This window comes from Anaerozeibacter quisquiliarum, from assembly GCF_051162045.1.
Lineage (GTDB): Bacteria > Bacillota > Clostridia > Christensenellales > Aristaeellaceae > Anaerozeibacter > Anaerozeibacter quisquiliarum.
The window spans coordinates 1-55,414 of sequence record NZ_JBISDI010000025.1; the positions used below are offsets into that span (position 1 = coordinate 1).

Annotated in this window: 59 protein-coding genes and 1 riboswitch (1 of these 60 cut by a window edge); of the genes, 23 read left to right on the plus strand and 36 right to left on the minus strand. The window is 63.4% G+C overall.

All coding sequences use genetic code 11. The features are described 5' to 3' along the window. Positions 1-243 precede the first annotated feature (243 nt). The 4 genes from spoIVB (at position 244) to ACH6CV_RS11700 (ending at position 4,415) form a co-directional block, all read left to right on the plus strand. On the plus strand, positions 244-1,539 hold the full coding sequence (gene spoIVB, locus ACH6CV_RS11685) for a SpoIVB peptidase (RefSeq protein WP_456358381.1): 1,296 nt from the start codon (positions 244-246) through the stop codon (positions 1,537-1,539). 124 nt (positions 1,540-1,663) lie between these two features. Then, positions 1,664-2,413 carry a sporulation initiation factor Spo0A C-terminal domain-containing protein gene (locus ACH6CV_RS11690; RefSeq protein WP_456358382.1) on the plus strand — a complete coding sequence of 250 codons (750 nt, stop codon included), beginning with the start codon at positions 1,664-1,666 and terminating at the stop codon, positions 2,411-2,413. Then, complete coding sequence (locus tag ACH6CV_RS11695; protein WP_456358383.1) at positions 2,410-3,579, plus strand: phosphopentomutase; 1,170 nt, start codon at positions 2,410-2,412, stop codon at positions 3,577-3,579. The genes ACH6CV_RS11690 and ACH6CV_RS11695 overlap by 4 nt, the downstream gene beginning before the upstream one ends. 14 nt (positions 3,580-3,593) lie before the next feature. Next, on the plus strand, positions 3,594-4,415 hold the full coding sequence (locus ACH6CV_RS11700; protein WP_456358384.1) for a purine-nucleoside phosphorylase: 822 nt from the start codon (positions 3,594-3,596) through the stop codon (positions 4,413-4,415). 112 nt (positions 4,416-4,527) lie between these two features. Here the strand turns inward: ACH6CV_RS11700 and deoC are convergent, their stop codons facing one another. Beyond that, positions 4,528-5,205, minus strand: a complete 678-nt coding sequence (gene deoC, locus ACH6CV_RS11705) for a deoxyribose-phosphate aldolase (protein ID WP_456358385.1) — start codon at positions 5,203-5,205, stop codon at positions 4,528-4,530. Positions 5,206-5,218: 13 nt separating this feature from the next. Then, the gene (recA, locus tag ACH6CV_RS11710; RefSeq protein ID WP_456358386.1) at positions 5,219-6,319 is read right to left on the minus strand and encodes a recombinase RecA; all 1,101 of its coding nucleotides are present in this window, start codon (positions 6,317-6,319) and stop codon (positions 5,219-5,221) included. Between the two features lie 162 nt (positions 6,320-6,481). On the opposite strand from recA, the gene ACH6CV_RS11715 reads away from it, so the two are divergent. From ACH6CV_RS11715 to ACH6CV_RS11750, 8 genes are all read left to right on the plus strand, one after another. Beyond that, a complete protein-coding gene (locus tag ACH6CV_RS11715) occupies positions 6,482-7,054 on the plus strand; it encodes an RNA polymerase sigma factor (RefSeq protein ID WP_456358387.1) in 573 nt (190 codons plus the stop codon). Then, a complete protein-coding gene (locus ACH6CV_RS11720) occupies positions 7,035-7,790 on the plus strand; it encodes a DUF4367 domain-containing protein (RefSeq protein WP_456358388.1) in 756 nt (251 codons plus the stop codon). Before ACH6CV_RS11715 ends, ACH6CV_RS11720 begins: the two co-directional genes overlap by 20 nt. Positions 7,791-7,843: 53 nt before the next feature. Further along, complete coding sequence (locus ACH6CV_RS11725) at positions 7,844-8,293, plus strand: hypothetical protein (protein ID WP_456358389.1); 450 nt, start codon at positions 7,844-7,846, stop codon at positions 8,291-8,293. A 146-nt stretch (positions 8,294-8,439) separates the two neighbouring features. Continuing rightward, the gene (locus ACH6CV_RS11730) at positions 8,440-8,865 is read left to right on the plus strand and encodes a hypothetical protein (protein WP_456358390.1); all 426 of its coding nucleotides are present in this window, start codon (positions 8,440-8,442) and stop codon (positions 8,863-8,865) included. 84 nt (positions 8,866-8,949) lie between these two features. Beyond that, positions 8,950-10,119 carry a hypothetical protein gene (locus tag ACH6CV_RS11735; RefSeq protein ID WP_456358391.1) on the plus strand — a complete coding sequence of 390 codons (1,170 nt, stop codon included), beginning with the start codon at positions 8,950-8,952 and terminating at the stop codon, positions 10,117-10,119. A gap of 32 nt (positions 10,120-10,151) precedes the next feature. Beyond that, positions 10,152-10,856 carry a hypothetical protein gene (locus ACH6CV_RS11740; RefSeq protein WP_456358392.1) on the plus strand — a complete coding sequence of 235 codons (705 nt, stop codon included), beginning with the start codon at positions 10,152-10,154 and terminating at the stop codon, positions 10,854-10,856. Next, positions 10,847-11,668: a hypothetical protein gene (locus ACH6CV_RS11745; protein WP_456358393.1), complete on the plus strand. Its 822-nt coding sequence runs from the start codon at positions 10,847-10,849 to the stop codon at positions 11,666-11,668. Before ACH6CV_RS11740 ends, ACH6CV_RS11745 begins: the two co-directional genes overlap by 10 nt. Before the next feature lie 36 nt (positions 11,669-11,704). Further along, positions 11,705-12,346: an ATP-binding cassette domain-containing protein gene (locus ACH6CV_RS11750; RefSeq protein ID WP_456358394.1), complete on the plus strand. Its 642-nt coding sequence runs from the start codon at positions 11,705-11,707 to the stop codon at positions 12,344-12,346. Positions 12,347-12,357: 11 nt separating this feature from the next. Here ACH6CV_RS11750 and ACH6CV_RS11755 read toward each other — a convergent pair whose 3' ends face one another. Beyond that, the gene (locus tag ACH6CV_RS11755; RefSeq protein WP_456358395.1) at positions 12,358-12,861 is read right to left on the minus strand and encodes a DNA-deoxyinosine glycosylase; all 504 of its coding nucleotides are present in this window, start codon (positions 12,859-12,861) and stop codon (positions 12,358-12,360) included. Positions 12,862-12,988: 127 nt separating this feature from the next. On the opposite strand from ACH6CV_RS11755, the gene ACH6CV_RS11760 reads away from it, so the two are divergent. Next, positions 12,989-14,203 (plus strand): MGDG synthase family glycosyltransferase, encoded by a 1,215-nt coding sequence (locus ACH6CV_RS11760; RefSeq protein WP_456358396.1) that lies wholly within the window; start codon positions 12,989-12,991, stop codon positions 14,201-14,203. Positions 14,204-14,289: 86 nt separating this feature from the next. Here ACH6CV_RS11760 and xdhC read toward each other — a convergent pair whose 3' ends face one another. The 17 genes from xdhC to ychF form a co-directional block, all read right to left on the minus strand. Then, positions 14,290-14,757 carry a xanthine dehydrogenase subunit XdhC gene (gene xdhC, locus ACH6CV_RS11765; protein WP_456358440.1) on the minus strand — a complete coding sequence of 156 codons (468 nt, stop codon included), beginning with the start codon at positions 14,755-14,757 and terminating at the stop codon, positions 14,290-14,292. 11 nt (positions 14,758-14,768) lie between these two features. Next, a complete protein-coding gene (xdhB, locus tag ACH6CV_RS11770) occupies positions 14,769-15,647 on the minus strand; it encodes a xanthine dehydrogenase subunit XdhB (protein ID WP_456358397.1) in 879 nt (292 codons plus the stop codon). Between the two features lie 13 nt (positions 15,648-15,660). Next, complete coding sequence (xdhA, locus tag ACH6CV_RS11775) at positions 15,661-17,949, minus strand: xanthine dehydrogenase subunit XdhA (protein WP_456358398.1); 2,289 nt, start codon at positions 17,947-17,949, stop codon at positions 15,661-15,663. A gap of 53 nt (positions 17,950-18,002) precedes the next feature. Further along, positions 18,003-19,271 (minus strand): amidohydrolase family protein, encoded by a 1,269-nt coding sequence (locus tag ACH6CV_RS11780; protein WP_456358399.1) that lies wholly within the window; start codon positions 19,269-19,271, stop codon positions 18,003-18,005. Between the two features lie 51 nt (positions 19,272-19,322). Then, a riboswitch (purine riboswitch) is annotated at positions 19,323-19,421 on the minus strand. A 156-nt stretch (positions 19,422-19,577) separates the two neighbouring features. Further along, complete coding sequence (gene hpf, locus ACH6CV_RS11785; protein WP_456358400.1) at positions 19,578-20,102, minus strand: ribosome hibernation-promoting factor, HPF/YfiA family; 525 nt, start codon at positions 20,100-20,102, stop codon at positions 19,578-19,580. 211 nt (positions 20,103-20,313) lie between these two features. After that, positions 20,314-20,445, minus strand: coding sequence for a hypothetical protein (locus ACH6CV_RS11790; protein ID WP_456358401.1), 132 nt, complete (start codon positions 20,443-20,445; stop codon positions 20,314-20,316). Between the two features lie 13 nt (positions 20,446-20,458). Next, a complete protein-coding gene (gene lepB, locus ACH6CV_RS11795) occupies positions 20,459-20,989 on the minus strand; it encodes a signal peptidase I (RefSeq protein WP_456358402.1) in 531 nt (176 codons plus the stop codon). Beyond that, positions 20,986-21,576, minus strand: coding sequence for a signal peptidase I (lepB, locus tag ACH6CV_RS11800; protein WP_456358403.1), 591 nt, complete (start codon positions 21,574-21,576; stop codon positions 20,986-20,988). Before lepB (ACH6CV_RS11800) ends, lepB (ACH6CV_RS11795) begins: the two co-directional genes overlap by 4 nt. A gap of 38 nt (positions 21,577-21,614) precedes the next feature. Then, positions 21,615-22,106, minus strand: a complete 492-nt coding sequence (gene lepB / locus ACH6CV_RS11805; protein ID WP_456358404.1) for a signal peptidase I — start codon at positions 22,104-22,106, stop codon at positions 21,615-21,617. Between the two features lie 247 nt (positions 22,107-22,353). Beyond that, positions 22,354-22,572, minus strand: a complete 219-nt coding sequence (locus ACH6CV_RS11810; RefSeq protein WP_456358405.1) for a DUF951 domain-containing protein — start codon at positions 22,570-22,572, stop codon at positions 22,354-22,356. Next, a complete protein-coding gene (locus ACH6CV_RS11815; RefSeq protein ID WP_456358406.1) occupies positions 22,572-23,132 on the minus strand; it encodes a 2-oxoacid:acceptor oxidoreductase family protein in 561 nt (186 codons plus the stop codon). Before ACH6CV_RS11815 ends, ACH6CV_RS11810 begins: the two co-directional genes overlap by 1 nt. 1 nt (position 23,133) lies before the next feature. Further along, positions 23,134-23,871 (minus strand): thiamine pyrophosphate-dependent enzyme, encoded by a 738-nt coding sequence (locus ACH6CV_RS11820; protein WP_456358407.1) that lies wholly within the window; start codon positions 23,869-23,871, stop codon positions 23,134-23,136. Then, a complete protein-coding gene (locus tag ACH6CV_RS11825) occupies positions 23,871-24,932 on the minus strand; it encodes a 3-methyl-2-oxobutanoate dehydrogenase subunit VorB (RefSeq protein WP_456358408.1) in 1,062 nt (353 codons plus the stop codon). The genes ACH6CV_RS11820 and ACH6CV_RS11825 overlap by 1 nt, the downstream gene beginning before the upstream one ends. Before the next feature lie 19 nt (positions 24,933-24,951). Further along, positions 24,952-25,155 (minus strand): 4Fe-4S dicluster domain-containing protein, encoded by a 204-nt coding sequence (locus ACH6CV_RS11830; protein WP_456358409.1) that lies wholly within the window; start codon positions 25,153-25,155, stop codon positions 24,952-24,954. Between the two features lie 88 nt (positions 25,156-25,243). Further along, positions 25,244-26,587, minus strand: a complete 1,344-nt coding sequence (gene mnmE / locus ACH6CV_RS11835) for a tRNA uridine-5-carboxymethylaminomethyl(34) synthesis GTPase MnmE (RefSeq protein ID WP_456358410.1) — start codon at positions 26,585-26,587, stop codon at positions 25,244-25,246. Next, entirely contained in the window at positions 26,584-27,690 is a 1,107-nt protein-coding gene (dnaN, locus tag ACH6CV_RS11840; protein WP_456358411.1) for a DNA polymerase III subunit beta, read from the minus strand. The genes mnmE and dnaN overlap by 4 nt, the downstream gene beginning before the upstream one ends. A gap of 571 nt (positions 27,691-28,261) precedes the next feature. Beyond that, complete coding sequence (gene ychF, locus ACH6CV_RS11845; RefSeq protein WP_456358412.1) at positions 28,262-29,359, minus strand: redox-regulated ATPase YchF; 1,098 nt, start codon at positions 29,357-29,359, stop codon at positions 28,262-28,264. Between the two features lie 413 nt (positions 29,360-29,772). Between ychF and dnaA the strand changes: the two genes are divergently transcribed. Next, a complete protein-coding gene (dnaA, locus tag ACH6CV_RS11850; RefSeq protein WP_456358413.1) occupies positions 29,773-31,098 on the plus strand; it encodes a chromosomal replication initiator protein DnaA in 1,326 nt (441 codons plus the stop codon). 103 nt (positions 31,099-31,201) lie between these two features. On the opposite strand, the gene ACH6CV_RS11855 is transcribed toward dnaA, so the two are convergent. From ACH6CV_RS11855 to ACH6CV_RS11870, 4 genes are all read right to left on the minus strand, one after another. Continuing rightward, positions 31,202-32,383: a pyridoxal phosphate-dependent aminotransferase gene (locus tag ACH6CV_RS11855; protein ID WP_456358414.1), complete on the minus strand. Its 1,182-nt coding sequence runs from the start codon at positions 32,381-32,383 to the stop codon at positions 31,202-31,204. Beyond that, positions 32,380-32,874, minus strand: coding sequence for an Lrp/AsnC family transcriptional regulator (locus tag ACH6CV_RS11860; protein ID WP_456358415.1), 495 nt, complete (start codon positions 32,872-32,874; stop codon positions 32,380-32,382). The genes ACH6CV_RS11855 and ACH6CV_RS11860 overlap by 4 nt, the downstream gene beginning before the upstream one ends. 23 nt (positions 32,875-32,897) lie before the next feature. Continuing rightward, positions 32,898-33,788, minus strand: a complete 891-nt coding sequence (locus ACH6CV_RS11865; RefSeq protein WP_456358416.1) for a ParB/RepB/Spo0J family partition protein — start codon at positions 33,786-33,788, stop codon at positions 32,898-32,900. Between the two features lie 97 nt (positions 33,789-33,885). Then, the gene (locus tag ACH6CV_RS11870; RefSeq protein WP_456358417.1) at positions 33,886-34,659 is read right to left on the minus strand and encodes a ParA family protein; all 774 of its coding nucleotides are present in this window, start codon (positions 34,657-34,659) and stop codon (positions 33,886-33,888) included. Positions 34,660-34,823: 164 nt separating this feature from the next. Here ACH6CV_RS11870 and ACH6CV_RS11875 point away from each other — a divergent pair, with 164 nt between their 5' ends. Together ACH6CV_RS11875 and ACH6CV_RS11880 are read left to right on the plus strand one after the other, a co-directional pair. After that, complete coding sequence (locus tag ACH6CV_RS11875) at positions 34,824-36,020, plus strand: sodium ion-translocating decarboxylase subunit beta (RefSeq protein WP_456358418.1); 1,197 nt, start codon at positions 34,824-34,826, stop codon at positions 36,018-36,020. Between the two features lie 82 nt (positions 36,021-36,102). Then, entirely contained in the window at positions 36,103-36,249 is a 147-nt protein-coding gene (locus ACH6CV_RS11880) for an OadG family protein (RefSeq protein WP_456358419.1), read from the plus strand. Between the two features lie 255 nt (positions 36,250-36,504). Here ACH6CV_RS11880 and rpsR read toward each other — a convergent pair whose 3' ends face one another. The 6 genes from rpsR to ACH6CV_RS11910 form a co-directional block, all read right to left on the minus strand. Then, positions 36,505-36,762 (minus strand): 30S ribosomal protein S18, encoded by a 258-nt coding sequence (rpsR, locus tag ACH6CV_RS11885; RefSeq protein ID WP_456358420.1) that lies wholly within the window; start codon positions 36,760-36,762, stop codon positions 36,505-36,507. Between the two features lie 109 nt (positions 36,763-36,871). After that, positions 36,872-37,309, minus strand: a complete 438-nt coding sequence (locus tag ACH6CV_RS11890) for a single-stranded DNA-binding protein (RefSeq protein WP_456358421.1) — start codon at positions 37,307-37,309, stop codon at positions 36,872-36,874. 15 nt (positions 37,310-37,324) lie between these two features. After that, a complete protein-coding gene (rpsF, locus tag ACH6CV_RS11895) occupies positions 37,325-37,765 on the minus strand; it encodes a 30S ribosomal protein S6 (RefSeq protein WP_456358422.1) in 441 nt (146 codons plus the stop codon). 112 nt (positions 37,766-37,877) lie between these two features. Then, entirely contained in the window at positions 37,878-38,387 is a 510-nt protein-coding gene (locus ACH6CV_RS11900) for a flavin reductase family protein (protein ID WP_456358423.1), read from the minus strand. A gap of 43 nt (positions 38,388-38,430) precedes the next feature. Further along, the gene (locus ACH6CV_RS11905; RefSeq protein ID WP_456358441.1) at positions 38,431-39,162 is read right to left on the minus strand and encodes a CvpA family protein; all 732 of its coding nucleotides are present in this window, start codon (positions 39,160-39,162) and stop codon (positions 38,431-38,433) included. A 45-nt stretch (positions 39,163-39,207) separates the two neighbouring features. Continuing rightward, complete coding sequence (locus ACH6CV_RS11910; protein WP_456358424.1) at positions 39,208-40,299, minus strand: hypothetical protein; 1,092 nt, start codon at positions 40,297-40,299, stop codon at positions 39,208-39,210. A gap of 227 nt (positions 40,300-40,526) precedes the next feature. Between ACH6CV_RS11910 and nagA the strand changes: the two genes are divergently transcribed. Continuing rightward, positions 40,527-41,663: an N-acetylglucosamine-6-phosphate deacetylase gene (gene nagA / locus ACH6CV_RS11915; RefSeq protein WP_456358425.1), complete on the plus strand. Its 1,137-nt coding sequence runs from the start codon at positions 40,527-40,529 to the stop codon at positions 41,661-41,663. Between the two features lie 121 nt (positions 41,664-41,784). Here the strand turns inward: nagA and ACH6CV_RS11920 are convergent, their stop codons facing one another. Next, on the minus strand, positions 41,785-42,018 hold the full coding sequence (locus tag ACH6CV_RS11920) for a DUF378 domain-containing protein (protein WP_456358426.1): 234 nt from the start codon (positions 42,016-42,018) through the stop codon (positions 41,785-41,787). Between the two features lie 82 nt (positions 42,019-42,100). On the opposite strand from ACH6CV_RS11920, the gene ACH6CV_RS11925 reads away from it, so the two are divergent. Beyond that, positions 42,101-44,116 (plus strand): hypothetical protein, encoded by a 2,016-nt coding sequence (locus tag ACH6CV_RS11925; protein WP_456358427.1) that lies wholly within the window; start codon positions 42,101-42,103, stop codon positions 44,114-44,116. A 230-nt stretch (positions 44,117-44,346) separates the two neighbouring features. Here ACH6CV_RS11925 and ACH6CV_RS11930 read toward each other — a convergent pair whose 3' ends face one another. From ACH6CV_RS11930 to greA, 3 genes are all read right to left on the minus strand, one after another. After that, entirely contained in the window at positions 44,347-45,051 is a 705-nt protein-coding gene (locus tag ACH6CV_RS11930; RefSeq protein ID WP_456358428.1) for a hypothetical protein, read from the minus strand. A gap of 59 nt (positions 45,052-45,110) precedes the next feature. Then, positions 45,111-46,601, minus strand: a complete 1,491-nt coding sequence (lysS, locus tag ACH6CV_RS11935) for a lysine--tRNA ligase (protein ID WP_456358429.1) — start codon at positions 46,599-46,601, stop codon at positions 45,111-45,113. Positions 46,602-46,784: 183 nt separating this feature from the next. Further along, complete coding sequence (gene greA, locus ACH6CV_RS11940) at positions 46,785-47,279, minus strand: transcription elongation factor GreA (protein ID WP_456358430.1); 495 nt, start codon at positions 47,277-47,279, stop codon at positions 46,785-46,787. A gap of 288 nt (positions 47,280-47,567) precedes the next feature. Between greA and ACH6CV_RS11945 the strand changes: the two genes are divergently transcribed. Continuing rightward, positions 47,568-49,148, plus strand: coding sequence for a peptide ABC transporter substrate-binding protein (locus ACH6CV_RS11945; protein ID WP_456358431.1), 1,581 nt, complete (start codon positions 47,568-47,570; stop codon positions 49,146-49,148). 80 nt (positions 49,149-49,228) lie between these two features. Here the strand turns inward: ACH6CV_RS11945 and ACH6CV_RS11950 are convergent, their stop codons facing one another. Further along, the gene (locus ACH6CV_RS11950; RefSeq protein WP_456358432.1) at positions 49,229-50,680 is read right to left on the minus strand and encodes a D-alanyl-D-alanine carboxypeptidase family protein; all 1,452 of its coding nucleotides are present in this window, start codon (positions 50,678-50,680) and stop codon (positions 49,229-49,231) included. 197 nt (positions 50,681-50,877) lie between these two features. Between ACH6CV_RS11950 and ACH6CV_RS11955 the strand changes: the two genes are divergently transcribed. From ACH6CV_RS11955 to ACH6CV_RS11970, 4 genes are read left to right on the plus strand one after another with little or no spacing between them, the layout of a single operon-like run. After that, on the plus strand, positions 50,878-51,570 hold the full coding sequence (locus ACH6CV_RS11955; protein WP_456358433.1) for a response regulator: 693 nt from the start codon (positions 50,878-50,880) through the stop codon (positions 51,568-51,570). Positions 51,571-51,601: 31 nt separating this feature from the next. After that, the gene (locus ACH6CV_RS11960) at positions 51,602-53,020 is read left to right on the plus strand and encodes a sensor histidine kinase (protein ID WP_456358434.1); all 1,419 of its coding nucleotides are present in this window, start codon (positions 51,602-51,604) and stop codon (positions 53,018-53,020) included. A gap of 19 nt (positions 53,021-53,039) precedes the next feature. Next, positions 53,040-54,554, plus strand: coding sequence for a GerMN domain-containing protein (locus ACH6CV_RS11965; protein ID WP_456358435.1), 1,515 nt, complete (start codon positions 53,040-53,042; stop codon positions 54,552-54,554). Then, positions 54,551-55,027, plus strand: a complete 477-nt coding sequence (locus tag ACH6CV_RS11970) for a VanZ family protein (RefSeq protein WP_456358436.1) — start codon at positions 54,551-54,553, stop codon at positions 55,025-55,027. Before ACH6CV_RS11965 ends, ACH6CV_RS11970 begins: the two co-directional genes overlap by 4 nt. Positions 55,028-55,045: 18 nt before the next feature. Here ACH6CV_RS11970 and ACH6CV_RS11975 read toward each other — a convergent pair whose 3' ends face one another. Further along, positions 55,046-55,414, minus strand: the 3' portion of a protein-coding gene (locus tag ACH6CV_RS11975) for an MFS transporter (RefSeq protein ID WP_456358437.1). It continues 798 nt past the right edge of the window; only the last 369 of its 1,167 coding nucleotides appear in the window; its start codon lies beyond the right edge, outside the window; its stop codon occupies positions 55,046-55,048.

The window sequence follows — 55,414 nt, forward strand, 5'->3', positions numbered from 1 at the left end:
GCGCAATTTTATAAAGATGTTCGCGCCATGGAATGGACAATGTAGATTCGTCAACAATAGAGATGTCGCGACAAAGTCAATCCGACTTCAAACGCCGCCGAAAAATTCCAACCAAGACGCCACCGCATTCCGGTCGTCCGCTTTCCCAGTAGGTTCCACGGCCGGGCCGAATGCCCAGCATAGCGGGGCGAGCGCGCGGAGACCTTAAACCGCGAACGCGACAGGAGGCGGGGGGAAATTTTTATGAAGAACGGCAATTTGAAACTTCCAAGGATTCGTGTACGCCGCGCGCTGGGGTGGGTGTTGGCGGCGCTCACCCTAGTGCTCGGCACGTCGAAACCCGCGCGGCAGCTGTCCGCGCTGCCGGACACGCTTCGGCTGACCCGCGGCAACACCACCAGCATGAACTTCGACATGCCGCTTAAGACCGAGGTGGTGGATCAGGGCGCGCAGGTGATCTCGAGCCTCGACGAGCGGCTGGACCAGGGGGGTTCGCAGATATCGCTGACGGCCGAGCGGGAGGGCAATGCGCAGCTGGTGCTGCGGCTGCTGGGCCTGCCGGTCAAGACGGTCAACGTGACGGTTGCGCCCGCGCGTACGCTGGTTCCCGGCGGGCAGTCGATCGGCGTGGCGCTTTCCATGCTGGGCGTGCTGGTCGTGGGAGCGTCGGACGTAGGCTCGTCTCCCAGCCCCGCGCGCGAGGCCGGGCTGCGCGCCGGTGATCTGATTACGGCCGTCGACGGGCGGCGGGTGGACAGCGCCGCGGAGCTCACGAAGATGATCGCGGACGGCGGCGAGGCACAGCTGTCCGTCGAGCGCGCCGGCCGACTGCTGCGCCTTACGATTCGGCCGGTCAGGGACGCGCGCGACGGCGCGTACCGGTTGGGCGCGTGGGTGCGCGACTCGACCGCGGGCGTGGGCACGCTGTCGTTCTACGACCCCGCGCGCGGCGCGTTCGGCGCGCTCGGGCACGCGATCACCGACGCCGACACCGGCACGCTGCTCACCGTGGGCGACGGCAGCATCTACGAGAGCCGGATCGTGGGCGTACTCAAGGGCGAGAGCGGCGAGCCGGGCGAGCTGCTGGGCGAGTTCTTCGATTCGGCCCAGCACCTGGGCGATGTGAAGGTCAACGGCGAGTACGGCATCTATGGCGTGACCGACAAGCCGATCCCGAGCGCGCTGTACCCGAGCGGCGTGCCCGTGCTGACGCGCAGCGAGGTGCGCGAGGGGCCGGCACAGCTGCTGACCACACTGGGCGACGGCGGCGTCAAGGCCTACGACTGCCAGATCACGAAGCTTTTCCCGCAAGAGGACGCGGCGCAGCGCGGCATGGTGGTCAAGGTGACCGACAAGGCGCTGCTCGAGGCGACCGGCGGCATCGTGCAGGGTATGAGCGGCTCGCCCATCTTGCAGGACGGGCGGCTGGCGGGCGCGGTGACCCACGTGTTCATCAACGACCCGACCCAGGGCTACGGCATGTACATCGAGTGGATGATAAAGCAGACCGATCAGATTGAAGAGAAGAAGGCGGCATGAACACAGGTGCGTAAAATGTACAAAAACCGCGAGGATTTCCAGATACGATAACGTTGGCCGGCAGGATTTTGAACGGACGCGTCGAAATACTCAGGATATCAGATGGCATCTAGGGGGTGCGGACATGCGCGTACGCGAGTACGAGCGGTGGGTGCTGGCGATGGCCGACCCGGACGCGGCACGCGACCTGGCTCGCGCCCTGCCGGCCGGGGTGCACGCGACGATCGCGCATAGCGGCGCGGACGCGCTCGCGCGCGTCGTCGAGGCGATGCCCGAGGTGCTGGTGTCCGACCTTATGTTGCCCGGATGGGACGGCATCGAGCTGATCCGGCGCGTACGCGCCACCAGGCTGTTCACGCTGCCGTACGCGTTCTTGCTGGTCGCGCCCGGCATGACGCGGTTCACACCCTGGGCCGAGGCCGCGGGCGCGTGCGCGATGCTCACCAAGCCGGCGGACGCCGCGATGCTTATGCGCGCGACCGAGTCGCTCACCCCGCTTCAAAGGCTGCCGCGCGAGGGCGTGAACCGGCAGGGGATCCTGCGCAGTCTGTGGGCGTTGGGCTTTTCGGCGCGCATGCAGGGCACGCGCTATCTGGCGATGGCGATCGAGCTCGCGAGCCGCGACGTGCGGCTCAACAAGCAACTGACGACGGTGCTGTATTCGCTGGTGGCCGAGGCGCACGCGGTTCCGAGGCAGCGCGTGGAGCACGCCATGCGCCGGGTCATCGAGTCGGCATGGTCGGGCGGCTCGCTCGAGATGCAGTATAAATTATTCGGCAATACCATCGATGCAAAGCGGGGCAAGCCGACCGCGGGAGAGATGATCGCCTGCATGGCGGAACTGCTGCGCACGGGAATGGAGATGGATCCATGAGAATCAAGAAAGTCGCTCTGATCGTGGTGGACGCGTTGGGCATCGGCGCGCAGAAGGACGCCGCCGCCTACGGCGACGCGGGCGCGAACACCTTCGGCCACGTGTACGGGCAGTGCAAACCCGATATCCCCAACCTGGCCGACCTTGGGCTGCTCGCGGCGGCCGGCATCGAGAGCGATGAAGAGCCGCTGGGCTGCTACGGGCGGCTGACCCAAAAGGCCGCCGGCAAGGATACCACCACCGGGCACTGGGAGTTGGCGGGGCTGACGCTCGAAAAGCCGTTCCCCACCTACCCGAACGGCTTCCCACCGGATTTGATCGAGGAAATCGAGCGCGAGATCGGCATGGGCGTGATCGGCAACTGCGCGGCGTCCGGCACCGAGATCATCGAGCGGCTGGGCTCTGAGCACATCCGCACCGGCAAGCCCATCGTGTACACCTCGGCCGACAGCGTGTTCCAGGTGGCCGCGCACGAGGCCATCATCCCGCCCACCGAGCTGTGGCACATCTGCCGCATCGCGCGGCGCATGCTGACCGGCGAGCACGCCGTGGGCCGCGTCATCGCGCGCCCGTTCACCGGCAACCCCGGCGCGTTTGAGCGCACCGGCAACCGCAAGGACTTTTCGCTCGACCCGGTCGGCCGCACGATGCTGGACCTGCTCAAGGAGGCCGGCCGCGACGTGATCGGCGTGGGCAAAATCGAGGACATCTTCAACTACCGGGGGCTGACCTCTTCCAACCACGCGGTGGGCAACGAAGCCTGCGTGGACGCGGTGATCGAGGCGCTCAAGAAGCCGCGTCTGAACGGGCTGATCTTCGCCAACCTCGTGGACACCGACATGCTCTACGGCCACCGCAGAGACCCCGAGGGCTATGCGGGCGCGCTCGAGGCGTTTGACAAGCACCTGCCCGAGATCATGCGGCTGCTGGGCGAGGACGGCCTGCTGATCGTGACCGGCGACCACGGCTGCGACCCCACCTATACCGGCACCGACCATACTCGCGAACATACGCCGGTGCTGCTGTGGAGCCTGCAGGCCGAGGAGGGCGTGAATCTGGGCGAGCGCGCGAGCTTTGCCGACGTGTCGGCCACGGTGCTCGAGGCGCTGGGCGTCAAGAATACGATCGATGGCACTTCGTTCTGGGGCGATGTGAAGCTTTCATAAGCGCGGAGGTGCATATGAGCGAATACATGCGGAAAATCGAGGCGGCGGCGGCCTTTCTGAAGACGCGCGCCGGCATCGAGCCCCGCGTCGGCGTGGTGCTGGGCTCGGGCTGGGGCGCTCTGCTGACCGGGGTGGAGAACCCGACGGCGGTACCCTATGCCGAGGTGCCGGGCATGAAAGTATCCTCGGTACCGGGTCACGCGGGCAAGTGGATCTTCGGCACGGTCAACGGCCAGCCCTGCGCGATCATGTCGGGGCGGCTGCACTACTACGAGGGCCATGCCCTCGCGGACGTCACGCTGCCCGTGCGCATCATGAAGGCGATGGGCGTTTGTGTGCTGATCTTGACCAACGCCGCGGGCGCGGTCAACACGGCGTTTGAGCCGGGCGACCTGATGCTGATTACCGACCACATCAATTTGACCGGCGCGAACCCGCTGTTCGGCCCCAATGAGGACGAGCTGGGCGCGCGCTTCCCGGACATGAGCCGGGTGTATGACCCGGCGCTGCTGGACGCGGCGCGTGCGGTATCGCGGGAGCAGGGCTTCCCGGTGCGCGAGGGCGTGTATACGTGGATGACCGGCCCCTCGTTCGAGACGCCGGCGGAGATCCGCATGGCGCGCCTGTTGGGCGGCGACGCGGTGGGCATGTCCACGGTGCCCGAGGCCATCGTGGCGCGCCACGCAGGGCTCCGCGTGCTGGCCGCCAGCTGCATGACCAACATGGCCGCCGGCGTACTTGACCAGCCGCTGAGCCACCAAGAGGTGCTGGAGACCGCCGCCAGGGTAGAGCGGCCGTTCCAGCGCTATCTGTATGAATTGATCGGCCGGGTGTAAAGGAAGGCAACGGGGGCGTCTCCCCCGCGTGAACGCTGATGGGAGTCCAGAGCAAAACCCTCTGGACTCCCATTCACGCTCATGCGGGGATGCCGAGCCTTGATCCCCTGCTCTAATACGCTTGCGTCGATGTGCCCTGGCCCTCGCAGATGACCTTCGAGCCCGAAGAGCCCACGCCCAGCCGGTCCGCGCCCAGTTCCAAGTACATCTTGGCGGTCGCGTAGTCGCGGATGCCGCCCGAGGCCTTGACCTTGATGCGCCCCTTGGCGGCGTCCAGCATGGCCTTGACCGCCTCCACCGTCGCACCCGCGCCGTTGAAGCCGGTCGATGTCTTGACGAAATCCGCCCCGGCGCGCACGCAGGCCTCCACGCCGTCCGCGATCTTTTCGACCGGCCACTGGCTGGTCTCGAAGATCACCTTGACCAGAACGCCGCGCGCGTGCGCTTCCTCGACCACGCCGCGCACCTCTTCCTCCACCACGTCCCAGCGCCCGCCGAGCGCGTAGCCGTAGTTCATCACCATGTCGATCTCACAAACGCCGCGCGCGGCGTAGTCCCTGGCGGCGGCGCGCTTGACCTCAGCGCCCGAAAATCCGTAGGGGAAGTCGAGCACGCAGCCCACGCGGGTGCCGGTGCCCCGGCACATCTCAAGCGCCATCTCGATGTCCGCGCCGCGCACGCAGACCGAATACACCTTCAAGTCGATGCCCAGCCGAATCGCCGCGCGCACCTCGTCCGGCGTCATGGCGGGCCCCAGCACCGCGTGGTCCAGATATTTTGCGATGTCCATGCGTCTCGCCTCCTTATTCCTCGTCCGCCCCGTCCGCCTCGTCCTCGGCGTCGCCCTCGTCGTGCGCGACCTCGATCCGCCCGGCCGCGAATTCCTCGCGGATCTGCGCCTCGACCGACTCCCCGATCTCGGGATGCTCGCGGATGAAGGTGCGCGCGGCCTCGCGGCCCTGGCCGATGCGCTGGTCGCCGTAGCTGTACCACGCGCCGCTTTTCTGGATGATTTCCTTCTCAATCGCCAAATCGAGCAGCGCGCTGGTCCGGGACAGGCCCTCGCCGAACAGCATGTCCACCGTGGCCATCTTGAACGGCGGGGCCACCTTGTTCTTGACCACCTTGAGCTTGGTGCGGTAGCCGATGATGTCCGACCCGTTCTTGAGCGGTTCGCCCTTGCGCACGTCGATGCGCACCGAGGCGTAGAACTTGAGCGCCTTGCCGCCGGTGGTCACCTCGGGGTTGCCGTAGGAGATGCCCACCTTCTCGCGCAGCTGGTTGATGAAGATGGCCATGGCGTTGGTCTTGGCGATCACGCCGGCCAGCTTGCGCAGCGCCTGCGACATCAGCCGCGCCTGCAGGCCCACGTGGCTGTCGCCCATGTCGCCGTCGATCTCGGCCTTGGGCACCAGCGCCGCCACCGAGTCGATCACCACCACGTCGATCGCGCCCGAGCGCACCAGCGCCTCGGTGATGTCGAGCGCCTGCTCGCCGTTGTCGGGCTGGGCCACGTACAACTCGTCGATGTCGACGCCCAGCTTGCTCGCATACACCGGGTCGAGCGCATGCTCGGCGTCGATGAACGCGGCGGTACCGCCCATCTTCTGCGCCTCGGCCAGTACATGCAGCGCCAGCGTGGTCTTGCCCGACGACTCCGGCCCAAATATCTCGATGATGCGCCCGCGCGGCAGACCCCCCACGCCCAGCGCGAAGTCCAGGTGCAGGCAGCCGGTCGGAATGACCTCCACCTGCATCCGGGCCGAGGCGTCGCCCAGCTTCATGACCGAGCCCTTCCCGAAATCCTTCTCAATCTTCGACAGCGCCACGTCCAGCGCCTTCTTGCGCTCGTCCGAGGTCGTGCGCCGCACCGCCGGCTTCTTTTCCGGCCTCTTGTCCGCCATGCGTTTGTCCTCCAATGTGTCGTCTATGCGCGCATTATACCACAAAACAACTGTTCGATCAAGCGGTGAATTTGCCTGTGCTTCGCGGGTCGGGCGCTTGCGCGCAATGGATGTATGGTGTAATATATACTTATCAAAGAAAAACGAAGGGGGTGTGGCCTTATGATGATGCTCCCAATCGCCATCGCCCGGATCGAGGATGCCGGCGAGCGCGTGTTCATGGCGCGGTTATATCAGGAGCAATATGATCTCATGTACGCCCAGGCGCGCAGGCTGCTGGACGTGCCGCAGGATGCCGAGGATACGGTTCAGGAGGCGGCGGAGCGGCTCATCAAGCAGGTTGCGGTCCTGATGCGCCTTGAGGATCACCAGCTGCGCGCCTACGTCATCGTCACGGTGCGCAGTGTCGCGCTGGATCTTCTGAGGAAGAACGACCATATCCATGGGGGCGATCCCGAGGATATGTTCGAGCGGATTCCCTCAAGCGAGGAGGACGTGGACGCGGCCCTTCTGTGGGAGGAAACGGTGACCGGGCTGGTCGAGTGCATCGAGCGGCTGCCCGAGCGCGACCAGACGGCGCTCGGCATGAAGTACGTGCGCGAGATGTCCGACGGGGAGATTGCCGGGGTGTTGGGCGTAAAGCGCGACAGCGTCCGGCCGCTGCTCAAGCGCGCCAGAGCGCACGCCCGGGCCATGTGGGAGGAGATGAACGCCGATGGCTTATGCGTGCGGTGACGGCATGACGCCGCGCGAGCAATACGAGGACGCGCTGTTCCGCGAGGCTATGTGGCGGGTGGAGCAGCGCCGCGCCGCGCGCCTGGCCGCCGAGGGCGGCGCCGTGGCCGAGGAGGCGAAGGCGGCCTACGAGCGCGCGCTGCCCGCGCTGCACCGCGCGCTGGAAAAGGGGCTTGGCCGCAACCGGCGGCGGCGCTTTTTTCGCCATACCCTGCCGCGCGTGGGCCGGGTGGCGGCCGCCGCGCTGCTGATCGCGTTCCTCGGCGGCACGGCGGCGCTGGCGGCCATCCGGCCGCTGCGCGTGTACCTGACGCGCTTCCTAATCAGCACCACCGAGGTGCGCACCGAGCTGGGGCTTGAGGTGGACGGGGAGCGCTTCGTGGACGTGCCCGGGGACTGGCCGGGCGCCTACTACCCCGCCTACGTGCCGGAGGGTTTCGCGCTGGCGCAGGTGCGGGGCGACGAAATCGAGTGCCGCGTGCGGTACGACAACGCGGCGGACCAATCGCTGTACTTCGACGAGAACACGGCGGACGTCCGGATGTTCATCAACACCGAGGGCGCGAAGCTCGGGTACGGCACGATCCAGGGACAACAGGCGATGTTTGCGGAGCAGGAGGCCGACGGTTATTGCTTCGTGACCTGGGCGGTGGCGGACAGGTTCTTTGTCGTTCGATATGACGGCGATCTGGAAACCGCGAAACAGGTGTCCGAGAGCGTCACCATGATTAAGTAATTATTAAATTAAATATTAACTGCTACATTTTCCCTTCTCAATCGTTTTATACAGTGAAACGTATTGAGAAGGGAGTTTTTGTCGATATAAAGAAGCTTGTTTGGCTGTTCGCGCTGCTCATGCTGCTTCCGGCGGCGGGTTATGCGTCGGAGTTCCGGGATCATGGGAAAGAGCTGTTTTATGTGGGCGTGGCGGATGCCAAGGCCACATTGACGATCGGCAGCGGCGGCAAGGCCACCTGCGTGGGATCTGCAAGCCCCACAGCGAGCGGCAGCAAGGTGTCCATTACAGTGAAGCTCCGGCAAAAGAAGGAAGACGGCGCGTGGGCCGTCATCGGCCGATGGACGGATTCGGGCAGCGGGAAGAACGGCGTCGAAATCAGAGAGACAATGCCGGTCGAGCGTGGATACGCCTACCAAGTGGTCATGACCGGCACCGTCCGGGACGCGGCCGGCAAGGTGCTGGACAACATATCGGAAAAATCCTCGGTCAGGCGTTACTGAGGGCCGGGCGAACGGGCGATTCACCTTGCGGAGCGCTACGCAGGGTTGGGTTGAAAAATTGCAGGGGGTGTTTGTTGCAAAAACAGGAAGACGACGAAACCGACACGATGTTCAGTACGACCGACGATTATGAGGAGGATACAGGTATGAAGAAGGTTGTTTCGTTTCTGTTGGTGGCTGTCTTGACCATGGCCGTTGCGTCGCCTGCATTCGCCGCAGATGCGTTCTGGCGGTTTACGTTGAAGGACAAGCGAGGGATCCAGGACTCGTATGCCGTCTCGGACAACTGGTTGGAGAAGAAGACGGAGGCCAAAAAAGCCGCGCTCCTGATGGTGACTTGCAGTCCGAAGCCATCCAGCACAATCCGGGCCTGCATCGTGAATTATGCCGCAACCGCGGCAGTGACAGAGGGTCTTTGGTATACCTATGGCGGAAAGGCGGCAAAGCCCAAGTTTCTTTCGGTATCCTCTGTGATGGGCAGAGACTTGAGGGCCGCTTTCCGTATGAATACGAAGGAGAAGCGAGATGTCTTGACGGGAGAGGGCAAGTACACCGTGGATTATACCGGCTAGCGCTTGAGCGTGAAGCCCAGTACCGCGTGGAATCCGCCAAGTGGATTGGCGGGTTCCACGCGCGAAGCCGTAGGAGGGATTGCCATGAGAACATGGATCGGGATGCTATTGCTTTGCCTGGCGCCGGCTTGCCTGTTGACGGGGTGTCAGGCGCCGCCGGAAGACCCATTCCTGAAGGAAACTCAGACCGTCGCCCGTGCAAATCCCGGGGATCCTGTCCCGCTGAAGACAATCCATGAGGGGACCCTTAGGCAATTTGTTCACGCCTTTGCCGAGCCCAATTACGGATGGCATATAGCGGCCCAAGTGGATGTTCCCAGCGACCTGGAGCGGTTCGACGTCATTGCCGTCGGGATCGGAGACGAACTGGATTTTGACGCGCTCATGGCATCCGACGTCCTGCCGAAAGCGCTCGCGGCCGCTGAAACGTACGAAGATGAGTCGTTGAACTTCGTATCGCCCGCGCCTATACCGGTCAAGGCGCGGATGCACCTGTCGGATGGCGTCGTGCGCTACAGCGTCAACTCCTCCATTGGACAGTTGAATTATTCCGAAACGGCCCCGGACGATTACTTCGTTGAAGGCCCCGATTTTACGAGCCGACCCGTGGCTCATTCGGGTAACGCGCAAAACTGCGCGCTGACGCCCGCGCAGGCGACGAACAGGATTCGCGCCTTCCTGGACGGATTGCCCCTGCCCTTCGCCTACGACATTGGGCAGGTTATTGCCCTGTCGCGGGAAGATCCGCCCGGGCCCGGGCATTATCAGATCCAAATCCGACAAATCGTGGATCGCAAGCCGGTCGCCGTTTTTGACAATTCCTCTTCGATTGGTTGGGGGCTCAAGGTCGATCCGGGCTACATCCCTTCACAGTTGGGCTCTTATGCCACGGTGTATGATTATGGAATCGAAAACCTCCGGCTGCGTTGGCTGTCCAATGCCTTCGAGGTTATTCAAGGGGTGGACGGGCTGCTGTCGTTGCCGAATGCCGTAAGCGCAGTGGAGCAGTTTTTGAAGCGGTTGGGCGACGAGGGCGCGTCTGGAAATTATGCCAGAGCCGCCTTTCCCCGCGCCGACGAAGGCATTGAGATTCACGCCATACGGCTTGAGTACGCGCCGACCAGGCGGGAAGGGGAACGACTTATCCTGGAACCGTGCTGGTCGTTCGAGGGATGGGGCATTACGCAAAGCTTCTATGGAATACGCGTCAACGCGTTGACGGGTGAAATCGTCAGCGCGGCGGGAAGGGGTTGAGCATGCGTTTTGCGCGCGTTTTGCGCAGCGATTTGAAGCGCGCCATCCTGTCGCGCCGCTTCGCGCTGGGCGTTGGGCTTGGGGTATTGATGCTGTATCAACCGGCGTATCCGTTCGGTTTTTTTGACGGCATACGGTTTCAGGGAAGCACCCTGATCGACGCCATACAAGATACCTTCGGGCTGGGGGCGTTCATCCTGTGCTGCGCAGTGCTTTGCGCGCTGCCGTATGGCGATGTCCACGCCTTAGAGACGGAAGGCGGCGCGTTTCCCTACATCACGCATCGAACAGGAACCAGGGCCTATCTGCAATCAAAGCTGTTGTCGACCGCAATCTCCGGCGGGGCGGTGCTTTGCGCCGCGTTTTTGACGTTCTGTCTGATCCAGGCATTCGCGCTCTCGCCGGAGTTCCCCAGCCCCGCGGATTGGGCGCTGGTCGGTTCGACGATGCTTGAGCTCATGTGCTACGGCGCTTGCTGGTCGCTGTGCTCGCTCGCCCTGTCGGTCTGGCTGCCCAACCCCTTCGTGGCGCTCGCCGCGCCCTTCTGCATTACGCAGTTTTTGTGGCTCTTCAGCGCGATGACCGACTGGGCATACATCGACCCGTCGTCGACAATCGACCGAATGAGCTCCACAGCGCCGATGCCGCTCGTGCATCTCCTCCTGCAGCATTTGGGGTATTCCTCTATCTTTATCTTGATATTCATGTCAGGGGTGAAGAGAAAAAGATGCGGATAAACACCGTGTGTTCCGTGGCGCTGTTACAGCTCAAGCGGACGATTCTATCCCCCAAGGCATGGGTGGCTTTGTTCATCGCAGCATTGATCGGCGCGACCGCCGGCTGGGATCATCTGACGGTCGCGGGGCAGTTGGGCTATCCATTCCAAACGTTTGAGCCATTCATCACATTGCTCACCCGGCGCGTGACGACCGTCTTCGTCGTCGTGGGGATTGCGCTTATGCTCAGCGACGCGCCCTTTACCGATGCAAGCACGTACTACCTGGTGTTCCGGACCCATCGCCGCGCATGGATGATCGGCATCGCGCTGCACATGTTGCTTACCTGCTTTATTTACTTGCTGGTCATCCTGCTTTCAAGCGTGTTGATTGGGCTGCCTTTCTCCTACATCCAAAATCAGTGGAGCCCGCTTTCCCAGCTGCTCTGCACCGATCAGACCTTGTTTCGCCTGCGAAGTCATGCCTTTATCAACTCTAGCCTCATCAATGCGATGACGCCCTACCGGGCGTGCTTCGCGCAACTGGGCTTGACGGCGCTTTACGCGCTGTGCGTTTGCGCTCTCATGCTGGCGGTCAACGCCAGGGGCAATCGGGCGGGGTTTGCCTTCGCCATGCTGTTTCACGGGCTTATGCTGGTCATGCATATGGACGGGCATCCGATTGGCTCGCGCATCAGCCTGTTTACGTACGCAAGCCTGAACAGCCATTTCCATTCGGGGCTTCATTCAGGCGCGTCCGTCGCCATATTTTTGGGCTTTGCGCTTTGCGTGTATGGGCTTTCAATTGGATTGGCGCGCAGGATGGACATATGAGCGATGGAATATCGGGAGGAACGGGAGGGATATTTCGTGCAATCCATTATCACCTTATGTGATGTAAGCAAGGTGTTCAAAAAACTGCGGGCGGTCGATCACGTCGACTTGGCATTGACGCCCGGCAAAATCCATGGAATCATCGGTCGGAACGGAAGCGGCAAAACCGTGCTCATGAAAATGATCTGCGGGCTATATAGACCCAGCGGCGGAACCATAACCGTGCGGGGCAAACGCGTGGGCGTTGATGTGGAAATCCCCGAGCGCATGGGCATCTTGATCGAGACCCCGGGATTCTTGCCGTTCTATTCAGGCAGAAAGAATCTGCGTATTTTGGCGGAGTTGAACGGCGCGTGTACGCGCGCCCGGGTTGACGAGGTGATTTTGATGGTCGGGTTGATACCCACGGAGCCAAAGCATGTATCCAAGTACTCCTTAGGGATGAAGCAGCGCCTGGGCATCGCGCAGGCCATCATGGAAGACCCGGACCTTTTGATCCTGGACGAGCCGATGAACGGCCTGGACAACGCGGGGGTCCGGGACATGCGCGAGCTGTTCCTGGGCCTCAAGGCACGCGGCAAGACCATCCTGCTGGCCAGCCACAACCGGGAGGACATCGAAGCGCTGTGCGACACCGTCTGCGAGATGGACGCCGGCAGGCTGACGCGCGTGCGGTAGCGGTCGTGGTCCTACAATTGCGGCTTAGCATCGCTTCCGCCCAGCAGCGCTTGCGCCCACCGCTCGCGCTTTTGCGCGTAGGGCAGCGTGTAGGCGGGACTGGTCGATGGCAGGCGGACGGCCTCGATCGGCAGCGCGGCGAAGTGACGGCGGTACAGCGCGAACGCCGTGCCGCCGTTGAGCAGCACGCGGGAAATCCCCGGACAGCGCGCAAGCAACGCGGGGATGTCGTTGGGCGTGACGTCGCGGATGTCGGCGTCCATCGAGCCGGGCCGCGCGCACGAATGGGCCACGTCCCACAGCGCGATGCGGTGTCCGATCAGCAGCGCCTTCTTCTGCGCGATTTCAGTTGGCCGCTCACATCCCAGCACGTCGGCCAATATCTTCCAGAATGCGTTCTGCGGATGCGCGTAGTAGAATCCTTTTTGAAGCGACTGCACACTCGGCGCGGTGCCCAGGATCAACAGCCGCGCGTCCGCGCGGTATACCGCCTCATACGAAAAAACCCTTTCCATGATTAGAATTATACCAGAGGATGATTAAAGAAGAAAGCGCGCCTTCCCAAACGCGCCCTTATCCTGTATAATGGGTGCACCGACACACCGCCGGGCGGCGCGGACGACATTCCGGGGAGGGAGTTCCTTGAAAAAGATCATGATTCTGTCCAGCGTATACACCGGGCACGGGCACGCCTCGATTGCGCAGTCGATCGCCGAGCAGCTCGATCAGTTTGACGACGTGCGCTACGAGGTGGTCGACGGGTTTACGCTGATCGGCAAGGCCGGCATCCAGATCTCGAAGATCTACGGCCCGATCACGCGCAACGCCCGGGATTTGTGGAAGATGACCTACGCGCTGTCCGACCACTACCCGCGCGCGCTGACCGAAGCGGTCACCGCGGCCATCCACGACCGGTTTCTCCAGAAGCTCAGCCAGTTTATGCCCGACCTGATCCTTACGGTTCACTCGCTGTTCAACGGCAGCGTGATCGATCTTTTGAGCTTCTACGGGCTGGACATTCCGGTGTACGTGTTGCAGGCGGATATCATCAACATCCACGGCTCCTGGTGCGACCCGCGCGCCGCGCTCACGCTGTGCCCCACCCACGAGGCCTACGACAGTTCGATCCAGCGCGGCATGCCCGAGCAGAAGCTCAAGCTGTGCGGCTTCCCCACGCGCGCCCAGTTTACCGAGGCGGCGCGCGCGGCAAAGCCGGGCGGCGAATACGACGGCACGCGAGCGCTGAATTGCCTGATGATGAGCGGCGGCGAGGGCAGCGGCAATATGCTGCGCTACGCCCGCTGCCTGCTCAAGCATGTGGATATGCGCCTCACGATCATCTGCGGGCGCAACGAGCGGCTCAAGGCGACGCTCGAGCAGGAACTGAGCGAGTACCGGGACCGGCTGACCGTACATGGGTTTTTGACCAATGTGCACGAGCCCATGCTTAAAAGCGACCTGGTCATCGCGCGCGGCAGCCCCAACACGCTGATGGAGGCGGTGGTGCTGAACGTGCCGCTGCTGATTACCGGCGCGCTGCCGGGCCAGGAGGCCGAGAACCCGGCGGTCATGGTGGCGCACGGCCTGGGCGTGGTGTGCGAGCACCCCGAATCGGCGCCCGCGATCGTGAACACGCTGATGCGGGACGGCGGCAAGCGCCTGCAAGAGATCCGCGCGGCGCAGCGCGCCTACCGCAACCTCGACAACGCCAAGGACATCGCGGAGCTGCTGCGCGCCGAGGCGATGCCCTGCGACCGCGCCACGCCGCGCAAGCGCATGATGCTGCTGCGCCGCGCAGGCGGACGCGCGTCGAAGCCGGCCGCGCAGCTGGGCAGGGCCAGGGGATTGGAAGAGTAGGGGGCGGGGGCCCGCATGAGCGATGACGGTCGTCCAGAGGGCTGCGCCCTCTGGACGATCAACACGCTCGCGCGGGCGGCAATCCTCTATACCCCGACCACCTTGTGCGTCTCGTTGACCACGCGCTCCACCGCGTTCAGAATGTTCTGATAGCCGGTGCAGCGGCACAAATGCCCCGAAATCAGCCGGCGCAGTTCGTCCCGCGTGTAGCGCTTGCCCGAGCCCACGATCTCCACCGCGGTCATGATGAGCCCGGGCGTGCAGAAACCGCACTGCACCGCGGCCTCGTCCACAAACGCCTGCTGGATCGCGCTCAGCTCCCCGTTCGGGCCGGTGATGCCCTCTACGGTCAGCACCGACCTGCCCTCGGCCCACACACTCAAATAGATGCAGCTGTCGATCGCGCGCCCGTCCACCAGCACCGTGCACGCGCCGCACTCGCCCACCTCGCAGCCCTTCTTCACGCTGGTCAGATTCAGCCGATTGCGCAAGGTGTCGGCCAGCGACTCGCGCTCGTCGATCGCCAACTCCGTCTCCTTGCCGTTGACCGTCATCCTGATGATCTTCACGCGCCGTCGCCCCCCTTGTTGATGATCGCCTGCTTGAGAGCGCGCGCCGCGAGCTCTCGAACCAGTTGCAGCCGGAACTCCCTGCTGGCGCGCCAGCTGGTTCGGGGCGTGACCTCATGAAGCGCCCTCTCGCCCAGCAGCCGTCCGGTTTCTTCATCCGGCGCGCGGCCGATCACGGCGGCCTCCGCCATGGGGCAGCGGATCGGAATCGGCGCGGCCACGCCGTAGGCCAGCCGGATGTCCTCGATCACGCCGCCTTCAAGCTTCACTTGCACCGCGCAGCCCAGCGTGGCGATGTCCATCGCCTCGCGCATCGCGTACTTGATGTAGTGGCCCGAGAAACCCTCATAGTCGCGCCGCGCGATGCGTATGCGCGTGAGCAGCTCGCCGCGGCCCAAATGCACCCGGCCCGGCCCGGCATAGAAGTCCTTGAGCGCCGTCGTGCGCGTCCCATCGGGGCCCTGGATGACCAGTTCGGCGTTCAGGGTCAGCAGTGCCGGCGCGCTGTCGGCGCTGGTCACGCCGTTTACGATGTTGCCCCCGATCGTGCCGCTGTTGCGCAGCTGCGGCCCGCCCGCCTGGTCGGTGGCGTACCCGAGCGCCGGGATCCACTGTTGCACGATGGCCGACTCCGTCACGCCCGCGAACGTGGTCGCGGGTCCGATCGCGATCGTGCCGCCTTTCTCCATGCTCACCCCTTCGAGCGCCTTGATCCCGTGGATGCTCACCAACGAGCAACCCGCGAGCTTGCCCTCGCGGATCCGGATCAGCACGTCGCTGCCCCCGCAGATCACCCGCGCGTTTTCGTCTTCCATGAGCAGCGCGATCGCGTGCTCGACGCTCGTTGCCTGAGTGAGCTTTTCAAAGTCGTACATGGCGCTTCCCCCTTTACGAAATAAGGCCGGCGACGGTGAAGTGCTCCACCAGCTTTTGCGGCGACAGCGGAATCGAGCCCACGGCCACGCCGGTGGCATGCAACAGCGCGTTGCGCACCGCCGCGGCCACCGGAATCGCGGGCGGCTCGCCCAGCGCCTTGTTGCCGTAGGGCGCGGTCGGGTCGTTCGTCTCAACGAACAGCGCGGTCAGCTCCGGCGTGTCGAGGGACGTGGGCAGCTTGTAGTCGAGCAGGTTGTCGTTGAGTGGCCGCGCCCTGTCGTCGTAACGCAGCTGCTCGCTGAGCGCGTAGCCCAGCCCCATGCTCATGCCGCCATGCACCTGCGCCTCGGCCAGCTTCGGGTTTATCAGCACGCCGCTGTCGTGTACGTTGACGATATCGACGATCTTGATCTTGCCGACCGGAACGTCCACCTCGATCTCGACAAAGCATGCGCCGAACGCGAAGGTATTGTCCTTGCAGTGGTAGGTCGTCTCCGCCGTGATGTGGCGGCTGTTCGTCAGGCTGTAGAAGGCCTCCGTCGCCAGCGCTTCGAGCGTCAGCACCGGCTCGCCGTCCGCTATCCGCTCGATGCGGTCCTCGCAGACGTCGAGCGTGTCCGCCGGCACGTTCAGCATGAACGAGGCGTACTCGAGCAGCCTTTGCTTGAACAGCTCGGCGGTCTTCTTGACCGCCATGCCGCTGACGTAGGTTTGGCGCGAGGCGTACGCGCCTGTGTCAAACGGCGTCACGTCGGTGTCCTGGGTGGATATGATGTGTATGTCCTCATCCCTTAGGCCGATGGTCTCGGCCGCGATTTGCGTGAGCACGGTGTCCGCACCCTGCCCGATCTCGGTCGCGCCCACCGACAGCTGCACCGAGCCGTCCTGGTTGAGCACGACGCGCGCCGACGCGGTCTCGAGCGAGATCGGGTAGACGCCGGTCTTGTAGCAGAACATCGCCATGCCCACGCCCCGGCGAAGATCGCCGGTCTCGTTGCGGTAGGCCTTGCGCTTTGCATCCCAGTCGATGTAGGCCTTGCCCTTCTCAAGGCATTCGATCAACCCGCTCGTGTGGCAGGTGATGCCGGTGCCCGGATCGACGAACCCTATCTTCATGCAGTTCTTCTTGCGAAACGCGACCGGGTCCACGTTGAGCCGCGCGGCCAGGTCGTCCATGTGCGATTCAATCGCGAAGATCGCCTGCGGGATGCCGTAGCCACGCATCGCACCGGCGCTGGCGACGTTGGTGTAGACCGTTCTGGCGGCAAGCTCGGTCGCCAGCTCGTCCTGATACAGCATGCGGCAGACGTTGATCGCGTTGGCCACGATGGCGTGGCCGTGGGAGGCGTACCCGCCCTGGTTGGAGACGGCCGACACGCGCCGCGCGAGCAGCCGCCCGTCCGCGCGCACACAGGACTTGATGTCGAACGAGATGGCATGGCGCGTGCGCGTGCAGGCCATGGTCTCCTCGCGGCTGAGCTCGAGCTTGACAGGCCGCCCGCCTATCTGCGTCGTCAGCCAGGCGTTGAGCGGCTCGTAGAGAACCTCTTGCTTGTTGCCGAAGCCCCCGCCGACATAGGGCTTGATGATGCGCACCTTGCCCCAGGGGACGCCCAGCGCCTGGCCCACGACCCGCCGCACGATGTGGGGGATCTGGGTGGACGAGGTGACCACGATGCGCCCCTTCTCCATGTAGGCGTAGGAGACCGGCACCTCGATGTGGCAGTGCTGCACCACCTGCGTGTCGAAGCTGCCCGTGAGCACCAGGTCGGCTCCCTCGCAGGCCTCGTCGACGTCGATCTCGCCCACCTTGAACGAGGTCTTCTTGAGCACATTGCCGGGGAAGCGTTCGTGCAGTTGCGTCGCGCCGGGCGCCTCCGCCTGCTCGGGCGTGACCAGCGCCGGGTATTCCTCGTATTCTACCTTGATGAGCCGCGCCGCGCGCGCGCAGGCGATCTCGTCGTCGGCGATCACGACCGCGATGTCGTCGCCGTATATGCGCACTCGCTCGTTGAGCAGCCGCCGGTCGGCCACGTCCTGGTGGCTGGGGTCGGTCGACCAGGGATGCCCGGCGGTGGGAAAGTCGATCCGGGGCGCGTCGAAACAGGTGAGGATCTTCGTAACGCCCTTGACCTTCTCGGCTTCGGTCAGATCAAACTTAAGAACCCGTCCGTTGGCGATCGTGCTGCGCACCACCTTGGCCACCAGCATATGCGCACCGGCCAAGTCGGCCGTGTACATGGCGCGCCCGGTCACCTTCTCGTAGGCGTCCACTCGATGGGTGCTCTTTCCTACGCTCATATGCTACCCCCCTCGTCATCCCTATCATAGCGCAATCAACGCCTATCCGCAAGTCAAAACAACTTCGCGCCGCGCACGTATTTTGAGACGATCTGCCCATCGTCCGACAGGTAGATCGCGCGCTCGAGCCGCTGGGCAACGGTCAGCGCGCGCCCGGCCGTCAGCGCGCGGTCGTCGAGCACCACGGCGTCAAACTCGTAGCCCGCCTCGAACGAGCCGGCCTTGCCGAAGAACGCGCCGCCGCCCAACGTGCCCAGGTAGAAGGCCTCCGCCGCACCGAGCGGCGCATCGCCCTCGTCGACCAGCCGCCAGCGCAGCTTTGACGATTGTACCGCGTCCGACATGGCGCGCAGCATGCTCAAGCTGAACCCGCCCGCCACGTCGGTGCCCAGGCCCAGCTTCACACCGCGGTCCAGGTAGCGCCGCGCCGGCGCGATGCCGCTCGACAGGTTCATGTTGGAGCCGGGGCAATGCGCGATGAAGGTGCCGCTGTCTTTCAGCAATTGAAGTTCCGCCTCGTCGTTCCACACGGCATGGGCCATGATCGCGGAAGGGCCCAGCAGCCCCCGGCGTCGGTAGGCGTCGGCGTAGCTCGCGCTTTCCGGGCACAGTTTTTTGACCCACTCGATCTCGGCCGGGTTTTCCGACAGGTGAGACTGGGTCGGGAGGCCAAATTCGCGCCCAAGCGCGGCCAGGCCGATCAGCAGCTCGTCGCTGCAACTGGGGATGAACCGCGGCGTCAGGATGGGCCGGGTGTTCCTGTAGCGGCCCTTCACGGATTCGAGCCAGGCGCGCGTATCGGCGAGCGAGCGAGCGGCGCTTACTTCGCGCAGCGCGTCCGGCGCGTTGCGGTCCATGTTCACCTTGCCCACATAGCAGATGAGCCCCGACGCTTCGCACAGGTCCATCAGCCGTATGGTGGCCTCCCGGTGTACGGTGGCGTACAGGCAGGCGCGCGTCGTAGCCCCGCGCCTCAGCGCCCCGACCACCCGCTCGTAGGCCGCGCGCGCGTAGTCGGGGTCTAAGTAGCGCGCCTCCTCGGGAAACGTGTGCTCGTTCAGCCAATCGAGCAGCGTCAGGTCCATGCCCAGCGCGCGGAACGCGAACTGGGGCGCGTGCGTGTGCAGGTCAATAAGCCCCGGCATAATCAGGCAGCCCGCGTGATCGACCAGCGGAAGCGCGCGAAAGCGCTCGGGCAGCAGCGCGAACGCGCCCATCGACGCGCCGCCCTCGCACACGAGGTAGCCGCCCTCGATCGTCTCAAGCGCGCGCGGCCCCTTGCTATAGCACACGTCGCCCCTGAGCACAAAACTTTTTTCCACAATCATCCTCCCTTACCGAAAAAAAATGCCCATCGCCCCCGCCCGGGGACATGCCCCGGGCGGAAGACTTATAGGCAACCGTTTCGCGGCGGTTGGTAGAGACATCCGACCATATCTCGGATCTATATAAGTCGAAGCATTATGAAATTGTACGGCCAACAGGTTCAGGCGGATCTATGGCCGCGGCCCGGCCGACCCGAACCGCTTCGTCGCCTGCCGCCCGGGAGGGCCCGCAGGCCCGGCAGGCAGGCGGCCCAACCCCCAACTCGCGCGCATACGGCCGCAGCCGTATGCGCGGGAACGGCGTTAGCCGTTCTCCGGTTCCAGAAGCCCGTAATTGCCGTCCCGGCGCTTGTACACCACGCACGCGCCGCCGTTCTCCTCGTTCAGGAACAGGAAGAAGCTGTGCCCGAGCAGATCCATTTGCGCGATGGCGTCGTCCACGCTCATCGGCTTCATGGCGAAGCGCTTGGTGCGTACGAGCGACGCCTCGTCGGGCATCTCGAACCCGGGTTCCTCGGTCTCGTAGACGCCCGCGCGCAGCCGCTTTTCGAGCTTGGTGCGGTGCCGCCTGATTTGGCGGATCACGATGTCGATCGCGCGGTCGATCGAGGTATACATGTCGGAACTGGTCTCCTCGGCGCGCAGGATGATCCCGTCGAACGCGATCGTGATCTCCACGGTGTTTCGGTTGCCGCGCTGCTGCGACAGGCGCACCTGCACCTCCTCCGATTCGCCCAGGTAGCGGTCGAGTTTGCCGACCTTTTTTTCAATGCGCTCGCGCAGCGCGTCGGTGATTTCCACGTCTTTTCCGCTTGTAATGATGCGCATATCGTTGTCCTCCTATTGTCTCGTTACCAGGGACGCCTGAAAAAGTGCCATCGGCATCGCCCTCTTTCCCACGATTTTCAAGAACGCGTAATAATTATATTCGCGGCCGGAATGGTTTTTCCTGCCGCGAAAGATGTTTATTTCTTAACAATTAGAAAGTCGTGTACAGGGTTCCTGGTAAGCGCTGATTAAAGGCTAGATCGGCGCTTACCTAGAACCAATACCCCATCACCGAGAACGCCGCCGCCGTGATCGCCGATCCGGCGAGCAGGATGGTGAGTACCAGCGCGATCAGCCGCACAAAGGTGCGCTTTTCGGATGAATGTGCGTTCTTCTTCGACATACGCCGCCTCCTTCTATGAAACCAGTCCAATCCGATCGAGCGGCCACAGCCTGAGCCGAGCGATGGCGTTGAGGTCGCGCTCAGCAAGCGGGCCGATGTCCCGGCTGTCGAGCGAGTTGCGCCGATTGTCGCCCATCACGAAGTATTCATCCCCGCCGAGCGCGATCGGTCCGTAGTCGTAATTCATCGAATGGGTGACGTAGGGCTCGGGCAGTTGCTCGCCGCCTATGTAGGTAACGCCGCCCCTGACCTCGAGCACCTCGCCCGGCAGGCCGATTACCCGCTTGATGCAGTAGTGGTCCTCGCCCGGATAGGTGCACACCACGATATCGCCGCGCGCGGGGCCGCTCAGCCGCAAATCGACGATCGTCGAGGCGATGCGGTCGCCGTCGTGCAGGGTTTCCAGCATCGAGGGGCCCTCGACCCGGATCATCGTGAACAGCAGCGTGCGGATCAGAAATACCGCAACCAGCGCCACCGCGATCGACACCGCCCACTCGAAGATCTCACGCTTCACGTTCAACGGCTTCTTTTCTTTTTTCATCCGACCAACCCCATGTCGCTTAGCGGCCACACGCGCAATTGCGCCTTGGCCGATATGGCGTCGCGCTTGAGCGGGCCGACCGAGGGGTCGCGGCTGTCGCGCGACACCGCGCGGTTGTCGCCCATGACGAAGTATTCGTCTTCGCCCAGCGTCACCGGCGGGAAGAACTCGCCATCCTTCGGATGCTCGACATAGGGCTCGTCGAGCGGCACGCCGTTGAGCAGCGTCTGGCCATCGACCACCGCGACCGTGTCGCCCGGCATGCCGATCACCCGCTTGATGACCAGATGCTTACCGCCCGGATAGGTGCAGATCACGATCTCGCCGCGCTTGGGGCCGTTCAGCTTGAGGTCGATGATCGTGGAGGCGATGCGGTCGCCATCGTGCAGCGTTTCCATCATGGAATTGCCGTCTACCCGGATCATCGTGAAGATAAAGGTGCGGATCAACAGCACCGCGATCAGCGCCACCGACAGCGCCTTGACCCACTCGATGATCTCCTTCTTGACGTTTACCGGCTTCTTTTGTCCCGCCGGCGCCTCCGGTTGAACCTCCGGCCCACCGTTGGGCATGATGTTGGGTTCCATGTCGGTCACGACCCTTCTACAGTCTAGTGGTCTGGCAACTAAAGAGTCCTCACGTGGTTGAACGGCCAGATCACCCAGCGCACTCTGCCCACGATGTCCTGCTCGCTGACCAGGCCCACTTCCTCGCCCCGGCTGTCCGAGATTTCCGATCGGTTGTCGCCGCACACGTAGTATTTGCCGTGCGGCAGGGTCTTGGCCGGGAATTGCTCGTAGTTGGCCAGCGAGATGTAGTGCTCGATCAAGGGACTCCCGTCCACCAGCGTCTCGCCGCCCTTGAACTCCACGGTCTGGCCCGGCACACCGATCACCCGCCTGAGGATCACGCCCTGCCTCCCGCGGACGCGCACGGCCACCACGTCGCCCGCCCCCGGCTGTTGGCGGTCTAGCTTTGAGACCAGCGCAAGATCGCCGTTCATCAGCGTCTCGTGCATGGCGTCGCCCGAGACGCGCACGATGTCGAAGACGTACTCACGCAGCAGGTAGCCGCCCGCAAACGCCAGCGCCACCGCCAGCACCAAGCCCGCGAGCACTGAAATAAAGCTCCCGCCCCGCCGCTTGGGCCTGCGCGGCTTCGCCGGCCGCACCGGCCGTACCGGCCGCAAGCCGGCTCTTTGCGGTCGGCCGGACGACGGCCGAGGGACCGTCGGCCGGGCGTTGCCCGGTCGCGGCGCGCCGCTTGGTCGGACGCCGGGCCGGGACGTGCCGCGCGCGGGCGTTTCTCCCGCCGCCGCGCTTCGCCGCTGCGGCGCGGACGTACGCCTCACCTCGCGTTCATCCTCATAGTTCCTCATGCTGGTCCTCTTCCTTCCGGTCGGGTGCCCGGCTGATGATCTTCTTGAGCCGCTTTTCAAACACCGCGCGATCGAGCATCACCACGCGCGCGCAGCCCGAGCATCTGATCTTGATGTCCGCGCCCACGCGGGTCACCGTCCAGGTGCTGCTTCCGCAGGGGTGGGGCTTCTTCATCTGCACGACGTCCAACAGCCGGATGTCCATTACGCCCCCGCCGCCGCCATGCCCGCCTCGATGGCCTGCCGGTTCGTCGGCATGAACCGCTCCTTCGAGGGGCCCAGCTTGTGCCTGAGCGTATCCATCAGCTGGTCCACGCTGAAATCGCCGGTCAGCCCGGCATACGCGCCCAGCATGACCATGTTGGAGGCGCGCAGAGAGCCCACCTGGTTCGCGATCTCGCTGCAGGGTATCGCCACCGCGCGGATGTCGCTTCTCGAAGGCTTGATGTCGATCAGCGAGCTGTTGTACAGCAGCGCGCCGCCCGGAACGAGGCTCTTTTCGAACAGCTCCATCGCGGGCCGATTCATGGCGATTACCACGTCGGCTTCCTCGACCTTGGGCGAGCCCACCGGCTCGTCCGAGATCACCACCGCGCAGTTGGCCGCGCCGCCGCGCATCTCCGGGCCGTAGGAGGGCATCCAGGAGACCTGCTTGCCGCCCATCATCCCGGCGTAGGCGATCAGCTGGCCTATGAGCAGCACGCCCTGGCCGCCGAAGCCGGCGACGATCAGGCGCTTCTCCTCAGAGGGATTTGCCTGGCCCATTTCAACCGACCTCCTTTTTGACGCCCAACGGGTACTGCGGGATCATATTTTCTTTCAGCCAATTGATGGCTTCCTTGGGCGTCAATCCCCAATTGGTGGGGCAGGTGGACAGCACCTCGATCAAGGTGAAGCCCTTGCCCGCGATCTGGTACTCGAACGCCTTCTTGATGGCCTTCTTGGCGGCGAGCACGTGCTTGACGTCGTGCACCGACACCCGCTCGATCAGCGCCGGGCCGTCGAGTGTCGAGAGCATTTCGCTCACGCGGATCGGGTAGCCGCACCGAAGCGGATCGCGGCCCAGCGGCGACGTGGTCGATTTCTGACCGATCAGCGTGGTCGGGGCCATCTGGCCGCCGGTCATGCCGTAGATGGCGTTGTTGACGAAGATCACCGTGATGTTTTCACCGCGAGCGGCGGCGTGCACCGCCTCGGCCGCGCCGATCGAGGCCAGGTCGCCGTCTCCCTGATAGGTGAACACCACCTTTGAGGGATCGACACGCTTTACGCCGGTCGCCACCGCCGGCGCGCGCCCGTGCGCCGCCTCTAACATGTCGCAGTTGAAGTAGTTGTACGCGAACACCGCGCAGCCGACCGGCGCGACGCCGATCGCCTTATCGCCCACGTTCAGCTCGTCGAGCGCCTCGGCCACCAACCGGTGGATGATGCCGTGGGTGCAGCCGGGGCAGTAATGGGTCTTTTCATCCGTGAGCATCTTCGTCTTCTGAAATACGACGGCCATTACAATCCCTCCCCGATGCGCTTGACTTGCGAAATGATCTCCCGGACACCCGGTATGATGCCGCCCGTGCGCCCGAAGAAGAACACCGGACACGCGCCGTTTGCCGCCAGCTTCACATCCTCGACCATCTGGCCCAGCGACATCTCGACCGACAGCAGCGCCTTGAGCGAACGCGCTTTTTCGCCGATGTAGGCGCTCGGGAACGGCCACAGCGTGATCGGGCGGATCAGTCCGGCCTTGATGCCTTCTGAGCGCAGCTTCCTGACCGCGGTCAGCGCGATGCGCGCGGTGGTGCCGTAGGCCACAAGCGCGATCTCGGCATCGTCCATGAACTGGGTATCGTACCTGAGCTCGTTCTGCGCAAGCGCTTCCATCTTCTGCTTGAGCTTGAGGTTGTGCTGCTCGAGCACGTCGGGCTGGATGTAGAGCGAGTTAATCACCGCGCGCGGCCGATCCGCGCCCGGATGCCAGCCGGTCGCGGCCCAGGTCTTGGGCGGCAGCTCCGGTTTTTTGTATTCGGGCATGGTGACCGGCTCCATCATCTGGCCGATCACGCCGTCGCCCAGCAACATGACCGGCGCGCGGTAGCGGTCGGCCACGTCAAACGAGCGCTGCGTCAGCTCGACCGCTTCCTGCACCGTGTTGGGGGCGAACACGCACATGTTGTAGTCGCCGTGCCCGCCGCCGCGCGTCGCCTGGAAGTAATCGGACTGCGCCGGCTGGATCGAGCCCAGGCCCGGGCCGCCGCGCACGATGTTGACGATCACGCAGGGCAGTTCCGCGCCCACGATGTAGCTGATTCCCTCCTGCTTGAGCGAGATGCCCGGGCTCGACGACGAGGTCATCACCCGCGCGCCCGCGCCCGCCGCGCCATAGACCATGTTGATCGCCGAGACCTCGCTCTCGGCCTGCAAAAACGCGCCGCCTACCTCGGGCAGGCGCTTGGACATGTACTCGGGAATCTCATTTTGAGGGGTGATCGGGTAGCCGAAGAAGTAGCGGCAGCCCGCCTGCACCGCGGCCTCCGCGATGGCTTCGTTGCCCTTCATCATCTGCCTCATATGTGCCACTCCTTCCATGCTACTTTTCTACCGTGATCGCGCAATCGGGGCACATGCGGCCGCAGAAAGCGCAGCCGATGCAGTCCTCGGGCCGCGCCCATTCGGCGGGGTGGTACCCCTTCTTGTTGAGCTTGCCGGACATTTGAATAGCCTTTTTCGGACAGTTATCCGCGCACAGGCCGCAGCCCTTGCAGATTTCCTCGTCAATCGTAACCTTGGGCATCGTTCTTTGCACCTCGCTCCCGATGAGTATAGGCTCAATGGTATCACATTATAGCGGCTTTTTGCGTTAAGTTCAACCGCGATACACGCTATTTTCCTACGCAAAAATTGGCGAAAACAGAGTCGATCACCGCTTCGGACGCGTTTTTGCCCGTGATCGCCAGCAGTTGATCGAGCGCGCTCATCAGGTCGACCGCGGCGAGATCGAGCGGCAACCCCGAGTCGATCGCCCCGATCGCGCGCTCGATCGCCGCGATCGCTCCCTTCGCGCAATCGATGTGGCGCTCTACCGTCAGCTGGTCCTCGGCCGCGGCCGCGCGAGCGGCTTCCCGCGCGATCAACGCGCGCAGCGCGGGAACCCCCTCCGACGTGCGCGCCGAGACGCGCAGCGTTTTGAGATCAGCAAGCCTCGCCCCGTCGATGCGCTCATCCAAGTCGCACTTGTTGACCACGGCGACGCAGCGTCCGTCCGCGCCTTCGATCAGCCGGTCGTCCTCGGGGGTCAACGGCTCCGAACCGTCAAGCACCAGCAGCACGAGGTCGGCATCCCGCTGCGCGCCCCGCGCGCGCTCGACGCCCATGCGCTCAATCGGATCGTCCGCGTCGCGCTGACCCGCGGTGTCGATCAGCGTGACCCGGCATCCCTCGACCGACAGCGCCTCGCTGAGCAGGTCGCGCGTGGTGCCCGCGTACTCGGTCACAATCGCGCGGTCGCTGCCCAGGAGCGCGTTGAGCAGCGACGACTTGCCGGTGTTGGGGCGGCCGGCAAGCACGACGTTCAGCCCCTCGCGCAGGATGCGCGCGTTCCTCGGATCGGACAGGGCGATGAGCTGCTCGCGCACGCGCCGCGCGCGCTCGAGCACGGCCACAGCCGCAGCCTGCTCCTCGACCTCCTCAGGGAAGTCGTCGCCCGCCCCGATCAACGCAAGCTGGTCGATCAGCTCGCCCGCCAGCTTGCGCATCGTGGCCGATACGCCGCCGTCCAGCTGCCGGCAGGCCGCGCGCGCCGCCGCCTCACTGCCCGACGCGACCAGCGCCATCACCGCCTCGGCCTGGCTTAGGTCGATCCGACCGCCCAAAAACGCGCGCTGTGTGAACTCGCCGGGCTTTGCCGCGCGCGCGCCCAACTCGAGCACGCGACCGAGCACCCGCCGCGCCTGCACCGTTCCGCCGTGGCACTGGATCTCGGCCACGTCCTCGCGCGTGTAGGTACAGGGCGCGGGCAGGAACACCGCCATGGCTTCGTCGATCGGCGCTCCATCCCGGCCGATCACCCGGCCATAGCACAGCCGTCCCGGCTCCATCCCTTCGCCCGACGCCCGGACGAAGCAGCCGGACAGGATGTCCCGCGCCTTCTCCCCGCTTACGCGGATGACGGCGATACCGCCCTCGCCCGGCGGCGTGGCGACGGCGGCGATGGTACCGTCCATCATGCGTTGACCCGCACGGGCAGCATCAGGTAAGCGAACGCGTCGCCCTCGACCGGGCAGACCAGGCATGGACTGACCGGGGAATTGAACCGCATGTAGGCCTCGCCCTCGGGCAATACGCGCAGGATGTCCGACACGTACACCACGTTGAACGCGATCGACAGCCCCTCGCCCTCGACCTCGACTTCGAGCTCCTCGTAGGCGTCGCCGCTCTCGGAGTTGGAGGTGATGATCATGCGCCCGTCCTCGATCTGCATCTTGATGAGGTTGTTGCGCCCCTCGCGCGCGATCAGCGAGGCGCGATCGACGCACATCGCAAATTGGTCGCGGTCGATCTTGACGCGCGTCTTCCATTCGGACGGCAGGATATGGCGATAGTTGATGTACTCGCCCTCGATCAAGGTGGAGTACAGTTGGGTTTCATCCAGCTCGACCATCATCTGCGTGCCGCCGATTTTGACATGGGCCATCTTTTCGTCCTCGGAGCCCAGTATCTTGGCGATCTCGGCCACGGCCTTGCCGGGGATGATGGCCGAAAGCTCGGGCGCGTCGCCCGATAAACGCGCGAGGCGCAGCGCGAGACGGAACCCGTCGAGCGCGATCATGCGCGCCTCGCCGTGTGCGATTTCGAGCAGGCAACCGTTGAGCACCTTGCGCGGGTCGTCGACGGCAATCGCAAACGCGGTCTCCTGCATCATGTCGCGGAGCAGGGTTTGCGGCAGCTCGAATGAGTTTTCGGCGCTGACGAGCGGGAGTGAGGGGAAAAGGTCTCCGCTCTGGCCGGCGAGGGTCATGCGCGCGCCGAGACATCTCATGGAGGAGACAAAGGTTTCGCCCACGGTGACGGTCATGAGCGCCTGGGGCATCTTGCGCACGACATCCAAGAAGAGCTTGCCGGGAAGTACGACGGCTCCTTCCTCGGAGATTTCGGCTTCTACGGTGGTGACGATGCTGATGGCGCCGTCGGAGCAGGTGAGTTCGAGGCCGCGGTCCAAGGATTTGACGAGCACGCCCTCGAGGATCGGTTGCGTGGTACGCGACGAGAGCGCGCGGACGGCGACGCTGAGGCCCGAGAGCAGGGCAGAGGTATGGCAGGAAAATTTCATCGATGATCCCTCCCGAAGTCAGAGTTTTGGCCGTAGAAAGAATAAATAGTCGTCATAGTAATAGGGATGGGGATAATGTGGATAAGGTCGTTTAGGGTAGGCGGTGGCAGGGTTTTTGGGGAGGCGGGAACCGGGACAAGCGGTGGACGACGCCGGGATAAGCGATCATTTTCTCCACAATTTATGCCCATTACGGCTCCTCCCCGCGCGAGCGGTCATAGGGATTCCAAAGGGGCAAAGTCCATTTGGCGGGGTCCAGGGGCGCAGCCCTTGGCGTAACCCCGTTCCCCTGACCGGCTTTATGGAGCAGGGACGGACTCGTTCTAAATTTCGCAGGCTCCGCCTTCGGCGTCGCCCGCGAAATTCAAAACATCGGGAACGCCGCGCCGCCTTCTCACGGTACCGGCTTCACGGTCCTGGCGTTTGAGGACGGATGAGGCGGCGCAGGGGACGGGGAACGGGGGAACGTTGGGGCGCTGCCCCAAGCCCCGCCAAAGGGCTTTGCCCTCTGGACTCCCATCACGCTCACGCGGGGAAGAGATCCGCTTTTCTCCCTTTTTTCCCATCTTCCCTATACATTAAACCGGAACAGCGTTACGTCGCCGTCCTTCATCACATATTCCTTGCCCTCCGAGCGCACCAGGCCCTTTTCCTTACACGCGGCCATGCTCCCCTCCCTTACCAAATCCTCATATGCCACGATCTCCGCCCGGATAAACCCCTGCTCGAAATCGCTATGGATCTTGCCCGCCGCCTGCGGCGCCTTCGTTCCTTGCTCGATCGTCCACGCGCGTACTTCCTTGGGCCCCGCAGTCAAATAACTGATAAGCCCCAACAGCCGATAGCACACCTGCACCAGCCGGTCCAGCCCCGACGCGCCGATGCCCATCTCCTCCAAAAACAGCTGCTTCTCCTCGATCGGCAGCTGAGCGATCTCCTCCTCCACCTTCGCCGATATCACCAGCACCTGGCTGCCTTCGTCCCGCGCGATCCCCTTCACCACTTGTACCATCCGCAGCGCGTCCTCATCCGTCCCCAGATCGCCCTCCGCAATGTTGGCGGCGTAGATCACCGGCTTGGTCGTCAGCAGGAACCACCCGCGCGCGACTTCTTTGCCTGTATCGCTTAAGCGGCAGGTACGCGCCGGCTTGCCCTGATTCAAATGCTCGGTCAGCGCTTCGGCCGCGTTCAGCTCGTCCTGGTGCCGCTTTTCGCCGTTCCTGACCAGGTGCGCGGCCTTGTCGCGGCGCTTGGCGATCGTCTCCAGGTCCGACAGGATCAGCTCCATCTGAATGGTTTCGATGTCGCGCGCGGGATCGACCGAGCCCTCGACGTGGATCACATTGTCGTCTTCAAAGCAGCGCACCACGTGCACAATCGCGTCCACCTCGCGGATGTGGCTCAGAAACTTGTTGCCCAGGCCCTCGCCGCGGCTCGCACCCTTGACCAGCCCCGCGATGTCCACAAACTCAAGCACCGCCGGCGTGTATTTCTCGGGCTTGTACATCTCGGCAAGCACGTCGAGCCGCGCGTCGGGCACCGGCACCACGCCGGTGTTGGGCTCGATCGTGCAGAAAGGGTAATTCGCCGCCTGCGCGCCCGCGCAGGTGATCGCGTTGAATAACGTGCTCTTGCCGACGTTGGGGAGGCCCACCACGCCCAATTTCATCTCAAAATCCCTCCGGATGCTTCACTCGGCATCCATTATACATTACCGCGTTAGAAATATCAATCTTCCCTGCTTTCCCCACTCCATCCACCGCCCATCAACACGATATCTTTGAGGGTCGATACCCCAAAAAACCTTGTGCTTCTCAGGAATCACTATATAAATAGGAAATAATCCCATAAACAGCCGATATACAAATCTATATGGTCGTTTCACGCCTCACCATTCCACCCCCATTCTCCCCGAAACATTTTTTGCGACAAGTCCCGAAAAATCCGTGCCGAGCGCTTGATTGACCTCCAAATTTTTGATATGATAGGCACGAACTTATCCCCACTCGCCCGAAAGTTTTCCACGTGCTGTGGATTTTTTGTGGATAAGTCTTTTTCATGAAATGATATTGGGGGATACCAATGATACATCAAGATCGATGGGCCGAGGTATTGAGGAGGCTGGAAAATAACAAAAGCATCACCTATCCCGCTTTTAATACCTGGATCCGTACGCTCATCGTGATGATGGCGGAAGACGGAAAGATGGTGCTGGGCACCAAGGATATGACCGGCATGAATGTGCTGCGCCAGCGCTATAGCTCGATGATCTCGGGCGCGGTGCGCGAGGTGTTCGGGCAGGAGTACGAGGTGTTCATCGTGAACGCCAACGATCCCGCGCCGCTCAATCTGTCGGCGCTGGGCGCGGAGGGCATGGATCGAACAGACTTGCTCAACCCCAAGTATACCTTCGACACGTTTGTGGTGGGCGAGTCGAATCGGTTTGCGCACGCGGCGTCGTTGGCGGTGGCGGAGATCCCGAACGACGCGTATAACCCGCTGTTCCTGTACGGCGGCGTGGGACTGGGCAAGACCCACCTGATGCACGCGATCGGGCACCACATGCGCGCGGAGAATCCGTCGGTGAAGCTGCTCTACATCACGAGCGAGCGGTTCACCAACGACGTCATCGAGGCGATCCAGAATAAGACCACGACGGAGCTGCGCGACAGGCTGCGCAATGTGGACGTGCTGATGGTGGACGACATCCAGTTCATCGCGGGCAAAACCTCGACGCAGGAGGAGTTCTTCCACACGTTCAACCACCTGCACACGGGCGGCAAGCAGATCGTGATCTCGTCGGACCGTCCGCCGAAAGACATCCCGACGCTGGAGGAGCGGCTGCGGTCTCGGTTCGAGTGGGGGCTGATCGCCGACATCCAGAAGCCGGACTATGAGACGCGCGTGGCGATACTCCGGAAGAAGGCGGCGACCGAGCACTATGACATCCCGGACGAGGTGCTGAGCTTCATTGCGGAGAAGGTAGAATCGAACATCCGGGAGCTCGAGGGCTCGCTGACGCGGGTGAATGCGGAGGCGACGGTCAAGCGCCAGAGCGTGACGCTGGAACTGGCGCAGCAATCGCTGTCGAACCTGGTCGGGGTGAGGGACGCGAAGCGGATTACGCCGGACCTCATCATGCAGGTGGTGGCGGACTATTACCGGCTGGACCGGGCAGAGCTGACCTCGGCGAAGCGGCATCGGGAGATCGCGCTGCCACGGCAGGTGGCGATGTATTTGTGCAGAGAAATGACGAGCCTGTCGACGACGCGGATCGGCGACGCGTTCGGCGGGCGCGACCACACGACGGTCATGCACGGCTGCAACAAGATCGCGAACGAGTCGCGCGTCGCGCCGCAGCTGTCCAAGGCGCTGGACGACCTGAGGAGCGCCATACGCGATAAGTAGAGCGAGGGGAAGGGTTTCTTCCCCTCATGAGCATGACAAAAATCCAGAGGGCTTTGTCCTCTGGATTTTCGTCACGCTCACGTGGGGAACCTCCCCCTATCTTTTACGCCCTGCCCTTCACAAATTTCTCGATCCGCTTCATCGCCTCGATCAGCTTGTCGGTCGCCGCCGCATACGATATCCTGATATGCCCCTCGCCCAGCTCGCCGAACGCGTCGCCGGGCACGCAGGCCACTTTCTGCTGCTTGAGCAGCTCCGTGCAGAATTCCTGCGCATTCATCCCCGTTCGCTTCACCGACGGGAACGCATAGAACGCCCCGCCCGGCTCAAAGCAATCCAGCCCCGCGTTATTCAGCAAACCGACCACCAACCGCCGTCGCCGGTCATACGCGCGCACCATGTGCATTACGTCGGTAAAGTCGTTCTTCATCCCGATGGAAATCGCCTCCAGCGCCGCGTACTGCCCAGCCGTCGGCGCGCACAGCATCGTGTATTGGTGGATCTTGCACATCACCGCGAGCAGTTCCCTAGGCCCTGCGGCATAGCCCATGCGCCAGCCCGTCATCGCGAACGCCTTCGAAAAGCCGTTCAGCGTGATCGTGCGCTCCCACATGCCGGGCAGGCTGGCGAAACTCACGTGCCGCTCGCCGCCGTAGGTCAGCTCCGCGTAGATTTCATCGGCGATTACGATGATGTTTGTGCCCTTGAGCACGTCGGCGATCGCCTGCATGTGCTCCCTGCGCATCACGCCGCCGGTCGGGTTATTCGGATACGGGAAGATCAGCGCCTTCGTCTTTTCTGTAATCGCCGCCTTGAGCGCTTCGGGCGTCATGCGGAAATTGTCCGAAGCTACGGTCGGGATGGTCACGCACGTTCCGCCCGAGAACACGATGCCCGGCTTATACGACACATAGGTTGGGTCGGGCACCAGCACCTCATCGCCCGGCTCGATCAGCGCGCGCAGCGCCAGGTCGATGCCCTCCGACGCGCCCACGGTGACCAATATCTCCTTGGCCGGGTCGTACTCGACGCCGAAGCGCAGCTGGCCGTACTTGGAAATCGCGCGCCTGAGCTCGATCAGGCCCCAGTTGCTGGTGTAGTGGGTCTTGCCTTGGCGCAGCGAGTAGATCGCGGCGTCGTTGTAGCTCCAGGGCGTGTTGAAGTCGGGTTCACCCACGCCCAGCGAGATCGCGTCCTTCATCTCGCTCACGATGTCGAAGAACTTGCGGATGCCGGACGGCGGCACGTCGCTTATGCGGCGGCACAAAATCTGATCGTAATTCACGGGCTCACCGCCAATCGATCGTCGGGACCGTCGCCCTCGAGCACGACGCCGTTATCCTTGTAGCGCTTGAGCACAAAGTGGGTGGCCGTCGACAGCACGTGCTCGAGCGTCGACAACTTCTCGGATACGAACTGGGCCAGCTGCTTGAGCGTGCTGCCGCGCACCAGCACCATCAGGTCGTACGCGCCCGACATCAGGTAGACCGAGGACACCTCCTCGAAGCGGTAAATGCGCTCGGCGATCGCGTCGAAGCCCTCGCCGCGCTGCGGCGACACCCTGACCTCGATCAGCGCCTCCACCTGGTCGCGGTTAACCGCGTCCCAGTTAATCATCGCGGGGTAGCGCACGATGATCTTCTGCGCCTCCATACGGGCGATGGCTTCGGCCACTTCACTCGCCGCCGCGCCCGTCATCAGCGCGATCCGCTCGATCGGCGTACGCGCGTCCTCGGACAATACCTCCAGGATGTTTAGTTCAAACTCGTTGACCAATCCCTCGCCCCCTCAAAAGATGATTATCGAATTCCTGCAAGCACGTCCCAGATGCGCTGTAGGTCATCGGCCGAATAATAATGGAGCACCAGCTTGCCCTTTTGCAGGTCGCCATCCAGCTGCGCCTTGGTACCGAACGCCTCGCGCGCGAGGCGCTCCAGCTCGCGCACCTCGCGCGGCACGGCGGCTTTTGGAACAGGCGCTTCATCTGCGCCTGCGCGCGCCTGCTGGCATATCTTTTCGAGTTGGCGTACCGACCAGCCCTGCGCCATACACAGGTTGGCCAGCCGCACCTGCTCGTTTTTGTCCTCGATCGCGACAAGCGCGCGCGCGTGCCCGGCCGAGAGCTGCTTGCCCTCGACCAGCATAAGCACCCGGCCGTCGAGCGTCAGCAGCCTGAGCAGGTTCGCCAGCGCGCTGCGGCTCTTACCCAGCCGCTCGGCCGCGGCCTCCTGCGTGTAACCGCACTGCTCCATCAGTTGCCTGACGCCCTGCGCCTCCTCAATCGGATTCAGGTCGTCGCGCTGCAGGTTCTCGATCAGCGCTACCTCGAGCCGCTTGACCTCGTCCCAGTCGCGCACGATCGCGGGTATCTCGGAAAGCCCCGCCATACGCGCCGCGCGCCAGCGCCGCTCACCCGCGATCAGCTGGTAGCGCCCGTTAAGCTCCCGCACGATCACCGGTTGGATCACGCCCACGCTGGCGATCGACGCGGCCAGCTCGCCGAGCGCGTCCTCGTCGAACCGCCGGCGCGGCTGCGTGCGGTTGGGGTCGATGTCGGCGATGCGAAGCTGAAGCACCGCGTCGCCCGGCTGCATGGGCTCGGCGGCCATCGGTGCGGCTTCGCTTGCCTGCGCGCCGCCGAGCAGCGCGTCCAACCCCCGCCCCAGAGCGTGTTTCACCGCCTTGGCCATATCATTTCATTCCTCGCTACAATACTTATCATGATTGGGGCTGCAGCACCAGGGGGCGGCCCATCCCCGTTTCCCTTCTTGGGGGAATGGATCGCCGCTACCAGTCGTCACCCTCGTTGCGGTCGATGACCTCCGCGGCCAACTCGCGGTAAGCCGTCGTGCCCGGGCAGCGCGCGTCGTACAGGTGAATCGGCAATCCGTGACTGGGCGCTTCGCCCAGGCGCACATTGCGCGGCACGATCGTGGAGAACACACGGTCGCGGAAGTGCTTCTTGACCTCGTCCACGACCTGGAGCCCCAAATTGGTGCGCCCGTCCAGCATCGTCAGCAGCACGCCCTCGACCATAAGCTCCGGGTTCAGCCGCTTGCGCACCAAGTTCAGCGTGTTCATCAGCTGGCCCACGCCCTCGAGCGCGTAGTACTCGCATTGGATGGGCACCAGCACGCTGTCGGCGGCGGTCAGCGCGTTGAGCGTTAAAAGCCCCAGCGACGGCGGACAGTCGATCAGCAGGTAGTCGTAATCGGATCTTATGGATTCGAGCGCGCGCTTTAGCATCGCCTCGCGGCCCGGCATCGAGACCAGCTCGATTTCCGCGCCCGCCATCTCGATCGAGGCCGGCAGCAGGAACAGGCCGGGCGTCGCGGTGGCAACGATCGCTTCACGCGCTTCGAGGCCCTCGATCAGCACCTGGTAGAGCGTCTTGCCGGGATCGCCGGGCCGCCCCAGGCCGCTCGAGGCGTTGCCCTGGGGATCTGCGTCTACGAGCAGCACCCGCTTGCCCGCCTCGGCCAGGCAGGCGCTCAGGTTGACGGTGGTGGTGGTCTTGCCGACGCCCCCCTTTTGATTGGTCACCGCGACGATTTTCGACACCGACAGGCCCTCCGCTCAACGATTTGCATTTCATTATATAAGATTTGTGTGTAAAGTACAACCGAGGGCGCAAAGATTTTCAGCTTCTTTCTGGGGCAGGCGTTGCGATGACCGCCGGGGCCTGCTATAATGGGCGAGATGATTACCAAGGGGGAGATGTCGACATGCAAGGTCTGTTCCAAGAACTGTTCTCGGGCATCCTCTACATGGTCAGCGGGCCCGGGCTCAAGACGCTGGTCATGTTCCTGATCGCCGGCACGCTGATCTACCTCGCGATCAAGAAGGACTACGAACCGGCGCTGTTGCTGCCAATCGGCTTCGGCGCGATTCTCGCCAACCTGCCGCCGGTGCTGGAGACCATGATGCCCTCGGTGCTGGGCACCGCGCACGAGCCGGGCTTTTTGACCGTGCTGTTCAACGCCGGCATTGCCAACGAGCTGTTCCCGATTTTGATCTTCATCGCGGTGGGTGCGATGTGCGATTTCTCCCCGCTGCTCAAGGACCCCTCGATGATCTTCTTCGGCGCGGCGGCGCAGTTCGGCATCTTCGCCACATTCCTCTTGTCGCTGGTCACGGTCGGCCCGGTGTTCGGCGTCTCCGACCAGTCGCTGATTATGAAGATATCGGCGGCGATCGGCATCATCGGCGCGGCCGACGGCCCGACCACGCTGTACGTGGCCAACTACTTCAAACTCACCGACTACATGGCGCCGATCTCGGTGGCGGCCTACAGCTACATGTCGCTGGTGCCGATCATCCAGCCGCCGGTCATTCGCGCGCTGACCACCAAGCAGGAGCGCCAGATTCGCATGGACTACCACGAGCAGCGCGTATCGCGTCTCACGCTGATCGTGTTCCCCATCCTGATTACCGTGGTCAGCGGCATCGTGGTACCGATGAGCGCGCCGCTGATCGGGGCGCTGATGTTCGGAAACCTCTTGCGCGAGTGCGGCGTGCTCAACAGCCTCAGCCAGACCGCGCAGAAGGAGTTGGGCAACCTGGTCACGATCCTGCTGGGCCTGACGATCGGTTCGACGATGTTGGCCGACAAGTTCCTGCGCCTGGACACGCTGCTGATTATGGGCATGGGCCTGCTGGCGTTCGTGTTCGATACCGCGGGCGGCGTGCTGTTCGCAAAGCTGCTCAACCTGTTCAGAAAGAACAAGATCAACCCGATGGTGGGCGCGGCCGGCATCTCGGCATTCCCGATGAGCGCGCGCGTGATCCAGAAGATGGCCAAGGAAGACGATCCGTACAATTTCGTGTTGATGCAGGCCATCAGCGCCAACGCCTCGGGTCAAATCGGCTCGATCGTGGCGGGCTCGATGCTGATTACGCTGGTCGCGATGATGGCGGGTTAGCGCTGCGGCACAGCCAAGGCTTAGAAATTCGCGCGAAACCCAAGGATTGGCTGTGTAGCGGCATTTAAAGGAGGAAGCGACGATGTATGAAGGTATGACGATCCTTTCAAAGGGCTTTATCGTGGCCGGGCTGGGCCTGTGCGGCACGTTTCTGGTGCTGATTTTGATCTTCCTGTTCGTCAAGCTGATGCAGAAGATGCCCGCGCCTAAGGGCGGGGAAGACGATTGACGGGTTGATTCGAAGGATAGACGGGGCCGCGGCGCTGATCGAGCGCCGCGGCCCCGTCATATATGGTGCGGAACCTGTTTCCCTCCAAGCGGAAAATGGGAAGGGCCAATCCCAGGGGGACAGGCATGGCGGGCCGATGTGGGCAATTGAACACAGAGGGCTTGCCCTCCAACCCCTTTTGCATACCCCCGGATCATTATACCATCGCCAAACGGGAAAAAATGGCCCCGAAGCTCTGCTTCAGGGCCATCCAAATCAGTCGGTGGCGTACGGCAAAAGTGCGATCGTCCGCGCGCGCTTGATGGCGATGGAGATCTGACGCTGATGCTTGGCGCACGCGCCGCTCATGCGGCGGGGTACGATCTTGCCGCGCTCGTTGGTGAAGCGGCGAAGACGCGCGGTGTCCTTGTAGTCGATGTGCTTGATTTTGTCCACGCAGAACATACAGACTTTCCGGCGCGGCTTGCGGCCGCGCGGACGCCGTGCGCCGCGATCGCCTCTATCCTCAGACATGTGTCCTTCCTCCTACTCGTGATGATTTCGGTAAGCGATGATTCGTTCGGGCGTCGACCGGGCGGGAAAACCCGTCAGGCGGCGTCAGAACCGATCGGCGCTTGCCGCCCTAGAACGGCAATTCGTCGTCATCCGCTTCGCCAAAGCTGGGAGCCGCCGCCTTGGGCGAGAAGCTCGCGGGTTCCGGGGGCGGCGGTACATTGTCCGCATAGCCGCCGGCACCGCCTTGGCTCTGGGCACCGATGAATTCCACCTCGTCCGCGACCACCTCGGTGACGTACCGCTTCGTGCCGTCCTGCGCATCATAGGAACGGGTCTGAATCGTGCCGACCACCGCGCACTTGCGGCCCTTGGTCAGGTAGCGGGCACACAGCTCCGCCTGCTGACGCCAGGTGATGATGGGAATGAAATCCGCCTCGCGTACACCCTGCTGGTTGGTAAAGCGCCGGTTGACCGCCAGCGTAAAGGTGGTCATCGGTATGCCCGAAGACGTGGTACGCGCCTCGGGATCGCGGGTGAGATTTCCGATTAGAATCGCTTTGTTCATGCTCAATCCCTGCCTTTAACCCTGGACGGGTTCGGCGGCTTCCTCTGCGACCGGTGCTTTAGGCGCTTCCTCTGCGGCCGGTGCGGCCTCAACGGCCGGGGTTTCCGGCTCGGCCTCGGCGGCCTGCGCGGGCGCGAAGGGCCTCAACGGCTCGCGCTTAGGCGGCAGCGCGCCCTCAAAGCGAATCACCAGGTAACGCAGAATGGCATCGGCGTTTTGCAGGTTTCGCTCGAGCTCGCGCGGCAGGGCGGGCGGGGCGGTGACGTACATCAGCACGTAGTAGCCCTCGGTCTTGTAGTCAATGGCGTAGGCCAAGCGACGCTTGCCCCACTCGTCGATGCGATCGACCTGGCCGCCGTTTTGTTCAACCAGCGCCGCGAAACGGGCGACGGTGTCCTGGCGGGCCTGCTCTTCGAGAGCGGTGTCGATCACATACATGACTTCGTATTGGTTCATGTAGGTTTCACCTCCTTATGGACTTGCGGCCTTGACTTCTCATCAAGGCAAGGATGCGCTAACTATGCATTATAGGGCATGTTTGAGAATCGGACAAGTGTCTATTCAAAAATTAACTTTGATCGGTCCGATAGCATTCGACGATCTCGCCGAAGTACAGCCGGTGAAGGTCGCCCTTCGGGTAGGCGCTCAGCCGCACGCTGTCGTCCAGCAGATCGCCGGTCATGTCCTGCACATGCCTCACCACGCATTCGATATGCAACGGACACTCGGCGACGATCTTGATCCCGTCGGTCAGACCGGGCGCGCACGTGAGCCCGTGCCCCTGGAACTTGTCCACCGTCCGGCCCGATTCGGTGCCGGCAAACATCAGTTCCCCTTTGAGGTCGCCGGCGCGCGGCACGCTGACCGAGAACCGGCCGGCCTTGTTGAGCAGTTCAAACGTATGGCGCGAGGGGCGTACCATGACCATCATCATCGGTTTGTTCCAGCTAAAGCCGATCGCGCCCCAGCCGATCGTCATGGTATTGGGCCTATCGCCCGTCACCGTCAGCAACACGCCGCCCTTGCTCATCCGCTCGGTCGCCTGGCCCATGGCCTCCAGATAGTTCAGCTTTAACATGAAGCATCCTCCCCTCATCAACCAAGAGTCTATGCGGTTTCCGTTACCGGAATGCTTTAGCGATGATATCCGCGACGGCGAACTCCTGCGGGAAGTAGCCGGCCAGTTGGGAGGTGCGGATCATCTGGTTGATGGTGTCGATGTTGATGACCGACATCGCCAGCGGCACCACCGCCAGCACCAGCGACACGATAATCACGCCGCGGATCAGCCCGAACGCGCCGCCCAGCAGCCAGTCGAAGTGTTTGAGCAGCGGGAAATGGAACACGTTGTTGAGCAGGTTCACGATCAGCATCACCAGCAGGTAGGCCACGATGAACAGCACCAGGAACGAGATTACGTTGATCGCGGCGCCGAAGATCGTCTGGTTCAGATAGTCGGCGAGGCTGTCCAGCCCCTTGCCCGAGAAGATCTGCTTGTCCACATTGGCCTGGAACGCCTTGATGATGGCGTCGGGCAGCCGGCTGAGCTTGAGGTCGTTCACCGCTTGCGCCAGCAGCCCATTTTGCGCCGCGCCCGACACGGCCTTCTCCGCCAGGCCCACGGTCTTAAACAGGTCGGAGGCGCCCAGGTAATACGCCAACACGTCCATCAGGCTGGAATTGGCCTGGATCGCGTGCGACAGCTCCGGGTAGAACGCCCGCGCGCCGAAGAAGGCCGCGCCGAAGCCCAAGGTGGTCAATGCGGACGTCAGCAAGCCTTTGTACATCCCCGATATCACCGACAAGAGCAGAACCGCGATGATCACCAAGTCCACGATGTTAAAGCCCCACATGTTCAAGTGATGTCCCTCCTTTTGTTTGGGCATATCCGGATTGCGCTACGGGAGCGGAATTAACTGAACCCCGCCGCCCGATGTCACGATGGCCGTCTTGTTGCCGGTGATGCCCAGCACGCCGTCCACGTAGATGGGCAGCGTGTAGATCGCGGGCGTGACCTCGCCCATGCGGATGACCATGACCTCCTGGTTGGTGAACGCGTACACCGCGTCGCCGAAGGCCATCACCCGGATGGCGGGCAGCGGCAGGCGCACCCATTGGTCCTGCTGCCCCCGGATCATGCGCAGATCATTGAAGCCGCTCGCGCCGTCCGACTGGCCGGTGGGCACGAACGCCATCAGCGGGTTGGACGAGCGGTCGTCGATGCTCATCAGATACCAGCCGTACACCAGCATGGCGTTTTCCTTGATTTCCTTGTTGCCATACTGGTAGTCGCGGATGTGGGTGGTGCCCACCGCGCGGATGTTCGACTGGAACACCACCTCGTACAGCACCTGCCGGGTGTCGGTGATCGTGCCCAGCAACATCCGCCCGGGGCGGTAGGTGCTGATTGAGCACACGGGCACCGTGCCTTCGGTGTCCAAACCCATCACCCACAACAGCGTGTCGTTGTTGAAGAACCCGAAGTCGAGCACCGTCGTGTTCTTGAGCTCGATCTTTTCCACCGGCCGACCGCTGACCTCCATGACCAGCATGGTGCTGTTGTGCTCCTCGCCCACCTGTGCCGCGGCGTACATCGTACCCAGGCGCGCATTGATTACCGGGCCGTCCACCTCGCCGCTGAACAGCGTCTCGCCACGGCCTTCGGTCAGCAGCGACAGCATGTTGCCCGACCAGGTGGCTACGCCGCCCGAGCCCACCGAGAAGCCGGCGTTCATGCCGGCGGCGTAGCTCCAGACCGGCCGGCCGCGGTCGTTCAGCGCGTGCAGCGTTGCGCCGTCGTAGTATACCATGCCGTCGCCCAGCGGCTCGACCGACTGACCCGCGTAGGCCGGCGTGGGCCGTGCGGTACCCAGGTGGGACGAGTAGTGATTGACGATGCCCCGCGCGACGAAGTAGGCGCCCACACTGACCAGCGAGACTATGATGATTACCTTCAGCCAGGATGGGCGCGCGTTCCGCTTTTTGTCCACAGATGCCTCCATAATTCATGCGAAACCAAAAACCAGGAAAAGTCGCAAGGACGCTTGCCAGTTTTCAGCATTCCTATTATAATAGAAAGAGCGAATACATGCAATGGCTAAGTTTAGATCACGCGCATCTGCCGGCGGGGCGTTGCGCGGGAGGGCTCCGGCCCTCCCGAACCCACCCGTTGGGGGAGGGCTCGGGGTTGAGTGCGATTTCTATTGGGGGTGTACTTATGTTGATTCGACCGGGGTGCCTGTTTGATGGGCGGCGTGGGGCGTACGGGGTTACCGTGCGCGTGGAGGGCGACTGCGTGCTGGAGATGGGCGACGCGCTGTCGCCGCGCCCCGGCGAGGAGGTGCTCGACGCGCCCGGCGCGCTGCTCTCGCCCGGCTTCATCGACGTGCACATCCACGGCATCGCCGGCTGCGATACGATGCGGGGAGAAGCCGACGTGCGCGCCATGGCGCGCAGTGTGGCCGCCCACGGCGTGACCGGCTTCTTGCCCACGACGATGTCGGCCTCGTTCAAGGATATCCGCGCGGCGCTCAAAGGCGTGGGCGCAGCCATGTCCGGCACAGACGGCGCGCGCGTGCTGGGCTGCCATCTGGAGGGGCCGTACCTGAACCGAGCACGGCAGGGCGCGCAGCCGCCGCAGTTCATCGTAGCCCCCATCCTCGACGAATACCGCCGTTTGACCTCCGGCCTCGAACATGCGGTCAAGCTGCTCACGCTGGCCCCCGAAGTGCCGGGCGCGCTTGAGCTGATGGACGTGCTGCGCGATAAGGTAAGGCTGTCGGCCGGACACACCGATGCCACTTGCGAGCAGATTGGGGAGGCGGCCGCGCACGGTCTGACCCACATCACGCACATGTTCAACGGCATGACTGCGCTGAACCACCGCGCGCCCGGCGTACCCGGCGCGGCGTTGATCGACGATCGCCTGTCGGTCGAGCTGATTGCCGACCTGATGCACCTGCATCGCACGACGCTCGAGTTATGTTATCGCGCCAAGGGAAGGGATCGTTGCATCTTGGTCACCGACGCCATGGAGGCCGCCGATCGCCCGGACGGCGAGTATGCGCTGGGCGCGCACCGCGTGTTCGTGTCGCTCGGCGCTGCGCGGCTGGCCGAGGGAAACCTCGCGGGCAGCACGCTGACGATGGAGCGCGCCGTGCGCAACATGCACCGGGCGGCGGGTGTGCCGCTTACGCATGCGCTGCAAATGGCCACGCTCAATCCGGCCCGCGCGATCGGCGTCCCGGGCGGCGAGATCGTCCCCGGCGCGCCTTCCGACCTCGTGCTGCTGGATGATGATTTGAATGTGCTGTGGACGATGGTCGGTGGCAAGATGGTCTATCAGCTGCGGTAAAAAGGGGCGTGGTCATGTTTCACGTGAAACATGACCACGCCTTCTTTAGAAAATTGTTCCACGTGAAACATCAACATGGAAGGAGGTAGGGGTCGATGCCTACATCGGCCCGTCCCCGGCATCAGTCGTGTGCGCGCTCGCGGTCGCGGTCGCGATCGTGGTCTTCGTCGCGTTCGCGGAAGAGTAGCGAGATGCTCCATAGGCCGGCGATGCCTACAACGGTGTAGATGATCCGGCTGACCACGGCGGCCTGCCCGCCGCAGATGTAGGCCACGAGGTCGAATCCGAAGAGCCCGATCAGCAGCCAATTGATGGCGCCGATGATGACCAAGACCAATGATATGCGATCCAACATCAACTGAATTCACTCCTTTTCGTTTGCGACTAGTATACCCGGTTCCATCGATCTCATACAAATATGTGAGGAGGGGACAAGTATGAAGAAAAACCTGGCAATTCTGTTGGTGGTCGCGTTGGTGGGCGTGACCATTGTGGCCGCGGTGCTGGGCGGCAACATGGGCGCGGCGCGGCGCGACCTGGCCGCCAGCACGCAGGAACTGGGCAGCGCCAACCAATCGCTCGGCGACGCTCAGAAGGAGCTCAAACAGCTCAAGGCGGCCAACGAACAGCTGACGGCGCAGTTGACCGAGGCGCAGGCGCAACTGACCGACGCGCAAGCCCAGCGCGACGAACTCGACAGAAGCGCGCAGGATCAGGCGCTTCAGCTCACGGCCGCGTCGGATCGACTCGCCGTGATGCAGCGCGAGATCGACGAGTATGCGCAGCTGATGGAGGCGGATGCACTGCAAATCAACGAGGCCAATGGCAAGATCGCCTCGCTGAAAAAGCAGCTGTCGGGCTTGCAGAGCGCGCTGCGCAGGACGCAGAGCGAGAAGTCGGCGCTCGACAAAGAAGTCAAGCAGGCCGAGGATACGATCGGCGAGCTCAACGCGGTTTCGAAGCAAATGGATGATCACATCGCCCGCATCGCCGAGCTCGAGGGTCTGCTGACCGAGAGCGAGGAGAATTTGGCGGGCAGGGGTGTGCTGCTCGAGGAAGCGCAGGGCGAACTGGGCGCGAAGCAGGCCGAGCTCGACGCGGCCCTTCATCAAAAGCAGACGCTCGCCGACCAGCTGGCGCAGCGGGAGGACGAGCTCACCCGTACGCAGGACGAGCTGGCGGGCAAGTCGGCGCTGATGGACGAGCAAGAGACGCAGATCGATGAGCTGAACGAGCAGGTGATGCAGCTCGAGCAACTGCGCGCCCGGGCCGACGAAGCCGAAGCGCTCTCAGCCCAGGTGGGCGAGTTGGCCGGGCAGCTCGAGGCGACGAAGCAGCAACTGGCCGATCAGGCGACGCAGGTAGAACAACTGGGAGGGCAGATCACGTCGCTCAACGCTCTGCTGGCTGAGCGCGACGGGCAAATTGGGCAGCTCAATGAGCAAATCGCCAACTTTGACGACGGCTCCGCCCGCATCGCCGAGCTCGAAGGCGAGATTGCGAAGCTCAAGAGTGAATTGGAAGGCAAGGACGACGGCTCCGCCCGCATCGCCGAGCTCGAGGGCGAGATTGCGAAGCTCAAGAGTGAATTGGAAGGCAAGGACGACGGCTCCGCCCGCATTGCCGAGCTCGAGGGCGAGGTTGCGAAGCTCAAGAGTGAATTGGAAGGCAAGGACGACGGCTCCGCCCGGATTGCCGAGCTCGAGGGCGAGGTTGCGAAGCTCAAGAGTGAATTGGAAGGCAAGGACGACGGCTCCGCCCGCATCGCCGAGCTCGAGGGCGAGGTTGCGAAGCTGAAGGAAGAATTGGAAGGCAAGGACGACGGCTCCGCCCGGATTGCCGAGCTCGAGGGCGAGGTTGCGAAGCTCAAGGAAGAATTGGAAGGCAAGGACGACGGCTCCGCCCGGATTGCCGAGCTCGAGGGCGAGGTTGCGAAGCTCAAGAGTGAATTGGAAGGCAAGGACGACGGCTCCGCCCGCATCGCCGAGCTCGAGGGCGAGATTGCGAAGCTCAAGGATCAGCTGGCCGCGGCCGAACAAGGCGCGGGCGATGTCGCCGCGCTCAACGCACAGATAACCGAGCTCAATGCCTTGGTCGAGACGCTGCAAGGCAAATTGACCGCCATGGAGGACGGAGCGGCGCAGATTGAGGCGCTTACAGCCGAGATCGAACGTCTGCAAGGCGAGCTGCAGGCGGCGCAGGAGGCGGGCGGCGACAGCGAAGCGCTCGCAGCCAAGCTTGACGCATTGCGCGCGGCGGCTGCGCAGTTGCGCACAGTCAACGACGAGATCGGTACGCTGATAAAGGAAGAGGGCGCATTGCGCGATGAACTGGCCGGGATGGAGGAGCCCGACGCGGACTTGAGCGCCCGGCTCGACGAGCTGACCGCCTCACTCGAGAAGGCGGAAGCGGCGCGTCAGACGTTGATCGAAGGATTGGAGGGGCTCTTCTAAACAAAACATATGTTTATGCTTTGGGGAAGGGGGTAGACTGCGCACAGCGCACGCAGGGCCCGTTCACGAAATACCGCGAAGCATTGCCCACCGTTCCTCCCTTGGAGAGGAATGGTGGGCATCGGCTCCTGCCGAAGGGAGCAGGCGCAAATAAAAGAGGGGCTGTAGCGTCTCTTTGCGATGCTACAGCCCCCTGTTTCCCTTGCGCCGGCGCATGATCGCGGCGCGCCCTACTCTGTCGGCGCGTCGGGCAGCGGTTGGCCGATCAGCCAGCCGAGCACCGCGGCGGCGGTGTCGGGGTTGGTGGAGAAGCCGACCAGCGCAACGCAGGCGTCCTCGACGCGGTAGCCGGCCTGGGCGAGGGCGGGCAGCAGCGACGCGGGCAGCGCGTATACGCCCGGTTCGCCGTTCGGCGCAAGCGGCGCGCCGTCCGCGTCGACCTCGTCCGACGGGGCGGGCAAGGTGAACGCTTTCAGATCCGAGCCGTTCGGGCGGATCAGCCCGCGCGCGATGTAGCCGTCCAGCGGCTCGAACACGCCCATCGGCTGCAATTGCTCAAATGTAGCGCGCGGCAACACCCATAGATCGCCTTCGCGCGCCTGCAGCTTGACGGTGAAGACCTGCGCGCCGTATACGTCGGTTTCCGGGTCGCCGGCGTAGGGCAGGCCCATGAATTCGACCAGTTCGAGCGTAGCGTCGTGGATCCGGCCCGCTTCAAGCGCGCGCGTAGCCAGCGCGCCCAGCCGATCGGCGTCTACCGAACCGGCCTGCACCAGTTGGAAGTCCACCTTGCGATTGTCGGGCGGGCGATACTCGGTCATGGTGTAGGCCAGGTCGTATCCAAACCAGGACAATAACGCGATCAGTAGGTAGATCCACTTGCCGTAGTGTAAGTGGTTCTTGATCTGCGCCCAGGTCGGCTTGGCTGTAGGCATAAAATCCCTCCAACGTGGCATAAATATGACGGCGGCTTCACGCCGCCGCCATCATTTTCTTATTCCTTCGGTTTCATCGTAGGGAACAGCAGCACGTCGCGGATCGAGCCGGAGTCGGTCAGCAGCATCACCAGCCGGTCGACGCCGAAGCCCAGGCCCCCGGTCGGGGGCAGGCCGTACTCGAGCGCGCACAAGAAGTCCTCGTCCACCGAGGCGTTTGCGCCCTGCGCCCGCTTGGCCGCCACCTGGCGCTCGAAGCGCGCGCGCTGGTCGATCGGATCGTTGAGCTCGGAGAACGCGTTGCCGAACTCGCAGCCCACGATGAAGAACTCGAACCGCTCGGTCAGCGCGGGGTCGGAAAGCTTGCGCTTGGCCAGCGGAGACACCTCGATCGGGTAGTCGTAGATGAAGGTGGGCTGAATCAGGTGCTGCTCCACCGTCTCCTCGAACATCAGGTTCAGGCACTCGCCGCGCGTGAAGTTCTTTTCGGGCTCAAAACCCGCCGCTTGACAGGCCGCGCGCGCCTGCGCGTCGTCCGCCCAGTCATAGTAGTCGACGCCCGAATATTTCTTGACCGCGTCGGCCATGGTCATGCGCTCCCAGGCGCCGCCGATTTTGATCGGCTGACCCTGGTAGGTGATGCTGGTCGTGCCGCACACGTTCAGCATCACCTGCTTGAACAGCGCCTCGATCAATTCCATCATGCCCATGTAGTCGGTATAGGCCTGATACAGCTCGACCGAGGTGAACTCGGGGTTGTGGCGGGTGTCCATGCCCTCGTTGCGGAAGATCCGGCCCACCTCGTACACCCGATCGAGCCCGCCCACGACCAGCCGCTTCAAATGAAGCTCGGTTTCGATGCGCAGGAACATGTCGATGTCCAGCGCGTTGTGGTGGGTGACGAACGGGCGCGCGGCCGCGCCGATCTCGAGCGTGCCGAGCACCGGCGTGTCCACCTCAAGGTAGCCGCGCGCGTCCAGGAACGCGCGGATTTCGCGCAGGATTTGCGAGCGCTTGACAAAGGTATCGCGCACCTCGGGATTGACGATCAGGTCGAGGTAGCGCTGGCGATAGCGGGTGTCGGTGTCCTTGAGCCCGTGGAACTTCTCGGGCAGCGGATGCAGGCACTTGGCCAACAGGGTGACCGACTGGGCGTGCACGCTGACCTCGCCGGTGCGCGTCTTGAACGCGAAGCCGGCCACGCCCAACACGTCGCCGAGGTCGTAGTCCCTGAACTGCTCGTAAGCCTCCTCGCCCAGGTCGTCGCGCTTGAAGTAGACCTGGATGCGGCCCTTGGCATCGAGCAGGTGGGCGAAGCTGGCCTTGCCCATGATCCTGCGCGACATCATGCGCCCGGCGATCGTCACCGGCTGGCCCTCCAGCGCATCAAAACCCTTGAGAATGTCCGCCGACTCATGGGTCTGGTTGAAACTGACCAATTCGTAGGGGTCGCGCCCTAAGTCCCTGAGGCCTTGCAGCTTCTCCATGCGGATACGAGTCTGCTCGGACTCATCCTCCATGGGGATGCCGGTTAAAATTCCGTCTGCCATGCATGCTCTCCCATCCGTGTCCTGACACAACCAATCCTTAAGCTCCCAGCGGATCACATTCCGCCCGGCTGCGTCGCTCGTAGCTTTCCGCAGCGCTGCTATGCCGCAGCGAAGGCTCCTTGCCAAATGAAAAAAATCTCTTGCGAGAATTCAATTCCTGAGTCTTGGCCGCACCGGGACACGCTATTTGGCGCGCGATATCTCGAGCACCTTAAACTTGACCAGGCCGCCGGGCGTCTGCGCCTCGACCACCGCGTTCACCTTGCTGCCCATCAGCGCCTGGCCGATCGGCGATTCGGCGGATACGCGCAATTTAGCGGGCTCGGCCTCGGTCGCGCCCACCAGCGTATAGGTGTCCTCTTCATCGTATTCCATATCGAACACGCGCACCGCGCTGCCCACGCCCACCACGTCGCTGCGAATCTCGGATTCGTCGACGACCTCGGCGTTGCGCAGCATCTCCTCGAGCTGGCGGATCCGCCCCTCGATGCGCGCCTGTTCATTCTTTGCTTCGTCGTACTCGGCGTTCTCACTCAGGTCGCCGAAGGAACGGGCTACCTCGATGTCCTTGGCGACTTCCACGCGCTTGACCGTCTTGAGTTCGTTCAGCTCTTCCTCCAGCTTGCGTTTCCCGTCCGGGGTGAGCACCACGCGGTTAAACGAGCTTGCTTCCGCCACGATACAGACCTCCCTACCTAACAGATAGAAAATAAGCCGGGTGCCGTCACATAAAAGTGACAACACTGCGCCGTTTTACCGCAGTGTCGCCCGGCTCCCAGACCCTTACAGTATAGCACGGAAGCCGCGCTTTGTCAAGCGCCATGCGCATCTGCGGGGCATGTAGTGCATGGGCGCAAAGTTTCACTGGCAAGATTGACATTAAAAAGGGCTTGTGCTATGATATGGCCGGTTAAATATGATTCTTTTCTCGCGCTGACATTCATTTTGCAAGGAGGGATTCCCCACATGAAGAGGCTGCTCACCGCGCTGCTGGCTTTGCTGCTGATTTTTAGCTTCACGCCGGCGCTGGCCATCGAACCTGACACCATCGTGTACCCGATCGAGAAGGATCCTCAGCAGATGGACCCCTCGCTCAACTCCTACTCGCTCTCGTCGCAGGTGCTGCAGCAGTTGTTCCGCGGGCTGTACAAGCTGAACGCCGAGCGCGAATACGTGCCCGCGATGGCCGAGAGCCACACGCTGTCGGGCGACAACAAGACCTACACCTTCAAGCTGAGGGAAGGGCTCAAGTGGTCGGATGGTTCGCCGCTGACGGCGCGCGATTTTGAGTACGCGTGGAAGCGGGTGCTCAATCCCGAGGTGGCCTCCAAGGCGGCCAGCGACATGTGGGTGCTCAAGAACGGCCGCGCCTACGCAAAGGGCGAGGCGAAGATCGAGGACGTGGGCGTGAAGGCGCTGGACGACCTGACGCTCGAGGTGGTGACCGAGAACCTGTGCCCCTGGTTCCTTGCGCTGACCGCGACGACCTCGTTCTTCCCGGTCAAGCAGGACGTGGTGGAGCAGACCGAGCCCTGGACCAAGAACCCCGCGACCTATGTGTGCAACGGCCCGTACAAGCCGGTCGAGTTCTCCTCGATGGAGCACATCAAGATGGTCAAGAACGAAAACTACGCGGACGCCGATCAGGTATCGATCCCGAACCTGACCTACGTGGTGATTCCCGACTGGAACACCGAGCTGACCGCCTACAACAACGGCGACGTGAACGTGTCGGATAACCTGACGCCCGACTCGGTCGCGCAGTATAAGGACAGCAGCGAATTTAACTCGCTGGGCCGCATTGGCATCCAGTATTGCGACTTCAACTGCGAGCTGCCCGAGTTCAGCGACGCGCGCGTGCGCCGCGCGTTCTCGATGGCGATCGACCGTCAGGCGCTGCTGACGGCGCTGCGGCTGACCTACAAACCGGTGTTCGGCTACGTGCCCTACTCGCAGCCTTCGCTGACCGATCCCGCCAAGGGCTACCGCGAGGTGGCGGGCGACATGTTCAAGTACGACGTGGAGGAAGCGAAGCGGCTGATGGCCGAGGCCGGCTACCCGAACGGGGAGGGCTTCCCGACGGTCAAGATTCTGGGCCAGTCGGACAATGAGCAGAAGATGCTGGTGCAGATTCTGGGCGAGATGTGGAAGACCAACCTCGGCATCAACTACGAGCTTCAAAACCTGGAGTCGTCGACCTACTGGGACGAGCTGGATCAGGGCAACTTCTCGGTCGATCGCAACGCGTTCACCTGCGACTATCCGGATCCGGTCGCGAACCTGACGATTTTCACCACCGGCTCGAACGCCTATGAGAACCGCTGGGACGACGCGGAGTACGACGCGATGATCGTGGCGGCCAACCAGATCGTCGATTCGGCCGAGCGCGAAGCGGCGTTGATCGCAGCGGAGCGGTACTTGGTGGAGCAGATGCCCGCGATGCCGGTCTACTCGATGGAGGATACCTTCCTGGTCAAGCCCGGCCTGACCGGCGTAATCAAGAACGTGATCGGGCACATCAACTTCGAGTACGCGAGGTTTGAATAAGGGTTAGGGGAGCCCCGCATGAGCGGAAGGGCGTCCAGAGGCTTTGTCCTCTGGACGCCCTTCACGCTCCACGCGGGGGACTACCTATTGCTCCCCCCGTACCTGTCGTACGCCTTGCGCCGGCGCTTGAGCATGTCCCTGCGCCGCCGGCGTTCCCTTGCCGCGGCGCGCAGCTTTGCGACGATCACCGCGATCAGCAACAACACCAGCACGATCGCGCCGATCAGCACCGCCGGCGAGGTCAGCGTTTCCCTGAGCCCCGGGAACAGCCGCTCCATCGAGAAAGGCTCGGCCTCGCGCGCTACGTCGCGGCTGGCCACCAGCTTTGCTTCCACGTTCTGACCGTTCATCGGCATCGTCAGCGTGCCCAGAATGTCGCCCATGCGGATCGGCGCCGTGAGCTCGTCCGTGTAGGACACCTTAAGCCCCTCTGAAAACGCCTTGAGCGACTCCGCCTCGCGCTCCGGCAGGCATTTGAGCTTGTATCCGTCCAGTGCCGTGCCCGGCACCACGGAAAGCTTCAGCACCCCCGCGTCCGGGTCGTTCAGCGCCGCGTCCTTCACGCTCGCGTATACCGGCGCGCGCTCGAGCAGTTGCTCAAACGTCAGCGTCTCATACCGCGTAATCGCGTAGTCCATGAGCCGCGCGGTGTCCGTCCACTTATTGTCCGGTTCCTTGCCGCCGCCGCACTTGAGCACCACCGAGATCAGCTCCACCCCATCCTTGACTGCCGCGCCCACAAAGCACTGGCCCGCCTTGGAATGGTAGCCGGTCTTGATGCCGACCAGATCGGGGTAGTAGAACTTGCTGCTGGCCACGAACATCGGGTTCTTCGTGGCAAACGTCACCTTCTCGCGCAGCGCGGTCGGCGCCATCGTATACGACTTGGCCGCCACGATGTCGCGGAAGTCGCGGCTCAGCATCGCCTCGCGCGCGAGCAGCGCCAGGTCGTAGGCGGTCGACACATGCGCCTCGTCGTGGTAGCCGTGGGCATTGACGAAGTGGGTATCCTTCATGCCCAGCTGCCGCGCGCGCTCGTTCATCATGTCCACAAACGCCGGCACCGAGCCCGCCACGTGGACCGCCACCGCGACCGCGGCGTCGTTGCCCGACCGGATCATCATGCCGCTCAGCAGATCGCCCATGGTCATCTGCTCGCCCGGTTTGACGCCGGTGTTCGAGGAATCGCCCGGCACCTGCGCGGATTCGGGCGGGATGGTCACGATTTCCTCCATCGTGCCGTGCTCGAGCGCCAGCAGGCAGGTCATGATCTTGGTGGTGCTGGCGGGGTAGGTCTTGCGCCGGGCGTTTTTGTCGTAGAGCACGTCGCCCGTGCGGGCGTCCATCACCAGCGCGGCCCGGGCGGTCAGGTCGTCGTCGTTCAGGCTTTGGGGGCGCTTGGGGTCGTATGTGTCCACGCGCGCGGGCTTGGCCGCCGCTTGGGCCGCGGCGCGCGGCGCGAGGGGACTTAAAAAAACCAGCGCCAGCGCCATGATAAGCGCGCTCGCGCGGCGGCGCATCTTCAGGGGCATCGCGTTCATCCTTCCGGATCGTCATATCTTTCGGAGAGAAACCTACAATACTATATCACCTTTGACGGCGTTTGTATAGTTTCAGTTCTATGTAAAATCCTGAGACCGCTTGTCTCGATGTTGAAATTTTCTGTAAATCCGTATATAATAGTATTTGGAAAAATGTAATGCAATTCTCAATGGTAGGAGGTACGCCCATGGCCAAGCGCATATTGATCGTTGATGACGAGCCCATGATCGTCAAAGGGCTGAAATATAGCTTGGAGCAGGACGGTTATGAAACCGAATCGGCGTACGACGGCGAGGACGCCGTGAACACCTTCTTTGCCGGCAAGTTCGACCTGGTGCTGCTCGACGTGATGCTGCCCGGCATGGGCGGCATCGAGGTATGCCAGCGCATCCGCGAAAAGAGCGACGTGCCGATCATCATGCTGACCGCCAAGGGCGAGGATATGGACAAAATTCTGGGCCTCGAGTACGGCGCGGACGACTACATGACCAAGCCCTTCAACATCCTGGAGGTCAAGGCCCGCATCAAGACCATCTTCCGCCGCACCGCCATGATGATGCGCGATTCCGACGCGAAGCTGCTCAAGGTGCGCGACATGGTCATCAACCTGAACAACCGCTCGGTCACCATCGGCGAGAAGGAGGTCAACCTGACCGCCAAGGAGTTCGACCTGCTGCAGCTGTTCGTATCCAACCGCGGCAAGGTATTCTCCCGCGAATCGCTGCTCGAAACCATTTGGAAATACGATTACCTGGGCGATTTGCGCACCGTGGACGTGCACATCCGCAGGCTTCGCGAAAAGGTAGAAAAGAACCCCGCCCAGCCCGAATTCATCTTCACCAAATGGGGAGTGGGATACTATTTTACCGACAAGGATTAAAACCATCCTCTACTCCATACGCTGGAGAATTGTGCTCGCCTACCTGCTGATTATCTGCGTTGCGTTTTTCACTGTGTCCGCATCGCTGATCCGCATGGTGGGCGAACATCTGTTTACCCAGAAGGTGCGCGAGGAGCAGCGGCTGACCGACGATTTGGCGGTCGGCATGGCCGCGCCGCTCGCTGCGCGCGACGCCGTGGCGCTGCACAGGCAGGCGGCCGCCTCGGGTCAGCCGGGCGACCGGGTGCTGGTGCTCGACCTGTACGGCGTGGTGCAGGCCGACGCCCGCTCGCAGCTCAACGGCCGGCGGCTGATGTTACAGGAGGTGAGCGATGTGCTGTCGGGCCGCGGCAGCACCTACGGCTTCTACAATGCGCGCACCTCGAGCGCCGACGTGTGGTCGTCGCTGACCGGCGCGCGGGACGGCAGCGCGCTCACCGGCATATACGCCGCGCCCATCCTGAACGACGCGCAGCTCTCGGGCGTGCTGGTGTACATGACCGACGCGCGCGAGGTCTACGAGAGCCTCACGCTGATGCAGCGACAGATGGGCGTGTGGCTGGTGCTGGTGGCGGCGGTGGTGCTGCTTTTGTCGGTTTTGATCTCCCGCATCTTTACGCGCCCGATCGAGGAACTGACCCAGGGCATCCAGCGCATGTCGGGCGGCGACTTCTCCGTGCGGGTCAACGTGCCCGGCAAGAACGAGTTCGCGCAGCTGGCGGGCACGTTCAACATGATGTGCGAGCGGCTCTCAAGCCTCGACCAGACGCGCAATCAGTTCGTATCCAACGCCTCCCACGAGCTCAAGACGCCGCTGTCGGCCATGAAGATCCTGATCGAGACGCTGCTCTACCAGGAGGGCTACGACGCGGGTATGCAAAAGGAGTTCCTGACCGACATCAACGGCGAGATCGACCGGCTGAACGCGATCGTGAACGACCTTCTAACCCTTGTGCACATCGACAGCGGGCGCATGCAGCTCAAGCCCGAACTTATAAAGCTCGACGAGCTGGTCGCCGAGACTGCGCGCCGACTGCGCCCGCTGGCCGATGCGCGCGACATCCAGCTCGATATGGCGGTCAAGGACAAGATCGATACGATGGCCGACGCGCAGAAGCTGTCCCAAGTGTTCTACAACCTGCTCGACAACGCGATCAAGTACACCCCCGAGGGCGGGCGCGTGCGCATCGAGCTTGCGCGCGCCGCGCGCAAGGCGGTGGTCAAAGTATCCGACACCGGCATCGGCATCCCCAAGGCCGACCAACTGCACGTGTTCGACCGCTTCTACCGCGTGGACAAGGCGCGCGCGCGCACCACCGGTGGAACCGGACTGGGCCTGTCGATCGTCAAACAGATCGTCATGCTGCACGAGGGAACGATCACCGTGAGCAGCGAGGAAGAGGTGGGCAGCGTGTTCACCGTGGAATTGCCGATTATCAATTTGGGATGATGCAATGGGAGGACAGGTTTTGAAACGTTGGTTTGCGCTTCTTCTGTGCCTTGTGATGGCGCTGCCGCTCGGCGGCTGCACGTCGGTGTCGCTCGTGCCTGTTCAGCAGACGGGCGACGTGGCGCTGCCGCTGCCCAAGGAGAAGATACCCGCCGCGCCGACCGGCGACAGCCGCTCCGAGAGCTCGGCGCGCGTGAGCCTGTACTTCATCAGCGCCGACCAGAAGCAACTGACCCCGCTGTCGCGCACCATGCTCGTCAAGGGCGAGGACACGCTGACCGAGCGCACGCTCAAGCGGTTGCTCGACGCCGAGGACAGCGGGCCGGCCGGGTTGATGCCCGTCGCGCCCGCGGGCACGCGCGTCGAGTGGATCGAGCAGTCGCAGGGCGTGGTGACGCTGAGCCTGACGATGGACGCGCTGAAGCTGGACGCGCCGGCGATGTGCTGGATGGAGGCCGCGATCGCGGACACGCTGACCGCGCTTAACGGCATCCGCTACGTGAACGTGCTGATCGACGGCAAGGCGGAGAGCGCCACGATGATCCCTGCGGGCACGCTGAGCCGCACCGACCTGAACCTGACCGCATTGTGGACACAGCGGCAGGACGACGACGAGCGCCTGGACGCCGACCCGGCGCTGGCCGCGATCGGGCGCGACGCGACGCTGTACTTCGCCGGTTGGTCGGGCGACCGCATGCTGCCCGAAGTGCGCCCTATCACGCTGAACACCCACGAATTCGCCGAGGTGCTGATCGAGGAGCTGCGCAAGGGCCCGCGCGGCACCGCGCAGGCGCACGCCGTGTTGCCTCAAGACGCCCGGCTCAAGTACGCGCCCGACATCGATATGCTGGACGACGGGCGGCGCGTGCTCAAGCTGGCGTTTGAGGGGGACCTGTTTGCGCTGCTTAAGCGCGACGGCCTGTCGGCGTGGCAGCTGTTCGGCGCGCTGTCGCTGACGCTGTGCCGGTTTATCCCGGAGCTGGACGGGCTGCGCATCTGGGTGGGCGACGACACGAGCCTGGTCACCAAGCTGACCGACGGCGTGCGTCGGTACAGCTTCCCGGACGGGGTGGTCTCGCCCGATATGTTCGAGGTGGGGCGCGTGGCGCGGCTCTACTTCGCAGGCGCGGACGGCGCGCTGACCGCGGTCGACCGGCTCGTGGACCAGTACAGTGCGGTATCGCCGCGCGCGCTGCTCGAGCAACTGATCGACGGGCCGCTGGTGTTCGACGGCGGCGCGAAGCCGGTCATGCCCGACGGGGTGGCGGACGCCGACCTGCTGGGCATCCGGATCGAGGAGCGCACCGCGCTGGTCAACCTATCCAGCAACTTCTACCGGCTGTGCCAGGGCCTGACGCCCGACGAGGAGCGCAATCTGATCTACGCCATGGTCAACACGCTGTGCGAGCTGGATTTCGTCAACCGCGTGCGGTTCTACGTGGCCGGCGCGACCGTCGACACGCTGACCCGCGACATCTTCCTGCGGGGTGCGCTGCTGCCCAATCCGGGGCTGGTGGGAAGGACCGATCATTGAAGCGCAGGCGATGGACGCGGGTTCTGTGGATATTGGTGGCGGCGCAACTTATGCTGATCTTCACGATGTCGGCGCAGGAGGCACCTGCGTCGCGCGCGATGAGCCTTACGGTGTCGCGGGCGGTGGCGCGCGCGGTCACACCCGGCTTTGACGGCATGACGCATGCCGCGCAGGCGGGCGCGGTGGAGAAGATGCACCACGCGGTGCGTAAGGGTGCGCATCTGCTCGAATACGCGATGCTGGGCGCGCTCTTGACGCTGGCGCTGCGCGGCGCGGGCCGGCGGCGCGCGGCGCTGACGGCGGTGCTGCTGAGCGCGGGGTGGGCGGCGTTCGATGAGATGCGCCAACTGACCGTGCCCGGGCGCGCCGGGCTGATGAGCGATGTGTGGATCGACATAGCCGGAGCGGCGCTGGGCGCGCTGGCCGCGCGCTTGCTGCTGGCGGTTCGGCGCGCGCTCCGGGCCCGGCGGTGAGGCCCGGCGGTGAGCGTTCTACGGGTTTTGCCCCACCATCCTGTTCAACTGCTCGGTCATGAACAGCATCAGCGCCGCGAAGACGAAGAGATACATGGGGTACAGCCCGATGCCGATGCTGCCCGCGATCAGGCCGAACAGCGGCGGCATGAAGGTCGAGCCGGTATAGGCGCTGGCCATCTGGACGCCGACGATGGCCTGGGCGTTCTCCTTGCCGAAGTTGGCGGGCGTTAAGTGGATGATGGCCGGATACACGGGCGCGCAGCCCAGCCCGATGACGATCAGACCGTTCAGGCACAGCCAGTCGGCCTTTACGGGCAGCCAAACGGCCAGGATCCCCGCGAGCACCACGCCTATCCCGATCCGGATCATGTTCCGGTCGCCGAT

What these genes read in the sequence shown, in the direction of transcription:
- spoIVB (WP_456358381.1), top strand. Translation starts at nt 244, where the DNA reads ATGAAGAACGGCAATTTGAAACTTCCAAGGATTCGTGTACGCCGCGCG.
- ACH6CV_RS11690 (WP_456358382.1), top strand. Translation starts at nt 1,664, where the DNA reads ATGCGCGTACGCGAGTACGAGCGGTGGGTGCTGGCGATGGCCGACCCG.
- ACH6CV_RS11695 (WP_456358383.1), top strand. Translation starts at nt 2,410, where the DNA reads ATGAGAATCAAGAAAGTCGCTCTGATCGTGGTGGACGCGTTGGGCATC.
- ACH6CV_RS11700 (WP_456358384.1), top strand. Translation starts at nt 3,594, where the DNA reads ATGAGCGAATACATGCGGAAAATCGAGGCGGCGGCGGCCTTTCTGAAG.
- deoC (WP_456358385.1), bottom strand. Translation starts at nt 5,205, where the DNA reads ATGGACATCGCAAAATATCTGGACCACGCGGTGCTGGGGCCCGCCATG.
- recA (WP_456358386.1), bottom strand. Translation starts at nt 6,319, where the DNA reads ATGGCGGACAAGAGGCCGGAAAAGAAGCCGGCGGTGCGGCGCACGACC.
- ACH6CV_RS11715 (WP_456358387.1), top strand. Translation starts at nt 6,482, where the DNA reads ATGATGATGCTCCCAATCGCCATCGCCCGGATCGAGGATGCCGGCGAG.
- ACH6CV_RS11720 (WP_456358388.1), top strand. Translation starts at nt 7,035, where the DNA reads ATGGCTTATGCGTGCGGTGACGGCATGACGCCGCGCGAGCAATACGAG.
- ACH6CV_RS11730 (WP_456358390.1), top strand. Translation starts at nt 8,440, where the DNA reads ATGAAGAAGGTTGTTTCGTTTCTGTTGGTGGCTGTCTTGACCATGGCC.
- ACH6CV_RS11735 (WP_456358391.1), top strand. Translation starts at nt 8,950, where the DNA reads ATGAGAACATGGATCGGGATGCTATTGCTTTGCCTGGCGCCGGCTTGC.
- ACH6CV_RS11745 (WP_456358393.1), top strand. Translation starts at nt 10,847, where the DNA reads ATGCGGATAAACACCGTGTGTTCCGTGGCGCTGTTACAGCTCAAGCGG.
- ACH6CV_RS11755 (WP_456358395.1), bottom strand. Translation starts at nt 12,861, where the DNA reads ATGGAAAGGGTTTTTTCGTATGAGGCGGTATACCGCGCGGACGCGCGG.
- xdhC (WP_456358440.1), bottom strand. Translation starts at nt 14,757, where the DNA reads ATGACGGTCAACGGCAAGGAGACGGAGTTGGCGATCGACGAGCGCGAG.
- xdhB (WP_456358397.1), bottom strand. Translation starts at nt 15,647, where the DNA reads ATGTACGACTTTGAAAAGCTCACTCAGGCAACGAGCGTCGAGCACGCG.
- xdhA (WP_456358398.1), bottom strand. Translation starts at nt 17,949, where the DNA reads ATGAGCGTAGGAAAGAGCACCCATCGAGTGGACGCCTACGAGAAGGTG.
- hpf (WP_456358400.1), bottom strand. Translation starts at nt 20,102, where the DNA reads ATGCGCATCATTACAAGCGGAAAAGACGTGGAAATCACCGACGCGCTG.
- ACH6CV_RS11790 (WP_456358401.1), bottom strand. Translation starts at nt 20,445, where the DNA reads ATGTCGAAGAAGAACGCACATTCATCCGAAAAGCGCACCTTTGTGCGG.
- lepB (WP_456358402.1), bottom strand. Translation starts at nt 20,989, where the DNA reads ATGAAAAAAGAAAAGAAGCCGTTGAACGTGAAGCGTGAGATCTTCGAG.
- lepB (WP_456358403.1), bottom strand. Translation starts at nt 21,576, where the DNA reads ATGGAACCCAACATCATGCCCAACGGTGGGCCGGAGGTTCAACCGGAG.
- ACH6CV_RS11810 (WP_456358405.1), bottom strand. Translation starts at nt 22,572, where the DNA reads ATGGACATCCGGCTGTTGGACGTCGTGCAGATGAAGAAGCCCCACCCC.
- ACH6CV_RS11815 (WP_456358406.1), bottom strand. Translation starts at nt 23,132, where the DNA reads ATGGGCCAGGCAAATCCCTCTGAGGAGAAGCGCCTGATCGTCGCCGGC.
- ACH6CV_RS11820 (WP_456358407.1), bottom strand. Translation starts at nt 23,871, where the DNA reads ATGGCCGTCGTATTTCAGAAGACGAAGATGCTCACGGATGAAAAGACC.
- ACH6CV_RS11825 (WP_456358408.1), bottom strand. Translation starts at nt 24,932, where the DNA reads ATGAGGCAGATGATGAAGGGCAACGAAGCCATCGCGGAGGCCGCGGTG.
- ACH6CV_RS11830 (WP_456358409.1), bottom strand. Translation starts at nt 25,155, where the DNA reads ATGCCCAAGGTTACGATTGACGAGGAAATCTGCAAGGGCTGCGGCCTG.
- mnmE (WP_456358410.1), bottom strand. Translation starts at nt 26,587, where the DNA reads ATGATGGACGGTACCATCGCCGCCGTCGCCACGCCGCCGGGCGAGGGC.
- dnaN (WP_456358411.1), bottom strand. Translation starts at nt 27,690, where the DNA reads ATGAAATTTTCCTGCCATACCTCTGCCCTGCTCTCGGGCCTCAGCGTC.
- ychF (WP_456358412.1), bottom strand. Translation starts at nt 29,359, where the DNA reads ATGAAATTGGGCGTGGTGGGCCTCCCCAACGTCGGCAAGAGCACGTTA.
- dnaA (WP_456358413.1), top strand. Translation starts at nt 29,773, where the DNA reads ATGATACATCAAGATCGATGGGCCGAGGTATTGAGGAGGCTGGAAAAT.
- ACH6CV_RS11865 (WP_456358416.1), bottom strand. Translation starts at nt 33,788, where the DNA reads ATGGCCAAGGCGGTGAAACACGCTCTGGGGCGGGGGTTGGACGCGCTG.
- ACH6CV_RS11875 (WP_456358418.1), top strand. Translation starts at nt 34,824, where the DNA reads ATGCAAGGTCTGTTCCAAGAACTGTTCTCGGGCATCCTCTACATGGTC.
- ACH6CV_RS11880 (WP_456358419.1), top strand. Translation starts at nt 36,103, where the DNA reads ATGTATGAAGGTATGACGATCCTTTCAAAGGGCTTTATCGTGGCCGGG.
- rpsR (WP_456358420.1), bottom strand. Translation starts at nt 36,762, where the DNA reads ATGTCTGAGGATAGAGGCGATCGCGGCGCACGGCGTCCGCGCGGCCGC.
- ACH6CV_RS11890 (WP_456358421.1), bottom strand. Translation starts at nt 37,309, where the DNA reads ATGAACAAAGCGATTCTAATCGGAAATCTCACCCGCGATCCCGAGGCG.
- rpsF (WP_456358422.1), bottom strand. Translation starts at nt 37,765, where the DNA reads ATGAACCAATACGAAGTCATGTATGTGATCGACACCGCTCTCGAAGAG.
- ACH6CV_RS11900 (WP_456358423.1), bottom strand. Translation starts at nt 38,387, where the DNA reads ATGTTAAAGCTGAACTATCTGGAGGCCATGGGCCAGGCGACCGAGCGG.
- ACH6CV_RS11905 (WP_456358441.1), bottom strand. Translation starts at nt 39,162, where the DNA reads ATGTGGGGCTTTAACATCGTGGACTTGGTGATCATCGCGGTTCTGCTC.
- nagA (WP_456358425.1), top strand. Translation starts at nt 40,527, where the DNA reads ATGTTGATTCGACCGGGGTGCCTGTTTGATGGGCGGCGTGGGGCGTAC.
- ACH6CV_RS11920 (WP_456358426.1), bottom strand. Translation starts at nt 42,018, where the DNA reads ATGTTGGATCGCATATCATTGGTCTTGGTCATCATCGGCGCCATCAAT.
- ACH6CV_RS11925 (WP_456358427.1), top strand. Translation starts at nt 42,101, where the DNA reads ATGAAGAAAAACCTGGCAATTCTGTTGGTGGTCGCGTTGGTGGGCGTG.
- ACH6CV_RS11930 (WP_456358428.1), bottom strand. Translation starts at nt 45,051, where the DNA reads ATGCCTACAGCCAAGCCGACCTGGGCGCAGATCAAGAACCACTTACAC.
- lysS (WP_456358429.1), bottom strand. Translation starts at nt 46,601, where the DNA reads ATGGCAGACGGAATTTTAACCGGCATCCCCATGGAGGATGAGTCCGAG.
- ACH6CV_RS11945 (WP_456358431.1), top strand. Translation starts at nt 47,568, where the DNA reads ATGAAGAGGCTGCTCACCGCGCTGCTGGCTTTGCTGCTGATTTTTAGC.
- ACH6CV_RS11950 (WP_456358432.1), bottom strand. Translation starts at nt 50,680, where the DNA reads ATGCCCCTGAAGATGCGCCGCCGCGCGAGCGCGCTTATCATGGCGCTG.
- ACH6CV_RS11955 (WP_456358433.1), top strand. Translation starts at nt 50,878, where the DNA reads ATGGCCAAGCGCATATTGATCGTTGATGACGAGCCCATGATCGTCAAA.